This is a genomic window from Psychrobacter sp. UBA3068 (genome assembly GCF_002366815.1).
GTDB lineage: Bacteria > Pseudomonadota > Gammaproteobacteria > Pseudomonadales > Moraxellaceae > Psychrobacter > Psychrobacter namhaensis.
This window is the reverse complement of record NZ_DFBY01000025.1, coordinates 1-57,671: the sequence shown is the minus strand read 5'-3', so window position 1 is coordinate 57,671 and position 57,671 is coordinate 1. Positions and strand designations below refer to the sequence as shown.

Sequence of the window (57,671 nt, the reverse complement as noted above, 5' to 3'; positions counted from 1 at the left end):
CACATAGCGGCTATACACCCGAAACAGCATCTCAGTACTACTGTGACCCATCTGCCGGGCTATCCACTCAGGATTCTCACCAGCAGCGAGCCAAAGTGTCGCTGCGGTATGCCGAGTCTGATAAGCCCGCCGATGTTTAAGACCGAGTAGGGCAAGCGTGGGTTTCCATACCCGCCGGTTCACATTACGGTACTCCATCGGATTGCCCTGTGAATTGCAAAACACAAACTCTGACTTACCAAAGGTGCGTGCCTTCTGCTCTAGTAGGGCGTCATAGACCAACTGTGACATCGCAATATCACGTTGCGAGCCTAACGTCTTCGTTGGACCCATCTCACCATTTACTAATGCACCACGGATACTGATCTCACGGCGATCAAAATTAATACAGTCCCACCTAAGCCCATCAATCTCACTGGTACGCATCCCGGTAAAGAAGCGAATGGTGTAGTAGGGCTTATAGTCAGCACGGACATGCTTTAAAATCAGCCATACCTCACTCAATGTAAACGGATTTACATCCGGACGAGCTTGCTTGAGGTTCTTAATATTTTTATAAGGCATCTCAAACTCATGGCGATCTGATGCTTCTTCTAGTATCATACGAAGAAGTATCATGATCTGGTTGATCCGTGCTACTGACAGACTTGACTGACCATCTTTACCGTAACGAACTTTGGCGAGGGAGCTACGGAAGTTCAGCAAGTCTGGTTTTTTTATGGCATGTACTGCTTTACCACCAAACTCAGGTAACAAGTACTTATCCAAGATAATCTGCGTCTTTTGCCGATAGCTCGGCCGCCATTCAATCTTCTTCTCTTCGTACCAAATCTCTGAAAACTGCCTAAAGGTTGGATTACGACTGATACAAGCTTCCGCTCTATCAGCCAGTGCCGTCATCTCTTTTAAACGCGTACTCTTCGGAAAGTAGGCGCCATAGTCAAAGATGCCTAGGGTTATTTCTGCATCTATCTTTTTCAAAACAGTCGCTAATTTTTTTCTGTTAGCTGGGTTATCTTCCAAGCTAGTCTTTTCTCGACAACGTATACCTAGGTAGTAGAAATCAGCGATTAGTTTGCCAAACCGTCCTTGTATAGTAGCCATGATAAATCTCCTGCTATTATTGAAGTGCCATACCGTTGATAGCGCTCATAACCGGCTTGCACATATCCTCTTCGATACGCTCCCATACATATAGAATTTTACGGCCACCAAAAGGGCGTATGTAGTGAATGTTTTCAATCAAAACGGTGTCTTTCATTTGATTGCGGATAGTACGTGCGTCGTACTTGATGCGTTCGGCTAACTCATCAGTTGTTAAATAAGTATTGCTCATAGTGTTTACCTCTTTTCAGTTATTAAGTCATTGCATTAAGTGATAGAATAGAAATTATTTTATCAGCCTTAAAAATGCACCTTTGAAGTATCAGCTGTTATTTACCTGCTTAGAGGTAATTAGTAACCGATTTGTGTACTATATTATCTTTTTACCTCAATGTAAAGCATTTTTACCCGAAAAGAGGTATTAATTATGATTGTGTCTAAACTTCCTGTAATTTTGGCAGAGAAAAAGTTGCGTGTAGCAGATGTTGTAAGAGCAACAGGTATGAGTAAATCAACCCTTCATAAGTTATACAATGAAGAGTCATCAAGAATTGACTTCAATACCATCGACCAGTTATGTGAGTTTTTAGATGTGCAGGTGGGTGACTTATTTATTTATAAGCCAAATAATAAAGATAATGAAGAGTCTTGAGGATCTACAAAGTTGAAAGAAATTCTCAGATGAATAATTGGTAGAGCCTTATACATATGACGTTCCAAGGCCTACAATTAAGGTTGGGGTTATTTTTAAAACTTACTTTTTCATGATTTGGTCACGTTTTGGTCACGCTATGAGCTCAACATACAAAAGCAGTAAAAAAGGAAAAGCGATGTTAAGAAAATATTTCTTAGCATCGCTTTTTATAAAGATAAGAATAATAAGTTGGGTTCAATTACGAAATCAGTGTTTATAGCGTGGGCACGAAATGGTCACGTTTTGGTCACGGTGCTGATTTTTGAGCTTTTAATATGTTAGATAAACTTAGCAATTAGACTGAATAGCTCATGCTGAAAAACGCTACAGCCCTTAAAAATCGGACAAAAAAAAGCCTCACTGTTAAGTGAGGCTTTTTAAGTATTTGGAGCGGGAAAAGAGATTCGAACTCTCGACCCCAACCTTGGCAAGGTTATGCTCTACCACTGAGCTATTCCCGCTAAATCATCTGATAAACAATCTATTGTCTAGATGATGACGAGGTATTATACGCAGTTTTTTTGGTCTGTCAACACCTATGAAGAAAAAAAGTAAAGTTAGTAAAACAGGCGTGTCATCTGGTCATGAATATATGTTATAACAGTTTATTATATTATGTATTCCAAAAGCTTTGTATTGCATAAATAGGCTGGGACGCACTTTATAATTTAACTCACTGACATTTTCAATGATCAATACTTACCAAGATAAGTCATAAGGATAAAAAATGAGTCAACAATATACCATCGCCGATTATTTGTTTGATCGTGTCGCAGAAGCGGGTGCCTCTGAGATATTTGGCGTGCCTGGTGATTTTAATTTAACTTTTTTAGACAATATCATCGCCTCTGATAAACTACGCTGGGTGGGTAACACCAATGAGCTAAACGCAGGTTACGCCGCTGATGGCTACGCACGCGAGCGTGGCTTTGCTGCTATGGTGACAACTTTTGGGGTGGGGGAGTTGTCCGCGATTAATGCGACCGCAGGCTCTTTTGCTGAGTATGCACCAGTGCTACACATCGTGGGGGCACCAAGTACAGCACTACAAGATTCCAAACGTCGCATCCATCACACTCTGGGGGATGGCACATTTAATCATTTTATCAAAATGGTAGAGCCTGTAACGGTAGCACGGGCACAGATTACCCCTGAAAATGCGGCATCAGAGATCGACCGTGTGATTCGCTTGATACTAAAAAAGCACCGTCCAGGCTATCTGTTGCTATCCCCTGATGTTGCTCGTCAACCTATTTATCCGCCAACGACCAAGCTTGATGACAGCCAAGAAGACATCACTAGCCAAGCCGCGCTAGCCAATTTTAAGCAAGCACTAATAGATTTTTTGCCAAATAAAACCACGACGCTTATGGCAGACTTGATGGTGCATCGTTTGGGGCTACAGCCGCAGCTCAAAGCCTTAATCGCCGATACCGATATTCCCTATACAACGCTGTCGTGGGGCAAGACATTGCTAGATGAAAACAGCGATCGCTGGGCAGGGACGTATGCCGGTGTGGCATCACGACCAGTGGTTAAAGATGCGGTAGAAAACTGCGAATGTTTGATAAAAATTGGTGTGCAATATACGGATACCACCACGGCAGGCTTTAGCCAAGATATCAATGAGGAGGTGGTGGTCGATCTGCATTATGAACGCGCGTCTATTAGCGGTCAGAATTTTGCTCCGATTGCGTTAAAGGATTCTTTACAAGCGCTACATGAAGTGATGACATCTGGTATCAATATTATGCCCAAACCTTTTTCTGAGCCAGTCAAGCCGCACGAGCAAAATGGCAAAGATGACGAGCCTATTCGTCAGGATGACCTTTGGCACATCATTGCAGACCACTTAAACCATAACAACCTGGTGTTTTCTGACCAAGGGACTGCCTACTTTGGTATTAGTGATGTGCGTCTGCCAGAGGGCGTTACGTCCTATGGGCAACCAATGTGGGGGTCGATTGGCTATACGTTGCCAGCAAGCTTGGGCGCTGCTATTGCCTCGCCAAATAAGCGTAGTGTCTTACTGATCGGTGATGGTTCAGCGTTATTGACGGTACAAGAGCTCGCAGTGATGATTCAAGAGCGTATCAACCCAGTCATAGTATTGGTTAACAATGATGGCTATACGGTTGAGCGGGCGATTCATGGTGAACACCAGCGTTATAATGACATTCCTAAATGTAATTGGCAGATGATGCCGCAAGCGTTTGGTGCCACGGAAGACAACAGTTTAATTCTCAAGGTGAACACTGCTGGTGAGTTGAAATCTGCGCTCGAAACAGCGGCGGCAACCACAGATAAGTTAGTCATGCTAGAGGTGATGGCAGACAAGCATGATATCCCGCCACTGTTAGCTGATATCAGCGCCGCCCTGAAGCCGAAAGCCGATTAACAGTATCGGCCAAGTTTTGATGATAAACGCAAAAACCCATTTAGTTTGGTGACTAAATGGGTTTTTTTTGACTGTTTTTATAATGTTGCCCAACTAAACAGAGATAGCCCTTATGTCTGTTTGCATACTTTAGTATCATGACAGGTTAGGCGATGTTCAGCCCTTGGCATTCAACAGGAGATAACCCATCGTGATTTGGCTAAAAATGCTTATTGGCGCGTTGATGGTATTGGTGATTCAATTATTCGCACAGACTCGGTTTTTCTATTTGGCTGCGCTTGCGCCCCTGTTCCCCACTTTTACTTTGATCAGTCATTTCATCGTTGGTACCGAGCGTAGTCCCGCTGACCTAAAAGTGGCCCTCATATTTAGTATGCTTGGGGTCATACCGCATCTGATTTACACTTTTGTGGTATTTTTTAGCATCAGCTATATTGGCTTGTATAAGGCGTTGTTATTAGGGGTCGTTGCTTGGACAGTGGCAGCGGCTGTCTTGGTGGTCGCATGGCAATACATTCAGGCTTAATGAAGGGTATAGCATCGTTATTACGTCACTGTCGCAAGAACCCAACTCATCATAATCGATTAAAATAGGGCTTAAAAAGATGGATACCTTAAATATCCTGTATCTCGTAGGCGCAGTACTCATTTTCGCCAGCATTATGGCGAGCACACTATCTGCGCGCTTAGGCGTACCATTGTTATTGCTGTTTTTGATAGTAGGAATGCTGGCGGGCGAGCAGGGAATATTGGGTATTGAGTTTTCTCAATATGCGCTCGCCAATTTTGTCGGGCAAGCAGCCTTAGCCTGTATCTTGTTAGATGGTGGTTTACGTACCTCTTTTAAGTCGTTTCGAGTCGGTTTAAAGCCTGCAGTTACTTTAGCTACGTGGGGTGTGCTGGTCACGGTGATGGTGTTAGGCGTGTTTGTCACTTGGCTGCTCGATGTTGACTGGCGCTTTGGTTTGTTAATGGCCGCTATTGTTGGTTCGACCGATGCGGCAGCTGTATTTTCTTTATTGCGCAATGGTGGGGTTAAACTGAATGATCGCGTTCAAGCCACGCTTGAGTTAGAGTCCGGTGCTAATGACCCGTTGGCTATTTTGTTGGTAACTGGTCTGATTGCCTTAAACGTTGATCCTGCCGGACAGACGGTACTTGGATTTTTAGGCTTGCTGTTGCAGCAGCTGAGCTTTGGGTTGGGTATGGGCTTACTCTTTGGTTACTTGCTATCTCGGCTGTTGCCAAAGGTGCACTTGGCAGAAGGCATGTATGCTATTTTGATACTTTCTGCTGGTTTGGCCGTTTTTGCCGCGACCAATCTACTGGGCGGTAGTGGCTTTTTGGCGGTGTATCTGACGGGCGTGTTGATTGGCAATCATAAGGTGCGCTCAACTGAGCATGTCATGCGAGTGATGGATAGCTTTGCTTGGTTATCGCAAGCGGTACTGTTTGTGGTATTGGGGCTTTTGGTCACTCCATCGAATGTCATCAATGTCTGGCACTATTCAGTAGCGATTGCGGCCTTTATGATTTTGGTTGCCCGTCCTATCGCCGTTTATACCAGTGTGAAACCTTTTAGATTTAAAGACAGAGAGATTGGTTTTATCTCTTGGGTCGGCTTACGCGGGGCGGTACCTATTACTCTTGCCATGCTGCCCGTGATGGCTGGGATAGACAACGCCTTTATGCTGTTTGATATTGCGTTTGGTGTGGTGGTTTTATCATTGATTTTGCAAGGGACGACCATTCCTTTTATGGCCACTCTGTTCAAAGTACGTATTCCGAATAATAAAGACCCAAAAGAAGAACACGAGGTTTGGGTCTCAGATAAAGCGAGCATAACCTTGTATGAGTTTGAAGTTCAATCGGGCGCGTTTGCTATTGGCCGCCACCCGATGGACATCTCTAAACGCATTAGCCCCGACGAAATCAGTGTGTTTGCACTGGTACGCGGGCAGCAAATTGTGGTGGTTGATAATGACACCAAGCTAACATTTGGCGATAGTGTCTGGTACGCGATGCGCGGCAATCATGCCAGTAAAATTGCCAACATCTTTAATGATACAACACTCGATCGTAAAGCCATCGATGATTTTTATGGTGACTGGCTGCTATCACCGAGTGTCAAACTTGGAGACTTACCATTTTTTGCCGGTATTATGGAATCTGAAACGTTAGTAAAAACGCTAAAAACCACAGATGAAGAGGGCTTCAAAAATATGTGGGAGCAAACGGTTGCTGAGTACGTAAAATCACACTTGGGTACCGCGCCCGTCTCAGGCGACACCGTGGCAATCAGTGAAGAGTGGTCATTGGTCATTAAGGAAGTGGATGACAAAGGCAAGCTGAGAACCATTGGTCTAAAAAACCAAGAACCACACACAGCAGTATAGTCTTTGTCACTATGGGCCATAATGTTGGTCAGTAGCTCAGCGTCTTAAAACTTGAGTGGTTGCAGTAAGCATGTGACTGGGTGAGAATAAATAGTCGTAAACGAATACTATCAAAAACCCTTTGTAGAATATCAAATGCTATAAAGGGTTTTGATTCAACAATCTTTATAGAAGTGAGCTACTACCACATTAAATCATCTGGAATCACATAAGCCGCGTAAGGATCGTCTTCTGCCAGTACTTCTTCTGTCGTATCGTTAGACACCACCATAAAGCCTTCCATTTTCGCATCTATACGATCTGCCAATGGTCGAGGGAGGAGGGCATAGCCTTCTTCTAGTCGTGCAATCACCACATGACCGACCACAATTTGATCATACAGTTTTTGGGTGATAGCAATTTTTTTCACCTTAGAGTTATCTACAAACTGATAGCTAACATCACCCTCTGTATCGGTAATCTGATGCTGCTTAATCATTTGTACAATATTGGCTTTTAGCATTTTCTCTTCTAAAGCACGTTGTTTTTCCTGATTGAGCTTTTGATCTTTCTCCAGCTTTTTTGCTTGGGCTTCTGCCAACGCTTTTTTGGCTTCCATACTCTCTGAGTCACCAGTCCGCTTAGCGTGCTGTGTCTGCTTGCTGATTTTTTTGGCTTTTTTGCTATCCACCAATCCCGCTTTTAACAATTGAGCCTGTAGGGCATTTTTTGCCATAGTTCCATCACCTAAATAAGATTACTTCAATCATAAATTAAAAAAATATATTGTAGCAAACTTTACTAGGGCATGCTGTTAGGAGAGGACAAGACTTCACGAATGAATCAAACGAACTCTATTAGACATTGTTTTTGATTATGGTGTAGATAAGTCTAGCCGTATGGGATAATCGTAATTACATCACTGGATGAAAGGGTCCAAATTGGTTATGATCAAATCATGGAGTAAATAACTACATTTAAGGATAAGTTATGACAACATCACAGCACATTTTGGCTTGTATTGACGGCTCGGCAGTGACCGAATCGGTTTGTGACTATGCAGCGTGGTATGCCAGTAAGCTGAACTTACCAGTCGGTCTGCTGCATGTTAGTGATATTCCTGTGTCGACCAGACGTGATTTGTCAGGGGCGATCGGTATTAATAGTCGCCAGTTTTTATTAGAAGAGTTAACCGAACTGGATGAACAAAGAGCAAAGGTTGTGAACAGTTATAGCGATGCCTTGGTGCAAGATGCCAAAAGTCATATTCAAGGTAGCTTTGATGGTGTCAGTGTCCGTATCTACCAACGGCACGGCAAGCTGTTACCAGCCATTGAGCACTTTAAAACAGAAAACCGAGCCGTCGTCATGGGACGGCGCGGAGAAGACCATAAAAACAGTCGCATTAATATCGGTAGTCAAATTGAAACAGTTGCCCGAGCATCAGATGTTCCGGTACTGATTTGCTCAGAGAAATTCAAAGAGCCAAGCTCATATATGATTGCCTTCGATGGCAGCAAAACGGCTATTAAAGCGGCGTGGATGGTTGCGAGAAGTCCTGTTTTGAAAGGATTGCAGGGTCATATCGTCATGATAGGCAACCATAACGACACGGCCAAACAAAGCTTGAGTGCAACCGCAGCGCAGCTCGAAGATGCAGGTTTTACCGTAGAGGCGCATCATTTATCGGCGGCTGATGCCGTTGATGGACTGTTAAAATTCCAAGTAGACAATCACATTGATATTATGGTGGTGGGCGCCTATGGCCATTCTAAGTGGCAGCAGTTATTTTTGGGAAGTACCACGACAGAAATTATCGCCAGCACGTTATCACCAGTGATTTTGGTGCGCTAACTTTCGTATTTTGTAAGCTTTACGATTGTAGTAGTCAACCAGTTTGAGTTAACTTCTAAAAGGTTTTGATAAGTAGAGTCTCTTTTGCTTAGCCGTCAGTAGAAAATCCTTAAGGCTATGGGATGACAAGTTAAATATCATCGCATAGCGTAAGTGATCTCTAAGACTTCAAGACGATTCATGCCTCTCGCGTGTTATGCGATGCTTTGTGCATCTTCGCGCTTCTCAATTTTGTGTTGATCCTCTGTGCTGTTAACTTTCCAATAGCTAGAGACATACAAATGCGTTTTTGGTATCAAGCGCTCTACTTTGAAGTATTGGCGTAGCGCACGCATACTATGGAACTCACAAGCCGCCCAAACCGCAGGTTGTCCCCTAAACCATGGAAGTGTTTTAATACGCTCAAGTAAAGGGCTGTTTTCTGCATTAGGTGTGGCATTAATAATCCAATGGATTTCAACATTTGCAGGCTTTTTGAGTGTTTGACGGTCCGCCTCAGTAGTCACCTCAAGTACAGCGTAGCCGCGCGCGTCATCAGGGAGCTGAGCGAGGTTGACAGTGATCGCAGGTAGGGCCGTCATATCGCCAACCAATAAAAACCAATCCGCATCATTGTTAATGAGCTTCTTTGGTCCAGGACCACCCACCAAGATTTGCTGTCCAACTTGGGCGTTTCGTGCCCACGTAGAGGCAGGCCCCTCAGCGTCATGCAAAGCAAAATCAACATCTATTTCATTGTCACGTTGGCCGCTGATCGTATACGTACGCATCAGTGGACGTGACTCTTTTTCTTGAGGAAACATGAGTTTGATGTAAGCACTCTCTTGATCGACTGGAAAGTCTCTCAATCCGTCACCGCCAAGCGTGACGCGGCACATATGTGGCGTGATGTATGTCGTGCCAATAACCTCAAGAACTCTTGGATTGGGTTTTGCCATATTATATTTTCCTTTTATTGTCATGATCGTTGTTCAATGCTTCGTGGTGCTTAAAAGCTTGCCTTTAGACTGACTGACATTTGACGCTCAGGTCCCATCCAGCAGTTCTCGAGGTCATAGCAAGCGCCAACATAGGTTTTGTCAAAGAGATTGTTGATACTAGCGCCGACAGCAAGCATAGGATTAATTTGATAATTGCCACCGATATCTACCAAAGTCACACTTGGCAGCTCGTCTGAGTTTTGTTTATCAATTTGCATACCACCCTCATAGCGAACCCCGGCATTGAGGGTGAGCTTGTCTGTGGCATAGTAATCTGCCCATAGGGTGGCTTTGTGTTTAGCGATTTGCGCCGGCGTGTTGCCGACCACATCTGGATTGAACTCATCCTCGGTAATATCAGCATCGGTATAGCTGTAGCTTGCAGCGATATCTACCCAGTCATTCAGCATATGACTGCCGGATATCTCAACGCCTTTAGAAGTAATCTCACCAGTTTGAACTTTTTGTTGAGAATTGGATGGGTTCGTTACGACGACATTTTTTTGCGTAATATCAAACACAGCCAACGTCCCTTGAGTGGCACGATCTGAGGACAGGTATTTGATACCCGCTTCTAACTGGTCAGCGGTGGTTGGTTTAAACGCTTCATTGGTAATAAAGTTACTACCGACAACGGGCTGAAACGATTGTGAGTAGCTGGCATAAGGAGATAGGCCATTATCAAAGTCATAAATGGCAGCAAGACGGCCACTGGTCTCTGACGCGTCATTACTAATCGTTTTGTCACTATAAACAGCTCCTTTAGTGGCTTCGGTTTGCTCGGTGCTACTGTCAAAATTGTCGTGACGTAATCCTGCTACTACTGTTAAATCTTGCCACTGCATCTCATCTTGTACATAAAGTCCCAGCTGGCTTTGTTCGATGTCTTGCTTCTGACGATAAGTATCTAACGGCAAATTGTCCGCATTTATCTGGGAGAAGTCTGGACTCGATAAATCAAGATTTGGTGTACCAGCTGTCCCAGCATCGTAGTAAGTCGCGTTGCTGTCTGTCTCTTGATACTCGACCCCAAACAATAGGTTATGTGATGTATTGGCAGTATCTAGCTGATAAGCCAGCTGGTTGTCTGTGGTCCAGTTGTGCATAGTCTCATCAGTGGTGTATGCCACGCGATTGAGAGTCGTGTCACTACCCTCGACAAACCCACGGTTATATATATTACGTTGCTGCGCTTCAGCGTCGGTATAGCGCGTGATATGTTTAAAGGTTAACTGATCATTGATGTTCCAGTTGACAGTGACGCTTGGCATAAATACTTCTTTGCTAAAGCGATTCCATTTATCACCAGCGTAGGCATCACTGTCTAGTTTGCCGTAGCTGGCATTGTAGACAGTACCAACAGCAGGCAATGGGGTAGAGGGTACCATTTCTGGATCATCTTGATAAAAAAGATTGGCAAGGACAGAAACATCGTCAGTTGCTTGCCATTCAAGTGATGGATTGATCAGGGTGCGTTCTTCTTCTGTGGTCTGCATCTGCCCATCTTTTTTGCGCTTTAACGCGACCAAGCGATAATTCAGTGTGTCTGTAAGAGGGCCTGTGGTATCGATTGCTACTTCTTTGAGATTTTGGTTGCCAAGCCGAAGCTGCATCTCAGACGCTTGGGTGTTTTTTGGACTCTTGGCGACTTGGTTGACCATGCCACCGGGGGCGGCGTAGCCATAGAGTGAAGAGGCGGGCCCTTTTAATACTTCTACCGCTTCCGTGGCATAGATATCAACTTGTGGCATCAGGTTCCAAGCACCATCATAAGGCAGTCTTAGTCCATCGTAAAAATTAGAATAGGTCTTAAAACCGCGAATATTGTACTCATCAAAAATAGACACGGTGCCGCGACTCTCGGTCGTCACCCCTGGCTCATAACGTAGGGCGGCATTGACGCTGTCAGCTTGACGCTTTTGTAGCAGCTCTTGATCGATTCTTGTGTAACTCATTGGTGCGTCATTGGGATCTAATGCGGTTTTTGTGCCTGTACTGCGGTAGCTGTCGGCGTAGACGGTAACCGCATCTAAGGTGGTGGATGGAGTCGCCTCGTTGTCTCCGTTAAGCTTCGGCACATCCTCCGCATAAGCAGCATGACTGATGCCCATTAATAAGCCAATTTGTATTGCCACTGTTAGACGTTTTTTTTGAATAGATTGGAAGGGTAAAGGCGACCGCATTATATTTCCTTTTAGATAATGACCATTGACTATGACAGATTTTATTTCGAGTTCGTTAAACAACCCGATTAATGATAACATTAATGATTATCGTTATCATTAAAAACTTACATTTTGAGCGGATGTCGCAGGATTAGCAGTCATGAATCGTGGGATTTATAGTGAAGTGACAAAGAAAAAATTTGTCTAGCTGAATGGTTAAATGCTCACAATAGATAAAAAACAGTGAATATTTGCCAGTATGTTTGTGTTATATGTTGAATAACTAAAGATGGTTAATGGGCGTTGTTCGGATAAATAAACGACTATCACTGTATCTAAAAGCGGGGCGTCTTTTAGAAAGAAGCCCCTTTACGTTATCGTTATGGCTTTATTTTCAATGGTTTTATTTACAATGACTTTATACTCAAAGTTATATTTACTTCAGCATGGAGATGGCATCGGCACTGGCGCGCTGTCGTTCTTCAGCATTTAGTTCAATTAAGCTGCCTTCTTTCATCAGTAACAATCGATCAGCATGCTCAAAGTAGCTGTCATCATGACTGATAATAAATAAGGTTTTACCCAGCGCTTTTAGTTCAGGAATCAGTGTCTGATAGAACACGCGGCGAAAAGCAGGATCTTGGTCAGCCGCCCACTCATCAAGTAACAGGATGTCCTTATGTTCAGCGACAGCGATGAGCATGGCCAATCGTTTACGTTGTCCCTGTGATAGTTTATCGGTAGACAGTCGATGGTCGGTGACACTGACTTTATCTTGCAGGTTTAATTTATGCAGCCAAGTGTCTACTAACGTCATATCAGGGTCATTACCCTCACAACCAATCAGTTGTTTAAAGAGATGTTGGTCACTAAAAATGGCAGAAAATAGCTGTCGATAATCAGCATTGTTTTTTGAATCAATAAGCTGAGCGTCAATATGGACAGAACCGGTAGTAGGGGTAAAAATCCCTGTCATAATCTTGGCAAGGGTAGATTTGCCACTACCATTAGCGCCGATCAAAAAGACCACATCGCCACGTTTTAAGGTTAAATTGACGTCTTTTAATATATCATTTGAATGAGCCGTATTTTTTGTCACTAGAGCAGATGCATCAGAATGATTGCTCTCATAACGACTGCTCTCATAACGATAATGAATATCGGACAAAGTAATAGATTGCCAGTCTTTGACGGCGGTGTCGGTGGCAAATGCTGATTGATAGTCTGCCAGCTCTAAGGATTTTATTTTATCTAGTGCAACTTGTGCTGTTTGCAGCGTCGGATAAGCACCGACTGCATGAAGGAGAGGCGATTGCACAAATAAAATCGTTAAAGAAAAGGTAGTGGCCACAGTCATCGGTATATCAAGATAGTTGGATACTGCAAACACCACACCAATCGCTGCGAACATCATGATGTTTGACCAATTCACTGCCGATAAATGAAACGTGTCAGACTTAACCACTGTTTTTTCATAAGATTTGGCATGAGACAAAAAGTCGGTGTTATACAACTTTTTAGCGCGATGTTGATTCAGCGCCAGCTCTTTACGTCCTTCTATAATAGATTCATAGTCTTGATATAAAAGATCGTTAATGTCTCGCAGTTCTGTCAAATGCTTATAGACATGTTTCACTAAAATGGTACTGATCCAAATGGTCATCACAATCCAAAACATGACAATCAACAGTAGGGGCAATGATAGCCAACCCAGATAAAGGGCGACACCCGCAGATAAGATAATCCCCTGTACCAACTCTGGCATGCGTACAAAGGCCACCGTAATGGACTGGATATCAGAGGATAGGCTGGCGAGTAATCGCGCACTACCCAAATGATCTATTTGCGGGACTTTGGTATCGATGATTTGTTTGACCAGCGTCGTTCTAAGCTCATAAACAAACTTGTGGCCCAAACGTGTCAAAGCATACTGCGATAAGAAAGTAGTGACTAACAGCAGTAGTACTAACGCTGAAAAGTAACCCAAACTCACCCACGATAAGGTATTAAACGCGGGCTGACTGATAAACGTGTGATTGATATAAGCAATGATACCCACACTGACGGCCGCATTCACTAGATTAAGCAAGATGACTTTGAAAAAGGGCAAGCGGTAGTGCGCCCAAATCATGTGATATAAAGAAGCTGTGGCACGAGAGGACATAGTGACTCAATAATAGGATGGATTTTACGTATTTTTGATGGCATAAAAGGGAGTAGGTCGCGCCTAATCCCTTTTATTGAAAATTATTAATACGGCTTAAGCAGCGTCTCTTAAAAGTCGAAAGTTGCTGACACCTTTAATGCTGTGGGCTCACCTGCATTTAAATAACCGTAGCCTGGAAGACCACCCACTGATTGCCAGTAATCTTCACCAGTGACGTTGGTCACCATTCCTCTTAATGTAACCTCTTGTCCTGCCAGCATCGTACGGTAGCGCGCACCAAGGTCTAACGTGGTATAACCATCCACTTTTAACGTGTTGGCCGCATCGGCATAACGTGTGCCTGTGTGAATGATATCGCCCGTCAATGTTAGTCCTTCGACTGCTGCCAGATCATACTCTAGGTTGACGTTGCTTTGCAGTTTGGGTATACCAATGACACGGTTGCCATCTAATGAGGTATCACCCGTGTCTTTTTGTTTGGCGCTTAAATAACTGACACCCGCGATAATGCGCATATTTTCGCTTGGGCTACCGAAGACTGATAGCTCAGCCCCTTGGTGACGGTTTTCACCCGCTGCCACAAAAGTATTGGTATCATCGACATAAGCACGCGGCTCCTCAGTATGGAATATCGCGAGACTACTACCAATCAGGCCGTTGTCGTACTTCACGCCTACTTCAGTTTGTTTGCTGATATAAGGTGCGAGTTCTTGACCGCCATTGGTCACAGGAGTTTCATTCTGAGTGAGTGGCGCGGGTTTTCCTTTAGCGAGACTTTCAATATAGTTGCCATAAACAGACCAGTCCATACTCGGTTGGTAGACGAGTCCAATACTGGGCGTCCATTCGCTCTCATCGTAGTTGCTAGTTTGAGCTTGAGTTTTAGGATGATAACTGGTCGTTTTGATGTTTTGATGACGCACACCCAAAGTGGTTTTTAGTTTGTCATCGAACAAAGAGAAAGTATCCGCTAACGCAAAACTTTGCAGCTGTGTTTCATTTATCAATGTCGGGTTATTTGCGTTACCAACAAACTTTGTGTCACCTGACCAGCTGTTATCGCGATAGTCCGTAGGGTTATATAGATTAGTGGGAAGTGTAATATCATAAGCATACGCGCCTTTTTCTTCTCGATCATAGAGATCGGCTGCTAGTACCCAATCATGATCGATCTTACCGGTTTGCCATTGACCACGCAGACCAAGCTCAGCACTTTGTACCAAATCTTCTCGAGTGTTATCAAATCGATAAACATAGCCAGTGCCGTTCGCATTGGTTACTGTGAAGTCTGATAAAGAGTTGTCTTCGTCGCCACTTCGTATGCCATAAGCGCCATAAGCGGTGACGGTGTCACTAAAGTCATATTCGCCTCTAATGGTACCAAACACATCTTCTTCGTTTGAGTAAGTCCAAGGCTGAGCCCAATTTTTTGATGCTTTTGGTGCATCCGGTACTCTAGTCACACCCGCAAGATTGACATTAGGACGAGTGTCTTTCAGCCTGTTGTCCTGCCAGCCCAAGTCTGCTGATAGTCGATACTGATCGCCTTGATAATCTAGGCCAAAAGCGGCTAGACCCAAGGTTGAGGATTCGTCATCGATTGCGCTGTCGCCATCTTGATAAGCGGCATTGAAGCGCACACCAAAAGCGTCCTCTGTACCGAAGCGATCACTCACGTCTACCGCTACTTTGCCTTGATCGCCTTGACCATAGCCGAGCGTCACCTCACGCAGTGGCTCATTACCCGCACGTTTTGGTAGTAGGTTAATCGTACCACCAGCGTTACCTCCGCCGGGAGCTGCGCCATTTAACATGGCAGACGCTCCGCGCTGAACTTCAACACGCTCGAATAACTCAGTTGCGATATATTGTCTGGGCAATATACCGTATAAACCATTGAACATGGTGTCATCAGAGGTTGTGACAAAGCCGCGCATAAAGTACGCTTCTTGGAAGTTACCGTAGCCTCTGGCGACACGCACAGTCGGGTCTTTTCTGAGCAGGTCACCCACACTTTGTGCTTGCTGATTGGTGATATATTCGTTGGTATATGAGACCGTAGAGAACGGCGTATCCATGATGTCTTGATTCCCTAAGATCCCAACGCGGCTGCCTGTGGCAACTTGCTCGCCTGCATAAGCAGGGGGTAATCCGTCTGCTGAGGCATCGGCGCTACTGGTCACTACAATGGTGTCCAGTACGACGCTAGGATCGGCTGACTGGGTATCGGTATTGATATCTGTTTGTGCCCACGCAGCTTGACTCACCCCGAGTATCACCATGGAAGTGGACAGACAAGAGGAGCATACTGACTTTAATGAGAGCGGGGTGTCAGACACATTCATGGGATTAAGGCGAAAAATAGCAGAGTATAAGCGAGACAGTTGCATGAATATTTCCAGCGTGTGATTTAAACGCATATTATAATGATAATTGTTTTCATTACAATAACATTACCGCATTAAGTGTAAACCTGTCTGTCAAGGATAAAGAGTGTCCTTAACGTTATGATGGTGTACTCGATCAAGCGTTTAAAGCGCCATACTCATGTAGTGCAAGCCATCAGATAAAAGCGCTACTTACTTTGCTAGAGCGATTCATATTTATCGATAATCGATGAGTCGTTCAATCTCTACTGTGTGTGAATGTATAAGGCGCGAACGGTTTATTGCACTCGCCAATACACCTTTATCACCATATCCTGACGTGATAAGCCAAGGCTTGCTTTTAATTTTGGTCGTAACGACTTGATATCTGCTGCCTCAAGCGCGCCCCATACCTTGTCAATCTTGCGCGGCATGGTGGTGAGCTGCGTTTGTAATAACATCACTATTTGTGCAGCAAGGTCAGTCTTAGGTGTATTGACAATAGGCAGTAAGTTGTTTTGTAAAAAACACTCGTCCTGACGTAGATGGTCGCTAAGTTTTAGGGTATGGAGGTAACTCACGTCCTCTGGATCATTGGTGATGGCAATGACAAGGGGAGATAATGGGTTTTGCCAGTTCTCTAATAGATTGGCTACTGTAGGCAGCGAGGTTTCATCACAGATGAGTAAGCATTGGCCTTCAGAGAGATGTTCTGTTTTTTCAGGATACTCACGCACACTTTTTATTTGCATGTCACGGGTGAGCGCGCGCGCCCAGTTACCGCCTGGGGTGTCACCATGAACATAGACATCTATCCAAGCTTGAACAGCGGCGCTGTCTGAATCTTGCCAAGCTTTTCGTAAAGTGTAATAACGCTGCAAAGGCTTGTCCTGATTTACTGATTCGTTGTCTGCTGAGACATTGTCCACTGATTCATTGTTTGGCGCCAATAATCCGTCGGAACCAAGTTCAAATAAATAGGCATAACCTGGATGATTAAGCGGGGTGCTAGCAGGTGCGGTTACCACCAATCGGTATAGATTAGGACTGGCATAATAACCATTCATCACAGTAAAACGTTGCTCTTGAAGTTTAATCGTGCGTTTGCCAAGCTGGCTGGCAGACTTTTGCAACAGTGTGATGTATTGCTCTTGCAGTGCCACTGAGTCGCTAATAGGGGACGTAAAATGGATGAAGTGCTGACTTGTGACAGCGGAGGCGGCTGCGAAAATGTGGCCGCTGACAGGGCTTTTAGCTTGAAGTGTGCTGGCTGTGTTGTTGTCAGTAGTAGGGGTTATGACCTCTAGCAATATGCCATCACTATAGATCTCTTTTATCGTCGCTATCTCGTACTCGCGCATTGATTTTTTGGTAAAAGCGTTGATAAACATGGCAAGTTCATCTTGATGCTCTTCATTGATGTGACTGACGAATTGGTCTTTATCGGTAATGGCTAACGGTGTTTTATTGATATCATGCTGGGCAAGTGGTTGAGCCATAAATATGATTCCAAGCTAAAAATCAAATAGCAGTCAATTAACTGATATCTAAAAATACGAAGTCGCGGAGAGGGTAGATAAAACAATCAGAGACTTGATGTTGATCAACAAGATATCTATAACTGACTAGGGCATGTCCTCAATTCAATCGATAGTTATCTAAATGGGCTAAAAATGGCTAAATTTTGCCAAACAGCGGCAAATAGTTGGGTAATATCTCGATATTATCTGCACTATTTTTCTTATTTGACTGCAATTTATCTCATTTTTATCACCATTTTTAAAATGAGGACACGCCCTAGAGAGACAGAAATACATGAACGAATAAGCTGTGAGGATCGATAAGCGATGTAGGTTAGTGATAACCATTAACATCTAAATTATTATTACGTTAATCGGTGTGGATGTCAATGTGTTTAGGCTTGACGGGACGTTATTTTATAGCTGTGACAACAGAGGTGACAATACAAGATGTGAGGAGCGGCAACACGCAAACAGCGTAAGAGATCTACTGAGTCGCTTTATTCGTTTGCTCGGGCAAATGGTTAAATGTATGCTATTTCTGTGTTAAGGGTAAGCAAGACGCTGGTAATGCCCGCCAGTAGGGCAGTCAGATGGAACTGGCTGATTAATATAATAAAATGGATTTTTAAGGTGATTCTCATGTATGCAGTGATTGGAGCAGGTCCAATGGGGTTGGCTGCAGCCCGAAACTTACAAAAACTGAATATTGCTTTCACAGGTTTTGAGTTGCACACAGATGTGGGCGGATTGTGGGATATCGACAATCCACACAGCACTATGTATGAAAGCGCCCATTTAATTTCATCCAAGCGCATGACCGAATTCGCCGAATTCCCTATGAATGACTCGGCCGCTTCTTACCCTCATCATACGCAGCTACGTCAGTACTTCCGCGATTTTGCAGACACTTTCAATCTCAAATCACATTACGAGTTCGGCACGCGAGTGATTAGCGTGGAGCCGGAAGATGATCGTTGGCGTCTCATTAGTGAATGTGATGGGCAAACGCAATCACGCTTATTCGATGGTGTCTTGATCGCTAACGGCACTTTGCACACCCCTAATATGCCAAGCTTGCCGGGTGAGTTTGCAGGCAAGTTGATGCACTCATCCGAGTACCGTAGTCCCTCCATTTTCACAGACAAACGCGTGCTGATCGTTGGCTGCGGTAACTCTGGGGCGGATATTGCCGTTGATGCAGTACATCATGCCAAGTCCGTGGACATCAGTTTGCGCCGAGGCTATTACTTTTTGCCCAAATTTATTAAAGGTCAGCCAAGTGACACGCTCGGCGGCAAGCTAAAGCTGCCACGTCCGGTGAAACAGCGCATGGACGCTGCCATGATCCGGATGATCATTGGCAAACCCTCCGATTACGGATTACCGAATCCAAATTATCGTATGTATGAGTCCCATCCAGTGGTCAACTCACTGGTGTTACACCATTTGGGACATGGCGATATTAAGGCGCGTCGGGATATTCGTCACATAGATGGTCACACTGTGACGTTTAGTGATGGTGAAAGTCATGATTATGACTTGATTCTCATGGCGACCGGTTACCTACTTGACTATCCATTCATTGACCGACAGCATCTCAACTGGCCGGTCAATCAAGATGCACCGCAGCTCTACATGAATGTGTTTCATCCTATCCATGACAATTTATTTATGATGGGTATGGTTGAAGCCGCAGGTTTGGGCTGGGAGGGTCGCAATCAACAAGCGCGGCTGGTGGCGCTTTATATTCAGCAGCGCGAGCAGAACACAGAAGCCGCCAGACAGTTCAATGAGGTGAAACGTCAGCGTGCTGGCACAAATCTCGATGGTGGCTATAATTATATCAAGCTTGCACGCATGGCGTATTATGTGAATAAAGATGAGTACTTAGATACTCTGTCCAAGCACATAGCTGAGCTCAAGATAGAACAACCTATACTGGCATCAGAAGTATGATGGCGGCGGTGGTATTTTCACCAAGTAGTCTGGTTTTGCTTAATCTTATCTTGGCGTTAATGATGTTTGGTGTGTCACTGAGCCTGCGTCTCGAAGATTTTAAGCGCGTCATTTTGTCGCCAATCGCACCAATTGCCGGTTTATTTGCTCAGTTTTTGTTGTTGCCTTTGATGACGTGTCTGCTTACTTGGGCATTAAACATCGACCCAGAGCTGGCGCTAGGGATGATTTTGGTGGCGTCCTGTCCTGGCGGTAGTTTCTCTAATATCATGACTTGGCTGGCACGCGGCAATGTTGCGGTGTCAGTCAGCATGACAGCTGTATCGAGTCTTGCTGCGACCGTATTAACACCATTGAATTTTGCCTTTTACGGTTGGCTTAACCCGCATACACGCGAATACTTGACGCAAATCACGATCGAGCCTAGCAGCATTTTGATACTGGTTTTGCTGGTTCTGGCAGTGCCTTTAGTGCTCGGTATGGTGACCGGGCGCAAACTACCGGATTTAGTAGTACGCATTCAAAAACCACTGCGCATCGTCTCGCTGCTGGTGTTAATGGGTTTTGTCGCGATTGCTTTTTCAAGTAATGTCGCCCTTTTTATAGAGCGCTTTCACAGCTTTTTTTGGTTGGTAGTGGCACACAACCTGCTGGCACTCTCGTTGGGTTATGGGATAGGCCGAATTCTCAAGTTACCAATCGCTGATCGACGCGCTGTGACCTTGGAGGTGGGCATCCAAAACTCAGGATTGGGTTTGGTCATTTTATTTACCTTTTTCCCAGAGGCGGGCGGCATGATGCTGATCACGGCATTCTGGGGCGTCTGGCACTTAGTGTCAGGCCTCACACTTTCACAAACCTGGGCACGGATTCCCTATGAATAAACGTATACTAATCATTGGCGCAGCTGGCTATATAGGCCATCAACTGGGTAATCGACTGGCTGCTCATTATCATGTAGTCGGTACAGATATCCGCCGCCGCGACGATTTGGATTTCTCAGTTGCAGTACTGGATGTACGCGATCAGAGTCTGACAGCATTACTAAAAAAAGAGCACATTACCCATGTTGTGCATCTAGCCTCCATCCTGCAAGCATCGAAAGATCGCGCTCGTGACTATGATATCGATGTCAATGGCACGCGCAACGTGCTCGACTGCTGCATTAAGGCAGGTGTACAGCACTTAACGCTGACCAGTTCTGGAGCGGCTTACGGTTATCACGCTGATAATCCTGAATGGATAGACGAACAAGATGCATTACGCGGTAACACTGAGTTTGCCTACTCCGACCACAAAAGGCAGGTCGAGGAAATGCTTGCCGATTTCCGCCAGCAGCATCCGCAACTACAGCAACTCATTTTTCGGCCGGGTACCGTATTGGGAGCCGATACTCGTAACCAGATTACCAGTTTGTTTATGGCGCCGCGTGTTCTTGCGCTTAAAGGTAGCGATTCGCCTTTTGTGTTTATTTGGGATCAAGACGTGATTGGAGCCATGGAGATGGGAATACGCGAGGACAAAGTTGGTATCTATAATATGGCTGGTGATGGAGCGCTGACGATGAAGGATATTGCTAATCGACTCAACAAACCGCTACTTACGCTGCCAGTATGGCTGGTTAAATCTGGGCTGCAGGTTGCAAAATGGCGTGGCAAACCAACGGGGCCAGAGCAAGTTAATTTTTTGCGGTATCGTCCTGTTCTCAGCAATCAGCGGTTAAAAGAAGAGTTTGGTTATCCTTTAGCGAAGACGTCTGCCGAAACGTTTGAGTACTTCATCGAACGTAATGGTCTGCGTAAACCCTGATACAGAGAATGTCATCAATGTCATTAACATCTGTCACTCTAATCACTGGTGCGGCCTCGGGTCTGGGCTGGGCGATGTCTCGTCACTGGTACGCAGCGGGACATTGTTTGGTGCTGGCCGATATAGACGGGCCAGCTTTAAGCGCACGTGCTACTGAGTTGGGATACTCTGATAGAGTCATGGCGATCACCACAGATATCACTCAAATCGATGATATTGCTTTTCTTATTGAGCAAGTGCGTGAACGTTTTGGTCGGCTTGATCTACTGGTTAATAATGCTGGAATTACCCACCGCTCACCAGCGCATCAGACTGATCCTGCGGTGTTCCGGAAGGTCATGGCGGTAGATTGGCAGGGGGCAGTAGAGTTGACCATGGCTGCACTACCTCTGCTACGTGAATCCAGCGGTCAGATTGTCTGTATTGGCTCGATGGCAGGTTGGATGCCAGTGCCGGGGCGAGCAGCATACTGCGCTGCTAAGGGGGCATTGACACAATTCTTTGAAGTGCTACGCTTGGAGCTAGAGTCTGAGGGTATTCATATCCTCATGGTGTACCCAAGCTTTCTGGATACGCCTATTGAGAATCATGCGCTGGGGCATGATGGTGGCATCGCCCGGCACCCACGCTCGATGGTAGGTAATATGCGCAGCGCTGAATGGATGGCGGACTTGATCGATCAAGGGTTACAGCAGCGCAAACGCTGGATACTGCCTGAACCTATTTCGCGCTTTGGCAGTTTACTGTGGCGAGTGGCACCGGCTTTATACTTGCGTCAGGTGCGTAAACGCTTTAAAAGCGAGCTGTGATAACTTGATTAAGACTAATATTTGGTAACTACTGAAAACAGGGGCTCTGACCCCTTGAGCTCATCCAACTACAGGAATAACTATGACTTCACCGCTTCACCGTCTGTACTCTTTTCGTCGTTGTCCCTACGCCATGCGAGCTCGTCTTGGCCTTTTATTTGCCGAATTGCCAGTGGCGCTGCGGGAGATCACGCTCAAAAACAAACCGGAACAGATGCTAGAGATTAGCCCGAAAGGTACCGTACCGGTTTTACAGCGTGCGGATGGGACGGTGATTGAAGAGAGCCTAGAGATAATGGTGTGGGCATTGGAGCAGCAAGACCCACAAGGGCTGCTTGATGAAAACGTTTTATCTCAGGCCCATGCTTTAATTGAGCAAAACGACAATGAGTTTAAACACTGGCTAGATCGCTACAAATACGCCGATCGTCATTTAGAGATGACGCAGACAGCGTATCGACAGCGGGGAGAAGCGTTTTTGCAGGTTTTGGAGGAATTACTGACCAAAAATGCCTACTTACTGGGGAGTCGTGTGACTATTGCTGATATTGGCATCATGCCTTTTGTTCGCCAATTCGCCCATGTGGATCGTGATACTTTTTATAGCTTGCCATATCCTAAGCTGCAACAGTGGCTACAGAACTGGCTTGCGCACCCGTTATTTCTGCAAGTCATGACCAAATTTCAACCATGGCAAGAGGGAGATGCGGTGGTGGTTTTTCCGTCTTAATACGACAACTTCATCCCCCTGTAGCCTTTTTCGGTTGACCTGACCATACGTTGACAATAAAGAAATAGCGTACTCACATCGTGAATACGCTAAAAATTGATAAGTGTTAAATAATCGTGTGCAACTGCGTGTGCAACTGCGTGTGCAACCGCATATCACGCTTAAGTGAATTTTAAGTCGAGATTGGGGTGTCTAAAGCCATCTGTGGTGGCTGATTTTTTTTACTGTCAACCGCAGCACTGAGGTTCACTAAGAAAATGGCAATGGCGGCAATAATACCTGGTATGGCGATAAACAAAAAGTTGGTTTGATGACTGAGCTCAAGTGTCAGTAACGCACCCGTCAAAATGGGTCCAACAATCGCGCCAATGCGCCCGATACCTGATGCCCAGCCCATCGCTGTCGTACGAACCGCGGTAGGGTAGTACTGAGCCACAAAGGTATAGAGCAATATCTGTGAGCCGATCGTCGTGGCGCCAGCAATCGCGATGAGGGTGTATAACACCACCTGAGGACTGTTATAACCAAGCAGTATTAATGAAACCGCACCAAGAGCAAACATAGTGGTCAAGACCGGCTTAAGGTGGAATTTATCAGCCAGCACACCGCCACCAATCGCACCCACCATGCCACCAATATTGAGCGCAAATAAAAACAGCATACTAGCGCCTAGCGAATAACCCGCTTGAATCATCAGTTTGGGCAACCAGCTGGCGAGGGCGTAAACCATCAGTAGGCACATAAAGAAAGCAACCCAAAACATAATGGTCGTAAAGCCGCGGTTTTTTAGGAACAGCGCTTTAATAGGAGCGTCATCACCTTTGGTCGGTTCGTCTAACAATAAAGTGGTAGTAGTAGTGACGGTTGCCTGTGGCGCCAGTTTTTGCACGATGACTTTCGCCTCTGTGTCTCGTTTTTCTTTGACAAGATACATCAAAGACTCAGGCAGCATCTTCCAAATAATAGGTAGCAGCAAGGTCGGTATGCCGGCAATATAAAACATCACCTCCCAGCCAAAGTCCACCACCAAAAACGAGCCTAGTAGGGCGGATGCCATACCACCGATGGCATAGCCACTGAACATCACCGCGACCAACGTACTGCGGATGCGTTTCGGCGCATACTCTGAAGTCAGTGCGACACAGATTGGCATCACGCCACCAATACCCAAACCGGCGATAAAGCGCAAGGCAGCAAACTGCATTGGACCACTAGCAAACGCGCCTAAAAAGGTAAAGGTGCTGAACAGGCCCACGCAAATCATGATGGTTTTTTTGCGACCGATCTTGTCAGATAACGTACCAAAGATCATCGCCCCAAACATCATGCCAAATAAGGCCGCGCTGGCAAGAAAACCTGCTTGTACAGCCGTCAATGACCACTCTTCCATAAGCAGTGGTAGTGCCACACCATAAATGATGAGATCGTAGCCATCAAAGATAATAATTAATAAACACCAAAACAGCACTTTCCAATGAAAGGGTGCGAATTTGGCGTCATCAATCACTTTATTGACGTTTAACGTTGGTGATTCCATTCGTCTTTCTCCATGGGTAATGTCCCTATAAGTACTTATTAAGTTAGGGTTTTCTAAGGATCAAGTCAAAAACCCTCTAAGTATAAATTTATACCAAAAAGGTATGGTTGGTGCTTGGGTAGTGTAGGGGAAATAAGGGCTGCCACTAAAATGCGTAGTTATGATTTATAAGCCTATGACTTCTGCTCTGTGACTGTTGTACAAAAATCAGGTGTTTACTGACCGTAAATCACACTTTTAAAAACACGGGTAAAAAAACAGCTCATATATCTAAAAGATATATGAGCTACTGGGTTTTCTCTTCTCACATGGCTACTTAAGTGCGCAATAAGTTTGACGTTATGAATGGGTCAAATGTTGTCGCACAAGCTGGTTAAATACCTCAGGCTGCTCAATATTTGAGATGTGTGAAGCGTCGATCGTGGCAAGCGTGGCGTTTGGGAGACGCTCGACCATATATTGACCATCAGCAACCGTCGTCACAGGATCTTTAGATCCTGCCACCACTGTAATCGCGACATCGATATCTTTTAACTGTTCGCGAGTATCAGCGACAGACAGCGCTTCACAGCAGCTGGCATAACCCTCGCTACTACCAGCGGCAAGCGTATCAGATAAGGTTTGTACGACCTCAGGATGGGTATCGATAAAGCCTGCGGTAAACCAACGCGATGCTGCTGTGGCGGCAATAGGGTCTAGACCTTGCTCTCGTACCAACTGCGCACGATCTGTCCATGCTCCCTCGTTCCCAATCTTCGCGGCGGTATTGCATAGCATTAAGTGGTGAAAGCGGTTAGCATAATTGAGGGCTAGCCATTGACCAGTCATGCCGCCCATTGAGATGCCGCAAAAAAATGCTTTATCAATATTCAGATGATCAAGCAAATCAATGACGTCTTGACCAAGCTCATCAAGACTATAAGGGCTTTTGGGCGCAGAAGATTTACCATGACCGCGAGTGTCATAACAAATAATGAAGTAATCGTTTTGCAAGGCGTCAATTTGCGGCTGCCACATGTGGTAACTTGTCCCTAAGGAGTTGGAGAATATAAGCGCAGGGTGGTGACTATCACCAAAAGTAGCATAGTGTAAAGTAACGTCTTCATTGTTAAATACGGGCATAACTATTATCCTTATTTGGAATGGTGTCATTATCGTGTCAGTGGCGCATAGGCTTGTGGCTATGATGGTTAACTATTTATATGTTCTATGCGCAATGGTCAACACGTTCAATAATCATGGCGATGCCTTGTCCCACCCCAATACACATGGAGCAGATGGCAAAGCGTTTGTCCGTTTTTTCAAGTTGATTGAGTGCGGTTAAGATCAGCCTTGCGCCCGACGCACCTAAGGGGTGACCAAGCGCAATCGCTCCACCATTGGGATTGACGCGTGCGCTATCATCTGGCAAACCTAAGTCGCGTGTACAGGCTAGCGATTGCGCCGCAAATGCTTCGTTTAATTCAATGACATCCATCTCATCGAGCGACAATCCTGTTTGCGCCAATAGCTTTTTCATTGCCGGTGCAGGGGCAAACCCCATGATGCGTGGCTCAACCCCGACCGTCGTAGCCGCCACAACACGGGCACGCGGCTTTAAGTTAAATTGCTTCACCGCTTGCTTTGAAGCGACTAAAAAAGCCGCCGCACCATCATTAATCCCTGAGGCATTACCGGCTGTTACGGTGCCGTTTTCTTTGACGATGGCACGCAGTTTGGTTAATTTTTCAAGCGTGGTATCAGCCCGAGGATGCTCATCAGTATCGACAATGACCGCATCGCCTTTGCGCTGCGGGATGACGACTGGGGTAATCTCGTCTTTGAAAAATCCTGCCGCTTCTGCAGCTTTGGTACGTTGTTGGCTACGTAGGGCAAAAGCATCTTGGTCAGCGCGATTGATGTTGAACTGCTCGGCGACGTTTTCTGCCGTTTGCGGCATGGTCTCGGTGCCATATAATTTGTCGAGCTTTGGATTGATGAAACGCCAGCCCATCGTAGTGTCTTCAAGCGTTTGGCCACGCCCAAACGCTTTATCTGATTTGCCCATCACAAACGGCGCACGGCTCATGCTCTCAACGCCGCCTGCGATAATGAGATCGGCTTCTCCTGCTTTAATCGCGCGCGCGGCGATGGCTAGCGCATCCATTGATGAGCCACATAAGCGGTTGACGGTGGTGGCAGGCACCTGATAGGGAAGGCCTGCGAGCAGTGACGACATACGCCCGACGTTACGGTTATCCTCACCGCTTTGATTGGCGCAGCCATAGATGACATCATCTACTTGCATCCAGTCGACGTTGGTATTGCGCTCCATTAGTGCTTTGATAGGGATAGCGCCTAAGTCATCCGCCCGTACTGGTGCCAAGCCGCCACCGTAACGCCCAAAAGGTGTGCGAATGGCGTCTATAATATAAGCATCATTTAAACCAGTAATGAAATCAGTCATGGTGAGTATCCTGTCCTGAGAGTTGGGTTTGGATTGTGAGTTTTTTTATGAATGAGTGGCATCAATGAGCCTAGCACCAGTCACTGCTTGCAACTCAGCAAAGCTCATACCGTCAATCATCTCTGTGACTGCTAAGCCTTTATCAGTGACATCAATGACACACAGATCGGTGTAAACACGATCCACGCAGTGTTTGCCAGTCACGGGGTAGGTCAGTTCACTGACAATTTTAGGATCGCCTGTTTTCGTCGTGTGATTGGTCATGACAAAGACTTTTTTAGCACCAACCGCTAAATCCATGGCGCCGCCGACAGCGGGTATTGCGTCTTCTGCACCGGTACTCCAGTTAGCTAAGTCGCCATTGGCCGCCACTTGAAACGCACCCAACACGCAAATATCGATGTGTCCACCACGCATCATGGCAAACGAGTCGCCGTGGTGAAAGAAGCTGCCACCCTCTAACATGGTGACGTACTCTTTTCCGGCATTGATCAGTTCGGGGTCTTCCTCACCTTTGGCGGGCGGAGGGCCAAAAGCCAACAGGCCATTTTCTGAATGCAAAAACACATCCTTATCAGCAGGCAAATATTTTGCAATTTTGGTGGGCAGACCAATGCCCAAATTGACATAGGCACCATCTGGGATATCTTGGGCAGCACGCTTGGCGATTTGATCCCGTGTTAATAACGTATGGCTCATGGTGAAGCTCCTTATAAATGGCAGTGTTAAGCGATGACTAAGCGATAGCTGCGGCGTTGGCATGAGTTGGCTGGATTTGCACCACATGCTGCACAAAGATACCCGGCGTGATGATGTGTTCGGGATCAAGCTCACCCAGATCTACCGTTTCAGAGACTTGAGCGATGGTCACGTCAGCCGCCATTGCCATGATTGGACCAAAGTTACGGGCAGACTTACGATAGACTAAGTTACCCCAGCGATCGCCCTTGTCAGCTTTGATTAAGGCAAAATCTGCTTTAATTGGATACTCTAAGACATAGTCTTTACCATCGATATGGCGCGTCTCTTTACCTTCTGCGAGCAAAGTACCAAAACCTGTTGGCGTATATACCGCACCAAGTCCCATACCTGCAGCTTGGATACGACAGGCGAGATTGCCTTGTGGCACCAATTCAAGCTCGATTTTGCCCGCATGATACAGCTCATCAAACACCCAAGAGTCTGATTGGCGCGGGAACGAGCAAATGATTTTGCGTACCGCCCCAGATTTTAATAGTTTGGCAAGGCCATGATCACCGTTACCAGCGTTATTATTGATGATAATCAAATCTTTAACGCCCAAACTGATGAGGCCGTCAATCAGTTCGGCAGGCTGTCCTGCAGTACCGAAGCCACCAATCATAATCGTAGCGCCATCTTTGATTTGACTGAGCACATCTGTGATACTTTTATCCGCTTTGTTAATCATATTGATATCCTATAAGACAGTAGTGTTAGAGATTATTAGCCAGAATTTTCGTTAAAACCGTTGAATCATTCATTAAGGAGGCTGAGTGTGAATGGGTGTTATCAGAAGGTGGTATGATCAATTATCCATAGTGTTTGCGATTAGGTAGAAAGTGGTGACAAACGTTTTTTTGTCAAAACATAATGAGCCACCATACCGATAACAATGCCCCAAAATACAGAACTTAACCCAAGAAAACTCATGCCAGAGGCGGTTGCTAAAAAAGTAATTAAGGCGGCGTCTCGTTGGCCGTCATCTTTCATAGCAATCGTGATGTTGGCAGAAATAGCACCAATAAGAGCAAGGCCTGCCAATGCTGCGACCAGCTCTTTTGGCAACAGACTAAACACCATGACAATGCTACCGGCAAACAATCCCCCTAATAAGTAAAAAAGCCCATTGGCGACGCCTGCGATATAGCGCTTTTCTTTGAGCTCATGTGCATCTTTGCCCGTACACAGCGCGGCAGTAATCGCCGCGAGTACAATGGTAATGCCACCAACACAAGCGACCACCAATGAGGCAAGGCTTGCGACACTGACGATGGGTTTGGCTGGTGTGTTGTAGCCACTGAGATTTAAGATGGCCATACCCGGTAAAAACTGCCCTGTTAAGCTGACCAAGATTAAGGGAATGGCCAGATTAAACGTGGCATTCCACGTCCATTCAGGCCAAATAACGGTGGGTATGGTAATCGCCAAATTCATCGCAACCGGATTCATCCTGCCGAGCAGGAGACTTAAAATAACCCCGCATAACAAGACCCAAATCATGGTATAGCGCGGTGAAAAACGCTTGGCCAATAAGTAACAACCAAGCATGCTAAACACGATAAATGGCATGGTGTTGGTGGCCACAAATAACGCTAAGCCAAACTGAAACAAAATACCGGCCATCATACCGGCCGCAATACCATTCGGTATCCACCTTAAAATCTTGTCAAAAGACCCTGTTGCACCCACCAAAAATATGACCACTGCTGAGAGGATATAAGCAGATATGGCCTCATTGATACTCATCTCAGGAAATACGGTCACGAGTAATGCTGTACCGGGCGCTGACCAAGCGGTGATGATCGGCGTCTTGTACTTAATAGAGAGATAAATGCCAGATACGGCAGCCCCAATTGAGATACCCCAAATCCAAGAAGCCATCATTGCATCTGAGACCTGCGCGGCTTGTGCGGCCTGAAAAAAGATAATCAGTGGGCCAGCATACGAGATGAGCACCGCCAAAAATCCTGCCACTGACGCGGAGAGTGACCAATCTTCTTTTAAGGTTTGGATGACAGTGGCCATATTGCTTCCTTGCAAATGAGCGGTAATCCTAGAGTAGGAGAGGTTAAATTAGTCAAACTCCGAGCTTGTTGGGCGCCTTTAGCCTGCGTCACCGCCACCCACAGGGATCGTACTGCCAGTGATATAAGAGGACTCATCTGACGCTAAAAACACAATGGCATTTACTTGTTCATCGATCGTGCCATAGCGTTTCATAAAGGTGCGATCAATGGTTTGATCAACGACTGCCTGCATCCATAACTTTTCATCGTCTGTTAAGGGCTTAGCATTACGTGGAATCTTTCTGGGCGGCGCTTCTGTACCACCCGTTGCGACCGCGTTGACACGAATACCGTCACGGGCGTACTCAAAAGCGAGTGAGGCTGTCATGGCATTCACACCACCTTTCGCGGTTGAGTAGGGGATACGGTTAATACCACGTGTGGCGATGGAGGAGACATTGACAATGGTGCCCGCTTGCTGTTCGACCATGACTGGCAATACCGCTCGGCAACACCACAAGGTTGGAAATAGCGAGCGACTGATTTCTTTTTGCACCTCTTCTTCTGAGAAGTTGATAAAGGGCTTCATCCATATCGCCCCGCCAACGTTATTGACGAGTACATCGATACGACCATAAGTATTAAGAGCCTTATCGATAGCCGCTTGTGCGCCTTGATAGGTTTCAAGATCCGCTTGAATCATCGTGGCATCACCGCTGTTTGCCGTGATGTCGGCCAAGACTTCTTCCACCAACGGTGAGAAGTCGGCCATGACGATCTTTGCACCCTCACTTGCTAGACGTAAGGCGACGCTGCGCCCGATACCTTGGGCGGCGCCAGTGACGATACATACTTTATTTTCAAAGCGCTTACTCATTGCTGTCTCCTAAAAACCTTGCTTGTCACGCTATGGTTTAAGCCATGTTATTTTTCACTTGGGGTGAATTTCTCATAATAAAAATTGCTGGGTTTTAGCTGGCTAGCATCTAGCCAGTCACTGACCGCATCGACCATGGCTAAAGGACCACAGAGATAAACATCAACGTCACCTCCATTTAACCACTCATCTTCAACATGGCTTGTGACGTAGCCTTTACGCTCATGGCTACTGTCTTCGCTTGCCACGCAGGTACGATAATCAAACCACGCATGGTTTTGTTTCACTTCTTCAAGTTTGGCGATTTCCACTAAGTCCGTATCATTGGTGACGCCGTAGACCATATTGACAGGGTGATGGACGCCAGCAACCTCTAAACTTTTTAGCATCGATAAGAAAGGGGCAATGCCTGTCCCACCTGCCAAAAATAGTGTCGGACGGACGAGTGGACGTAGATAAAAACTCCCAAATGGCCCTTCAAAGTCAATGTCCTGACCAATCTGAGCGATATCAGACAAGAAGGTGCTCATCTTGCCGTTAGGTATATTACGGACGACAAACTCAGCCTGCTTCGCGCTCGGCACAGAGCTAAACGAGTAAGAGCGTGTCTCGTCAGAATCAGGAATACTAATATTGACGTATTGACCCGGCAAAAACACCAATGCATCTGGGTTTTCGATGTCCACGCCAAAATGAATGGTGGACTCTGACAGTACATTGAGCTGTTGTAGCTTGCCTTTGAAAGTAGATTTACCCACTTTACAGGCTTCAGAGGAGCTTGGTACTTTGATGACGCAGTCGCTTTCTGGAATCATCTGACAGGTCAACACGTAACCCTCAGCAGCTTCCGCTTCTGTGAGCGCGTCTTCGATATACATGTCAGGGTGCATATCGTAGCTACCTGACTCACAGTGACAACGGCAGGTGCCGCAAGCGCCATCAAGACAATCCACTGGGATATTGAATTTTTGACGATAAGCGGCTTCGGCAACCGTTTCATCTGCTTCACACTTGATAAAACCTGTGACGCCGTCTTCGAACTGTAGAGCAATATTGTATTCCATGAGAAATATCCCTTTTCAACACGTGTTAAATGAAACCTAGTGTCTGAAGAATGAGTGAGTGATAACTAGATGTGATAGACATCCATAATTTGATGCACATAGTCGTCTTTTAAGACCACGTATTTATCTAAAATCTTTGGTTTGTCTTGATTCATATCTATCTTGTACTGAGAGTATCCCCAATAGGTATTGGTCTCGTGATAGCGATAAGATTTATTGATCCAGTTAAAGCGTACAGTCACGATCCCGTCATTATCTTCAAGTAACTCAATATTAGATAAGTTGTGGGTGGTGCGGGTATCAGGGATGGTCGCTGAAGAGCGCTCCGTTTCGATACGGAAAATACGATCTTCAAGACCACGACGATCAGGATAATAAATCAGTGAGATCTCTCTTTGTGGGTCGCTGATGAGCTCGCCATCATCATCCCAGCTGGGCATCCAAAATGGACAGTCTTCGTCATAGCACGTCAGCCATTCATCCCAGTTTTTTTCATCAAGTAAACGCGCTTCACGGTATAAAAACTGCCGAACCTCTTCGATATTAACGGTTGCATTTTTCATTATCGATATCCTTATGTATTTATGAGTCCTGCCATAACAAGCAAGTGACGGGCTTTCGTATTTGGCTTGGCTTAGTGGCTGGTATTACCCTTCACCATGTAGCTGTTTTTCTTGCTCTAGGGCTTTTTTCATCTCTTGATGCCAGTAGCGATGCTGTACGGTATATAAGCCTTCGTCTTCCGTTTTAACGCCACTCATTAAAGGTTTGAGATCGATGGCGGCTGCCCCTTCGTCAGCACCTTCTATCCAGTGCTCTGAGCCTCGGCACATATCATTCCATTCAAGCTTGATGCCGTTATAGCCTTCTTGGCATGAGCGGAATTCCTCTAGGTCATCGGGCGTTGCCATGCCGGTGACGTTAAAGAAATCTTCGTACTGACGGATACGGCGAGCACGTGCTTCATCGCTTTCACCTTTTGGGGCGATACACCAAATACTCACTTCTGTTTTATCAACAGCAATAGGACGTAGCATACGGATTTGCGAGCTGAACTGATCCATGATGTAGACGTTCGGATATAAACATAAGTTACGCGAACGTCCAATCATCCAATCCGCCATGGCTTCGCCATACTTGGCCACGTAGTCGTCACGATACGCATAGTTTGGACGGTCTTGTGGGTTTTCCCACTGAGTCCATAGCAGCATATGACCATTTTCAAAGGAGTAAAAACCACCGCCTTGACGACCCCATTTACCAGCGTTCATGGCCTTGATATTGTCTTCTTTAACCGCTTCGGTTTCTTTACGGCGCGCAGTTGTCGCAGCATAGTTCCAGTGCACAGCTGAGACGTGATAGCCGTCGGCCCCATTTTCAGCTTGCAGTTTCCAGTTACCATCAAAGGTATAAGTTGACGTGCCACGTAGAACTTCTAACCCTTCTGGTGATTGGTTGACAATCATGTCAAGGATTTTGGTGGAGCCACCAAGCCAGTCTTCGATAGGTTCGACATCATCATTTAGACTGGCAAATAAGAAGCCTTTATAGTTGGCAAGTTTGACTTGCTTGAGGTCATGCGAGCCTTCTTTATTAAAACATTCAGGATATCCTGCGTGTCTTGGGTCTTTTACTTTGAGCAGTTTGCCTGAGTTGTTAAAGGTCCAACCGTGGAATGGGCAGGTATAAGTGGCTTTGTTGCCTTTTTTATGACGGCATAACTGAGCACCGCGGTGTGAACATGAGTTAATCATGCAGTGCAGCTCGCCTTCCTTATTACGGGCAAGGATGACTGGCTGACGACCAATGTATGACGTGTAGTAGTCGTTGTTGTCAGGGACTTGCGTTTCATGGGCCAAATACACCCAATTGCTCTCAAAAATGTGTTTTATCTCAAGCTCAAATAGCTCTTCATTGGTGAAGGCACTACGATGCAGACGATAGATCCCTTGTTCTTTACTTTCTTCTAAAAAATCATCAATAGTGATATCTGATCCTTCAGGTATTAGGTTGATACGCTCGCTCATGGTGGCCTTCCTTGTATAATAACGGTGTTAAATGAGGGTAGGGAGTGAGGTTTGATACGACACTTGGGACGTATCAAACACAAGAATCTACTGTTTATTAGCTACTTATATTCAATAACAAGTGAGCCTTAACCTTGGGCACGGCGGCGTTCAACTTCACTGCCTTGGACCGGTTTATCGATGTCTTTTACGAGATGAAAATCAAAATCAATACTGGCATAGGGTTTATCAAGCGATTTTTCTTGTAGCTTGTCAGCGTCTTCAACCATCGTCACTTCTGGCACCAAGCCTTCACGACTGGCAAAAGCAAAGTCATCCCATAAGTACTCATCGCCATCGATGTTAATTTGCGTGGTCAATTTGCGATGTCCATCTGCACTGGCAAAAAAGTGGATGTGGGCTGGGCGATGACCATGACGGCCGAGCGGGCCCAGTACTTTTTGCGTCATGCCATCTGGTGGTACTGAATAACCGAGCGGTACAATACTGCGGAAGGCATAATTGCCGTTTTCGTCCGTGATGATGCTACGACGTAGGTTAAAATCAGACTGTGATTCATCAAAGAAAGAGTAGTTGCCTAAGCTATTGGCATGCCATACTTCAACTTTGGCATTCGGCAGTGGTTTGCCATCGTTGTCATAAACAGTCCCTTGCATAAACAGCACGGTGCCATTGTCAAGATCCGTACCGTCGTCTAGACGAGCAAAGCCCTTTTCTTCTGGCGCACCAGCGACATAGAGTGGCCCTTCGATAGTACGTATGGTCCCGCCATCAAGGCCCGCTTCTTTTAAATCTTCTTCAATCATCAAATCCATAAAGTGATCAAAACCAAGACCGGGTGATAATAAACCGGCCTCTTTGCCCAAATCACCAATAAATTCAACCCCAGTCCAGTATTCATCGGCCGTGATTTTTAAGTCATTGATGGTTTGCATGAGGTCAGTGACGATACGTAATACAATCTCTTGTACGCGTGGATTGACTTGTTCAGGGAAGTCAATTTTGCCTTTGATGAATTGCGTGGCTAGTGCTTCAATTTGGCTGCGTTCCATGTCTCTCTCCTTGTTGAGGACTATTTAAAGGTTTTGATATTGAGCTTTCTTACTTAAATTGTGTCGATTAAATGGCTGATCTACTAAATTTTGGGTCATAAAGTACCCTTGGTCTGCGATAGACCAACGGAAGTCTAATGAGAAAAATGTGTGGAAACGATTGCTGATACGCTATTGGTGATTGGTTATAAGTCACTCTGATGGCACTGACCAATAGCGCTGTCTACGGGTTTAGCTATCATCATCACGGACAGATGATGGGTGACGTAGTAATGGCGTGACCTCAACTTTCATGTATGGGTACAGGGGGAGCGACATCATGATGTCGTGTAGCTCTTCATTACTATCGACATCGAAAATACTAAAGTTAGAGTACTCACCAGCCAAACGCCAAATGTGACGCCATTTACCTTGTTCTTGGAGTTTTTGTGAGAGGGCTTTTTCGGTTGCTTTAAGCTCGTTGACCTTATCGGCATCCATATCCGTTGGGATTAAAACATCCATTCTGACGTGGTATAACATAACTGTTTCCTTGTATCTGTTGAAGGGTAGTGTGGCTGACAACTGCTTCCTGTCAGCACTCAGTATTCATATATATGGTTACCTGTATTTTTGACGCTTTTTGGCGGCTTGCTATACGCTCTTAGTGTCAGAGTTACTCGTATAGTCTTGTAATAATGTTGGTTTTTATAATGTGGCCGCGGCTTGTTTGGCATAGTGGTATACCTTGTCGCTATCTACTTCGATACCAAGACCTGCGCCAGTAGGAACGCTCAGGCCAAAATTTTGGTAGTCAAGCGGCTGTGCTAAGATATCTTCGGTCAGTAAGAGTGGACCGAAAAGCTCTGTGTCAAATCTCAAACTAGGATAAGTGGCAAACACGTGTGCTGATGCCGCTGTACCGATAGGGCCCTCTAACATCGTACCGCCGTAAAGCTCAACACCCGCTAAATGTGCCATGTGTCCGATCAAGCATGCTGCCTTTAAGCCACCTGCTTGGTTAATTTTTACCGCAAAGACATCGGCACAGTGATCGGCTGCTAGCTGAAAAGCGTTTTGTGGGTCTTGAACCACTTCATCCGCCATAATAGGCACATCAAAGTGCTCTGTTAACCGTTTTAGGGCCGTTTTATTGCGCATTGAGATGGGCTGCTCTATTAGGTCAACGTCGCCTGCTTGCAGTAGACTAATGCCTTTCATTGCCTCAAGCTCTGACCACGCCTGATTGACATCGACGGTAATTCGGCAATCTGGTAGCGCTTGTTTGATAGCCAGTACGTGGGCGACATCTTCAAGAATCGGATTGCTACCAATTTTTAACTTAAAGATACGATGGCGTTTTTGTGCCATCATTTGCTTGGCCTCACTGATATCGGTAGCCGTGTTACCACTGGCCAGCGTCCACGCCACCTCGATACGATCACGCACCCGGCCACCGATCAGCTCACTCACCGGCAGGTTTAGACGTTTGCCTTCGATATCCAGTAGCGCTGTTTCAATCGCACACTTTGCAAAACGGTTGCCGTTGATGTGAAGGTTTAACAGTTGCATCGCTTTTGCTGCGCTGGCGGGCTGCTCTTTTAGTAGTAGCGGGGTAAAGTAGGTGTCGATATTGGTTTTGATGCTATGAGGACTCTCTTCAGCATAGCTTAGGCCGCCAATCGTCGTCGCTTCGCCCCAGCCTTCATAACCGTCTTCTGTTTGAATGTGTACGAGCACGAGTACTTGTTCGTTCATGACGGTACAAGCAAGCTTATGCGCTCGAATAGTAGGTATTGGTACCAGCAAGGTATTAATTGAACGAATCATGACAGTCCCTAATTGAATGAGTGTTGCTTCCTTATGCTTAATAAGAACTATAAATGCTAGATAACTGCATGTCTAAGACCTATTTAGTCTACTATTGATACCTTTTAGGTATTTTTATAACCAACCTGCGCCGTGTTATGTTCTTTAGGTATAAAGATGGTTGCTATGATCGCGTTCACTCAGTTGATATAGCCACTAGTAACACCACTGAAAAATGACATTAAAAAAGCCCAAGGCTTAATCAAGGAAGAGAAAGATGGAACTGAGGCACTTACGCTATTTTGTGGCAGTCGCAGAAGAAAAAAGTTTTAACAAGGCTGCTGCTCGCCTGTATATCTCACAGCCGCCCCTTAGTAGACAAATCAAGCAGCTAGAGGAAGAGATAGGCGTCACGTTGATTGATAGGGAAAATCGCCCGCTCAAACTGACTGAAGCAGGGGAGTTTTTTTATGATCATGCGATGCAGATACTAAAGAAATCGGATGATCTGCGGGCGATGACCATTCGTAAAGGTAATTTTGACAACTCTTTGTCTATCGGTTTTGTCTCATCGATACTGTACGGCATCTTGCCAAAAGTAATCGCCTATTTTCGTGAAGTATATCCAAACATCGAGATTAAACTGTACGAGCTGAATTCTTGGCAACAAACACAAGGATTGGTAGACGGCAAAATAGACGTTGGTTTTGGTAGGCTGCTGTTCGAAGATGCCTCTATTCGGCGGCTGTTGCTCAGAGAGGAAAGCTTGGTGGTTGCAGTTCCTGTTGGTCATCCTTTCGCGCAAGAAGGGCGTACCAGTTTGAGACTAACCGATTTAACCAATGAGAATCTATTACTGTACCCAACCGCGCCGCGTCCCAGTTTTATCGATTACGTCTTGGAGTTGTTTGAGGCGCGTAATTTAAAAGCCAACTATTTTACGGAAGTGCGTGAGTTGCACATTGCATTAGGATTGGTGGCGGCCGGTGAGGGTTTGACAATTGTCCCCAAAACCCTTGAACATTTGCGTAGTCAAGAAGTGACTTATATACCCTTTGAAGATCGATTGATTACCTCACCGATTGTGATGAGTGTCAGGCACTTTGATAAGGCAGAGCTTTTAAAAACATTGCTGGACGTCACTTATAAAATCTATGATGCAGAAGGCTTTGACTACAAACGTGAAAATATTTAAAGACCCTAAAAAAACAAAAAGACGGAATACTCTTTTGAGGATTTTAGGCCCCAGCACTTTGCTGTTAGTGCTAAGGTTTACAATAAAAAAGCCGCTGAGCTGCGCTAATTTGCCCTATAGTTGTTTATAAATTTGATGAATTTATCAGCAATTGCTCTCAAAAAGTCTGAAATTTTGATATTAAGTAGGATCATAAGCGTTAGTCAGTCGCTATAGACTCATCCCAGTAGGGCGGCGAACCATAGTACCCTTCAATAAAATCAATAAAACACCTGACTTTATGAGGCAATAGTTTCCTGTGCGCGTAGACAACGTATAAGCCTAAAGGCTCTGGTTCACACTCAGGCAACACTACCACTAGCTTACCACTACTAAGGGCAGCACTGGCAATAAACGTCGGTTGCAATACCAACCCCGCCCCCGCTATTGCAGCGTCAACCAGTACATCACCATTATTACTACGAAATTCACTCCCTTGTTGCATGTATTTTGTCTTTAAGCACTGGTAGAGGTCTTCCCGTCCTTCCATATTCATGTAGCTATAGTGCAAATAACGATGATGATTAAGGTCGGCAAGCTGTGTAGGCGTACCATGCGTTGCAAGATACTGAGGCGAAGCGCATAAAACCACACGAATGGGTGCGATTTGTTTGGCAACAAGCGATGAGCTTTTTAGCTGCCCGATACGCAATGCCACATCGAACCCTTCCTCAATGATATCTACCTTACGATCACTCAGTTGTAGATCGACCTTGACCAAAGGATAACGCCGCTGAAAGTCGGTGACTAATCTCGCCATGTGTTTTAGGGCAAACGACACAGGCGCACTTATTCTTAAGGTACCTTTAGGGTTCTGCTGTAAGCCTCCTAATTGCGATTCCATGTCATCAATACTTAATAAAATCTGCTGTGCGTGCCCAAAGTAGTGACTACCAGCCTCAGTGAGGCTGACTTTACGAGTAGTACGATTAAGCAGACGTGTATTGAGCTGATCTTCCAACTTAGAGACATACTTGCTGACCAATTGCGGTGACAGGCGCAAAGCGTTTGCCGCATTACTAAAGCTGCCTTCGGTCACGACCGCGACAAAGGCACGCATCGCATCAATTCTATCCATGGGTTGTCTACTCTTACCTTTATTATCAATGGTATGTTGTTAATTATTCCCTATAAGCTATCTTACTCTGATGCTACGTTGATAGTAAAGTGTGTTTATGCCTAAAGGCTGACAATTTATTTTAATGAAACATCATGGAGTAAGAATAAAATGCAAACATCCCTGTTCAATAAAACTTTGCAGACCAAAGCTGGGTCTGCCGCTTTCATCCTTCGTGTACCAGTCGGTTTGATTTTGGCCGCACATGGTGCCCAAAAGCTGTTTGGTTGGTTCGGTGGCAATGGCTTAGCAGGTACCGCGCAGTGGCTGAGCAGTATGGGCATTGAACCTGGGTATCTAATGGCTTTTCTGGCAGGAGGCGCGGAGTTCTTCGGCGGTCTTGCACTAGTAATAGGGCTGCTAACTCGTCCTGCCGCTCTAGTAGCCGCCTTCACTATGCTGGTCGCTATCTTTTCTGTACATATTGGTAATGGTTTATTTGCCGCTGATGGTGGTTATGAGTATGCATTGACCTTGTTTGTTGCTTTGATTGCTTTAGCCATACAAGGTGGCGGGTATCTCAGTGTGGACAAGCCTTTATCAGAAAAACTAGGGCGTGTTTAATCGTTTCTATCAAAACGAAAGCAGCATTAGGACATTAGGAGTAAGCGATTATGTTGATTCATGGCAAGTGGTCTGAAAATTGGCAACCAGTACAAGCTGAGGACGAGCAAGGGCGGTTTATCCGTCAGACCTCATCATTTCGTCATTGGATTACGCCGGATGGAGAGCCTGGTCCGACTGGCGTTGGTGGCTTTAAAGCAGAAAAAGGCCGCTACCATTTATATGTGGCATTGATTTGCCCTTGGGCATCACGCACCTTGATGGTACGGCAATTAAAAGGCCTACAAGAAATGATTGATATCACTGTTGTCAATCCACAACTTGGTGACCAAGGCTGGCAGTTTGGTGGGTTCGATGGTGCTGACAATGATACTATCAACGGTGCTCAATATGTCCATCAACTCTACACCAAAGCCGCGCCTGACTTTACCGGACGGGCGACTGTACCTGTGCTATGGGACAAAAAAAGCGGCACTATCGTCAACAATGAGTCCGCTGACATTTTGCGGATGCTCAATAGTGCCTTTGCAGAACTAGTGCCAAGCGATGTTGATTTGTGCCCAAAAGCGTTGGCTGATGACATTGAGTCACTAAATTTAGCCATATATAACAATCTGAATAATGGGGTCTATCAAGCGGGTTTTGCAACGACACAGCCTGCCTATGAAGAAGCTTATCATCAAGTATTTCACATGCTAGATTTACTGGAAAAGCGTCTGAGCGATGGTCGCCAGTATCTGTTTGGTAGTCAGCTGACCGAAAGCGATATTCGCTTATTTGTCACCCTTGTACGCTTTGATACGGCGTATTATGGACTGTTCAAATGCAATCGTAACTTGATTAAAGATATGAAAGCACTGCATGCCTATATGCTACGAATGTTAGCACTGGATGGTATCGCAGCAACGGTGAGTATAGAGCATATCAAGGCGGGATATTACTCCATAAAGGCGTTAAATCCGAATGGAATCGTTCCTGTTGGACCTAAAAGCACTCAGTAAATCAGACAGCAAATGCATAAAGTTTTTGCCTAACCTTAGTGTTTATAGGCTGCGTCGTATTATTTATCGCCTGAATAAACAGGCTGGAGTAACGTTAATGAGTAATGAATTTACAAGTAATAAGATAGGGGAGAGTGCCATGTCCGTTCCATTATCGGCCGACTCAGTAACGCAGCCAGTACTGTTTATCCCTCATGGTGCGGGGCCATGTTTTTTTATGGATTGGCAACCGGCTGATACGTGGGACAAAATGTCTGCGTTTCTAAAAAGTATCTCAAGTCGTTTACCACAGCGTCCCACAGCTATCTTGATGGTTAGTGGCCATTGGCAAACGCCTGAGTTTAGTGTTACCGCTGGCAGGCAACCCGAGCTGATTTATGACTATTTTGGTTTTCCCAAGCATACTTATCAGCTCACTTATCCAGCGCCTGGTGCGCCAGTATTGGCAGATCGTATTAGTAAGTTGCTCACCAGTGCAGGTTTAGACAACAGACAAGATATCTCTAGAGGCTTTGACCATGGCGTGTTTGTGCCGTTGAAGCTGATGTTTCCTGAGGCAGACATTCCAGTGGTGCAGTTGTCGCTACGTAATGAGCTTAACCCTGAAGCGCACTTGCTGGCAGGTCGAGCCATTGCGTCATTACGTAAGGAAGGGGTGTTGATTGTGGGAAGTGGTATGAGTTTTCATAATATGCGTGGCTATGGAGACCCACGTTTTACCGCACCGTCAGAGATATTTGATGAGTGGTTGACTCAAGCTGTGGAGGCGGAGCCAGAAGCGCGATTTGCAGCCTTATCTAAATGGTCACGTGCGCCTCATGCGCTCGAATCTCATCTGCTGGGTGCAGAAGAGCACCTGATACCTTTGATGGTGGCAGCAGGCGCAGCAGAAAGCGATCACGGCACCAAAGTTTATTCTCAGCAAGTCCTTAGCACACAGATATCAGCTTTTCAGTTTGGCTAATCTCGTTAAGCGGGGACTCAATCAGTTCCTTGACTGCCCGTGTACTAAGATGAAGCGTCGTGACCAATACAGTCATGATCAGTACGAAGACTAAAAGCGATAGGTCAATCTGCCTACCACATTTATAGGTTCACCATACGTTAACCCAAAGAAGTTTTCGCCAGCAAGATATTTTTGGTTGAATAAATTATTGACGTTAAGCTGCGCTTCTAGATTTTCATTAACGGTATACCTTGCCATGATGCTAGCCAGTGTCACATCATCTTGGCCGTACTTTTCAGATCGCCCAGTCACAGGATTGGTGACAATACCATAGTAGCCGTTTGACCAATCAATACCGCCACCAACGGTCAAGTTAGGAATGATATCGTTCATATCATAGGTGGCAAACAGATTAAGCGTGGTGTCAGCGTAGCCAGTGTTGATGGCTTTGCCATTCTTGCCTTTAGCATTGAAATGCGTGTAGCCAATGGTCGCTTGTAGCTTGTCACTAAGCTGACCGGTGACTTCTACTTCAACACCTTAACTGGTAGCATCTGCGCCAACATAGGCTTTTTCAAGACCAGCACCTGGTATGGTTTGACCACCATCGGGTTGTGCAAGGTCGTTTTGCTCGATTCTAAAGACACTGACTTGGCTTTGTAGCGCACCGTTGTCTGACTCGCTCTTTAGACCGACCTCATAGTTTTTGCCTTCGATAGGATCGAGATAACGACCATTGATATCACGTTCTGACTGAGGTTGAAAGATAGTGCTATAGTTGCTATAGAGGCTGTGGTTATCATTGATATCATACGTAATGCCTGCATAAGGCGCCCAAATGCGTTCGGATTCAGTATTCACTTTAGTTCCATACTGAAAACCCGAGCGCTCATAATCAGACACACGTGACCCCAAAATTAATGATAAAGGATCGGTTAACTGAAGCTGAGTTGCTGCAAAAATGGCTTTTTCTTTGGTAGTGACATCAGAGCTTTGGGTTTTGTCGCCCCACACTGGTTCAGGATAACTGCCATCCCAATCAGAAAATTCAGACACAGGCAACAGTCCGTCGGGCGGTGCTGTATAAGTAAAGGTGTCAAGATCGCTTTTCTTATAAGACCCACCGACGATGACTTGATGCGTTCTACCTAAGGCATCAAAATTACCGGTCAATTCGGTTTTAACATTGACTTGCTTGCGTTCGGTATCGGCGTGGAATGGATTTAAGTTGTAAATCAGTCCAGCGTCAGGATCAACGCTGCTGGCATACATGTACAGCAGTTTTGGGCTACTGTCGCTCTCGTTATAACTGGCGTTGGTGGTGAGGTTCCAGTTCTCATTGAAGTCATGGTCGATATCAGCAAAGTAATAGACGTTGTCAGCATCCCAGTTTGTCCAATTGGCACTGCCATTCTTACTGGTGTCCCATTCTGCTTTTGAGCCATCGCTTAAGTAACTTGGCAAACCGCCCCACATGGTTGATTTTGACTTATTGTGCTGACGGCTGGCCCCAATGCTGACTGTGGTATTGTCGCTCACATCGGCATCAACCGTGGCATAAAGCAGATTTTGTCCCAATTCTTGACGGTCGATAAAGGTATCGCTATCTTGATAATTTGCCACAACTCGGCCCCGTACCGCACCGCTCTCACTCAATGGCTGGCTGTGATCGACACTGAGGCCATAATGACCATAACGATCTACGTCAGCTGAGAGTTCAGTAGCAGGTACACTGCTATCTGCACGTTTACGTATTAAGTTAACATTGGCAGAAGGGTCACCTGTGCCACTCATCAAACCGGTGGCGCCGCGTACAATTTCGACATGATCAAACATAGCGGTGTTAATACCATATTCGCCCATGGCGGCCTGCTGAACAAAGTCAGTGTCCAACCCGTCAATTTGGAAGCCATTAATGCCAAAACCCCTTGCTGAAAACCCGCTGCGAGCGCCATCAATACTGCCCACTTGAATAGCGGGTGCGCGTTTGAGTACCTCTGTTAAATTGTTTGAGTTTTGATCTTTGATCTGCTGATGGGTGACCACACTGACGGCCTGCGGGGTTTCTCTGGCTGATAACGCCAATCCTGTGGCGCTACTAGCGACAGGGATGGTGTAGCTATCAGTATTTTCAGTGACTTGTTTATTGATATCTGCTGTGACCACGATGGTGGGTAGCGTGGTACTTGGTTCTACTGCGCTGTCTGCGCGATTGATTTTTCCACTCTCATCCGTAGTCGTGGTTTGCGGTGATGTTTCAGCATGAATCATCGATGAACTTACCGCTAAAGAAGCAATGGCTGACAGGTGCATGGTTTGTTTGACAAACCAACTTAAAGTGCTGGGTTTATGGCGCTTTATATTTTGTGTGATTGTAAACATCAAATAAGATCTCAATTATAGTAGTAGGGTGGCCGGTCCAACATCATGTTGATACAGCGTTAAATTTTTTGCTAATCAAACGCTGTAGAAATAACATACCCATTGGCTGGTATTAGATAGACACGGTCGAATGCCGAAAAATGATAATGATAATTGTTACTATTAGCAATACAGTATGAAATATTTTTGAAACATTAACGAATCCATCGATGTCCTACACCGTAAGTTTATTAATTTGAGGGAAGAGAACGAAGGGTATGAATAGACGATTTGGGAATGAAAGAATAGATGCTAAAAAACGAGGCGACACCACACTGCAAACTGTTAAATGCTATGAGTAGGCTAAGTGATGGTAATCGTTCACTAACGATAGCTTTTGCAAGACTTTTAATTGTCTAAATGTCTCGCTTGTCCAGAATGACGACACGGCCAGTTATCGTCACTTTGGGCAAACTTTTCTTTAATAGTGTTTACACTACTGTTTATGCTCTAATGCGACGCATCAGGTATAAGAAGTACGCGCCACCAATAATGGCGGCAATCGTGCCCGCTGGGATCTCGTAAGGAAAGATAATATAGCGGCCCAGCCAGTCAGCGACGACCATTAGGGCTGCTCCTAAAATAGCCGACAGCTGCAATTGGCGCTTTAGCTGAACGGCTCCTAGTGTGCTGGCGAGGTGCGGAATCATCAGGCCGACAAAACTGAGTGGACCCACTGCCAAAGTCGATACGGTACTAAGGGCTGCTACGAGAATTAATATCAGACTTTGAAACAGTCTCAAAGACACGCCGAGTTCACGTGCTATGCCACTACCTAAACTGAGTATCTCTAATGGTTTTATGACCATAAAACTCAATAAGAAGAGTAATAAAGCAAACGCCACAAGCAGCCACGCAGTTTCGGGACTGGCAAGATACGTAGAGCCTGACAGCCAGCTGAGGACCGCTTGTAGGCGCTGATCCCCAGATATTTTGACTAGGCTTAACAGCCCTCCCATCAATGCGGCAATAGCCACACCAACCAATAATAAATAGGCTGGATTGATCCGACGAGCGAGCCATAAGATTAGACCAAGCACGATAGAGGCGCCTAATAGTCCTGATAATACAATACCCAGGTAGCCAAAACTGGGTAGGAAAATAAAGGCCAATACCACACCGATCGCTGATCCTGAGCTAATGCCCAATACTTCAGGGCTAGCCATAGGATTGCGCGTCAAGGTTTGTAGCAACACGCCTGCCGTCGCTAACATGACGCCAGTGGCGGCAGCACTTAGGGTACGTGGTAGCCTAAAATCAATAATTAAGTGCCATATCGCGTTTAGTTGCCAGCCGTTTGCGGTGGCGGTGAAGACAAGCACGCTTATTACTAGCAGCACTAAGGCCACACTCCAGCGAATTAAGTGAGTGGGACGGCGCTCTGACACCAGAGTTGGGATAACCTCATCGGTATGCTGGCGACTTTGAGTCACTATCAGCCATATGACCAATGGCGCGCCAAGTAAGGCTGTCATAGCATCAGCAGAAATATTTAAGCTCAGATAGTGTTGTAGTAGTGTCGTGGCATTACTGGTAATCCACAATAAAAGTGCCCCAAACCCATAACCTAATAACAGGCGGTAACCAATACGCCGAACGGAAAACACATTAACAAGGGTGGCGGCACCCAAACCAATAAAACCAATAGGGCCCACACGACTAACGACAAGAGCGGTCAGTAAGGCCACCAATCCCACCACCAATCCGCGAATAAGGTTGATAGGTACGCCCAAGCTTTTTGCCTGCCTATCGTCCAAGCTCATTATCTCTAGGGGTTTTAACAAGGGCATTAAGCTGATAAAAGCAGCCACGCTGGCAATGGTTAACACGCCAGATACTTGCCAGTTGTTCTGAGTGAGGCTACCTGCCGCCCACACCATGACGTTCAAGGATTCTTCAGCGTAATAAATCAGTAATAAGGCCGCGATAGCCCCCAATAAAATGTTGGTGACCAACCCTCCTAACACCAGTACCAAAGGATTCATGCGACTAGGAGCAGCTAGGATGAATACAATCGCCATACTGCTAAGTGCCCCGACAAAAGCGACCCAAAAGCTTCCTCCTAGCGCCAAACTAGGCAGGAATAAAGTGACAATTAGCAAGGCCATGTTGGCGCCACTACCGACTGCCAGTGTCGTGTCCGAGGCAAGCGTGTTTTTAACCAACTGTTGCAATAGTACACTGACCAAGCCTAAAAGACCGCCTGCAGTCGATGCCACTAACATCGTCGGTACTATTTTCAGCTGGGCACTCATGTCCTCAAGTGATAGCTCAAACGAGGGGGTAAACAGTTCGAAAAAAGGTAGGTGCCATAGTTGACGTATGACCGCGTAACTGCTTACTAGTGCCATCACTATTAATAGGACAACCATCATATAAATGCGGTTCGCAGACAAAAAATTATTTTTACTCATCATAAATCGGTATTGCCTACAAAAGTGACATTCGTTAAGCGATCGGCTAAGACATTCATAGAAGCCACCCCACTGTTATTCCATGTTGCGGGCAGTAAGGTGACGCAGCGTCCTTTACCAGCAGATTGTTGATTCCCCTCAAAGGAGTAGCCCAGTCGTTGCCATACTAAGCTGTCTTGTAATTCCAGCTTAAGCAGGTTACTGAGAGGTTCCACGACCACAAGGCAGGTATCGTCATCAAGTTGCGCCAACTCTTCTAGCATGATGGGTGCAAACCCCCATTGATTGCCATCTGCCAATGCCACGAGCTGTAGGCCCATGACCTCTAAAGCGGGATGAAACAAACTATTGTATGAAAACATCCGCAAATTATTGCTGTCAGCAAATTGTACAACGGCCAATTTTCTAATATGGGGGTAGCGCGCACGAAAAGTCTGGCCCGCTTGAGCTATTTTTTGCTGACTTCTGTCTAGGTATGCCTGCGCGGCTTGAGGGTGGCCAACATACTCTCCCAGTTTTAAAGTGGGTTCTATAAAATCTTCCCAAGTCGCGACTTTATTAGGGCTGGTCAATTCAATAGAATGGATGGGCAAATCGCCGTACATGGGATGCAAATGCTGATAAAACGCGTTGTCTATCACCATATCTAAGTCTAGCTGAGAGAACATTTCAGGATTGGGCTGATAGCGCGTGCCTACATCGAGTGTCGTATCGGGTATGCTGGGTTTGCCGACCCATTCTCTATAAAAGGGTTTATCACCCATAGCAACAGGTGGATAACCCATGGCAATGAGCGTCGCGGCAATTCCCCAGTCGGGGGTCATGACACTAGGTAGTGATTGATCGTTTGGATTAGATAAGGGAGTAGGTGGGGTATCAGGCGACTGGCAACTGCTTAACAATAAGCTACAGCACAAAGCCACAAAGAATCCGATCAAAGAGGAGGCAGTGTGGCGCTGTGATCGATAAATTCTCATATAACTGCTACTTTGTGGTCAGTGGCAGGATGGGTTAGCAAGGTAAAGTCCACCCCAAATATTGAATGTAACACCTCTTTTTGCATCGTACTTGGGACATCACCCATGTGACAAAGCTGGCCTTGTTTTAAGGCAATAAATTCATCACAAAACCTTGCCGCTAGGTTCAAGTCATGCAAAATAATGACCACACCCAAGCCTTGTTGGTCAACCAATTGCCGAATCAACTTTAGAACTTCAACTTGATAAACCACATCAAGCGCCGCCAATGGTTCATCTAACAGTAGAAACTCTGTCTGCTGTGCCAAACACATCGCCAGCCACACGCGTGCGCGTTCACCACCAGATAGCGTCGACACTTGACGGTCTCTAAAGGCATCGACTTGCGTGAGTGTGATGGCTTTATCCACTTGCTCATGGTCCTGCGTAGAGGGTTTTTGTAGCCATTTTTGATGGGGATATCTTCCCAGCATCACCAGCTCATAGACAGTGAAAGCACCAGCGTCAGGAAGGTGTTGCGGCAGATACGCCAGATTTTGCGCTAATGCCTTGGCAGAAAACTCTCGTAAATTGTGGTCATTGATATGGATGTCACCTTGAGTCGGCGTCATCTCTCCTGCCATTGCTTTAATAAGGCTGGACTTACCTGAACCGTTGTGACCAATTAAGGCGTACAGTTTTTTTGGCTCAATTTTAAAAGAAGTTGGATGCAGCAATACTTTCTTTTGACGTATTAAGGCTAAATTATTGATGTACATCATAGTGAGCTGTCTAAAAGTAAATGAAGCATTCTAAATAAAAACCGCTTAATAATGCAAATGATTTTCATTTTTACTTATGTGGTAAACAGATGAGAGATTCCCCGAGAGACGAACGGCAACGTGTGGTTGGTGGCTTTTGGTATTGAATTTTAACTCATCCTCTACATTGCTCAAGGTATGAACAAAACAATTATTGGTTTGAAGACCAGTGTGCCAGAGGGAAGTGTGCAATAGGCATGGATCGTCCATAAAATAGTAATTTCTAAACATCTATCGCTAGTGTTTTAAAAAGTACGTCGAGGCGTGAAAGAAGAAGTTACGGCCAGAGAAAAAATGTTATATTTGGGGTTATAAAGCACAAATAGCGATCAATTTATCCGTTGCCCTGACTGCTATTTTTTGCAACCCTACCATACAAAAAAATTCAATAAGGAAGGAAGATTTATGCACATCACTGCCAATTTCGATGCAGGTAATATTGACATTATTAATGTAGACAATAAAAAAGACATTCAGCTGGCCATTCGTCCAGACGTTGGTGACGCGTTTTTTCAATGGTTTAACTTTCGTCTATCAGGTCAGATCGGAGAGCAGTACGTAATCAATATTCTCAATGCAGGGGACGCATCATATCCTAAAGGGTGGGAGAATTATCAAGCGGTTGCATCATACGATCGTCAGCACTGGTTCCGACTGCCAACCTCTTATAAAGATGGACAGTTAAGCATCAAGGCAGACTTAGCGTGTGACACCATTCAAATCGCTTACTTTGCGCCTTATAGCTATGAGCGTCATCAAGACTTATTAGCAGCAGCTCAAGAGCATCCGTTAGTAACCTTAGAGCATTTAGGAGAAACCCTCGATAAGCGCGACCTAACCTTAGTGAAAATTGGTGATGGCAATACCAATAAACGCAATATTTGGATTACAGCGCGTCAACACCCTGGTGAGACGATGGCAGAATGGTTGGTTGAAGGATTAATAGACACTCTGCTAGACAGCGACAATGCCAACAGTAGGTTATTGTTAGACAAAGCAAACTTCTACATTGTGCCTAACATGAACCCTGATGGCAGTGTACGCGGACATCTACGCACAAACGCAGCAGGGACCAATTTAAACCGTGAATGGTCAAATCCAAGTCTAGAAAAAAGCCCTGAAGTGTTCTACGTGATCAAGAAAATGGAGGAGACGGGGGTTGATTTATTCTATGACGTACATGGCGATGAAGCATTACCATACGTGTTCCTTGCAGGCTCACAAGGTACGCCAAGTTATAATGACCGCCTTGCACGTTTACGGGATCGATTTTCAGAAGTGTTAAGACTCGCCAGTGTCGATTTTCAGTCTGAATTTGGTTATGACGTTGATGCGCCGGGTAAAGCGAATATGACACTTGCAACCAACTGGGTCGCTGAACGCTTTGACTGCTTAGCCAATACCTTAGAGATGCCGTTTAAAGATAACGACAACGTCCCCGACTCAGTGATGGGGTGGTCACCAGAGCGTTCTGCGAAACTGGGGGAAGCGTCGTTAATTGCCATGTTGGCGGTCGTTGATGATTTACGTTAGCTAATGACTGGCGTTAATAGATGATAGACCTTTTGCTCAAGACAGCAGTGCACGTCATCAGTCTTTTTAAAACCCTAGCAAGAAGTGTTTGTTAGGGTTTTTTTATAGGTTGGGTTGTACCAAGCCGGCTCATCCTCTATTTGCTTATTTTCTGCTTCTTTAAAACCCATAAAAAAAGGCTTGCCGCATCGCTGCGAACAAGCCTAATTTAATATGTGGTGGGCCCAGTAGGACTTGAACCTACGACCAAAGGATTATGAGTCCACGTATAAACGTATCACTCAGTTTACCGCAATTAACTTTACAATCAAGTTATGTAAATAATATCAGTTACTTAGGTTGGTTTGCTGCAAAAAAGTATCACTCAGGTTATGGCAACTTACTTTATATAAGATTACTATATGATTACTTTTTACAAAATAGATTAGTAATCACATGGAAGCCAAGTTAACCACTGCCAAAATTGAAAAACTAGAACCACAGGACAAACAATACTTCGTCTGGGATGCAAGGTTTGCAGGCTTAGGCGTACGCGTATCACCTGGCGGCAGTAAAGCGTTTGTTTATCAAGGTAGGATTGGCGGCACCGGCACACCTAAGCGTATCACTTTGGGTAAATTTCCCATTATGAGTCTGCAAGATGCTATCGATGCGGCATCAGAGGTTAGTAAGCAGTTAGCGTCTGGCATTGATCCAAGACGCACCAAAGCTGACAACTTGGCAAAAAACAAAGCTTTCGCGCGGGATCAAGTACGTAAAAAATTGACGTTTGGTGATCTCTTTACACACTATATCAATACGCACAAATCTGAATGGTCAGACAATTATAAGCTTGACCACTATGTAGCGGCGCGTCCTTATTTGACAAACAAGCCTTATTCTGCACAGCCAATCGGTAATATATGGGAGGTTTCGCTTGCTGACCTCACGCCCGATTTTGTAGAGTCTTGGATTCGTAAAGAGAATGAGACGCGCGCTACTACGATGGCCAAGAACTTTCGTATGTTTAAAGCCTGCGCGAATTGGGCAGAGGACACAGATAAATACTCTGGACTGATACCAAATAAAACTTATAACAGTCGCAAAGTTAATAAGTCAGTGCAAAATGTGCGGGCCCATAAAGGCTCACTGCAGAAGCAGCAGCTTAAAACGTGGTTTAGTGTAGTCGACCAGATTGATAGTGTCCAAAGAGCGGCATTGATCTGCATGCTAATGAACGGATCTCGACCAGGGGAAATGCTGCAGCTAAAATGGACTGACATAGATTTTGAATGGAATACTATTAAGATTGTCGATAAGGTTGATCAGTGGGAGCGAATTATTCCGCTGACACCTTATACCAAGCAGACTATCCAAGCTTTGCCGCGTGTGAATGAATTTGTTTTTGGGAGTAAGGTAAGACAAGAAGGGTATATTGATATCACTAAGAAGTACCGCACGTTGCTTGTAGAGAGTGGGTTACCAAGCTTACCGCCTAAAGCCATGCGCAAATCATTCAGGACATTGTCTGAGTGGGTAGATGTACCGCGGGGAGTTGTCAATCAGGTTATGGGCCATCGTCCAAGTGCAATTGATGAGAAGCACTATGTCGATAGACCCATTGATCTTTTGAGGATGTGGCATACAAAAATTGAGGAGTTTATTTTGAGTGAGGCGGGGGTAAGCGACTAGCAGCCGTATCTTAGCGTGGTTGATACGTCGTAATTAACTTCGATACTAACATTTACGTTAAAAATTTCCTCGCAATGCGGGCATTCTTCATTCCAGTCGTCACCGTCATTATTAAAACACTCAATCCAATCGGTGGTATCGATTTCTTTTTCGCAGTGGGGGCAGTTAACACTCACAACACTCTCCTTATAAATCCAACAGGTTTCGTATGTCACGCATACGCCAGTAGGGTGTGCCATTGATGCGCTTTGGCTGTATTGGCCCATTGCTTTGACTGGACCAGTTGCGCAGTGTGGCAGGGCTATAACCAAGCATGCTAGCAGCATAGATATGATTCACATGCGGCGCACCTGCATAGATGGCAGTATGCAAAAGCTTTTCGCCATCGTAATTTAGCTCTTTAAAAGCAAAGGTAACGAGCTCACGACCACGTTTACCAGACTTCTTGAGCGCTTCAACATCGATGTCAGTTTCAATTGTGGCCATTAGATTTAACCCCCATTAAATACTTGTTTTTAAGCACCTCGGCTTGCTGACTGGTTGCCTCCTGATAAAGCCCAACTGATGACCATTGAGACAAATCAGAAGCTGAATAAGATAGATATTCAATATCTTCATCTGCATCATCGCCCTCAATAATTAGCCAGCTCGCGCTTGTGTTTATTGGAACACTGATTGTATGCAAGGTTTCAGCTTCCAAAAATAACGGTTGCGACACTCGATGGCGCTTTATCCCCATAGATATTGATTTGCCAGTCTTGCTAAAATACCCTGCGTTTCTATCAACAATCGCTGAATGATAGATAAATTCATTGAATGCAAATTTTCGCTCATCGCTATTTTCTGGACATAATGAGATATTAAAAATAACCCCATTTAGCGGAATAATAGTAATGTCTGATTTATGGTTATGAAAAGCTAATGATTGGACACCCATTCTGAAATTTGTCATAGAGTTTCGCCAAAGCCTATGATGCCGTTCAGCTATAAACATTCGTATTAGCTTTCCATCTTCTGTGGTGCCAACTGATAGAGAGTGAACACCCTCCATGTGGCAATTTAAAAAGCTACTCACGATCACTCTCCTTTATGCAGATTTTGCATATTGCTACCGCACGTCTCACACACGCTTGGCAATCCCAAATCAATTTCTAGCAGCTCGGCGGCTAGGGCTTCCATTTCTTCTTCTGTGCGTGTTTTCATAGTTTGTTCCTTAAATATCCGTCATTAGCTTGACCAAGAAGTCGCCAATATCCCAAACCATCTTGTCTAGTTTTTTGTCATTAACTTTGTTCTTCTCGCCGTGCTTTATCATCATTATCATTAAGTGAACACCCAATAAGCCGTGTATCTTGGGTTGCAAGGCGGCTGTTTGGTGAGCTTCTTTTAAGAAATCTATAGGCGGGGCGTACTCATCGACGTTGCCCTTTATTGCACACAACTCGGCCCGTAACTCCCATAAAAATAAATTGGTTTCTGAAATTAAATTGCCTAATTTCTGCTGAGTCACTTCGCCGCTGTTATTAACTTTTGGCATAATCATTCCTTATTTGGTCCGAGCGATGTACTGCCCAGACCGTTTATTTGATTAACCCTTAGCGCTCATATCTTCAGCGACAATATCCAACGTATCGTTAAGCATCTTGATATCGCCTTCATTAAAGTCTTGCTGCTTATCAGCTATCAAGCCGCGCATGCGCTCAACGTCTCCAGGTGTTTTGGCCGCCTTGACGTGCTTCATGATGTTGTCGTATTCATCGGACAACGTGAGTGATTTCTTTTTATCTGCTAAAGCTTGGCGTAACTCATCAACATCATCATCTTTAATATTGATAGCTGAATTATTAAGCATCTCGCCAATCTCTTTACCAATTGGCGCTACTTGCTTGACGTCTGTAATACTTGCGATAGTCTCTAACAGCTCATGAGTGTCGTAATACTCAATCACAGGTGTTTCAGCTGTTGGCTGTTTGCCTTTGACGCGATTAAGTAGGGCAGACGCACCAGCATTGGCGGCTTTTGGCGTGACATTACGAGGTGCTTCATTGCTACGGTCAGCCAGCTCGTCAGGCGTATAAACACCCAAGATAACGTCAGGGCAATGCAGACGGCTAAAACGCTTGGCTGCTAAGTAAGCAAGCTGTTGGCGTGGGTCAGCAGCCCATAGAGGTGAGTTGCGAACATGGCCAACTTGCGCCATGGTTAAGCTCAGCTCAGTAGGTTCATCGTCGCCTTTAAACGTAGCGCGGCAGATAACACCAATATCAGTGGACTTATCGTCTTTGCCTTTGACCTTTGACCAGTCACCAAAGTATTCAAACTTGATACGGTCAACGATAGGGGCGCGGTTATTGATCACAGCGATGACAAGCTGTGCCTCATAACCCAACGTACCATTAACCAAGTGAGTTTTTTGCGCCACTGCGTAAGGATCCATGCCCCAGCGCAATGACTGACCAACGATAGCAAAGCAGTCTCCTGTATTGCCTTGTAGATGCTTTGGTACAGTGCAAGCACCTTTGGCCATCATTTCTGCTAAACGGTGGCATTTATTAAACAGCGAGTCATCAAGCGTGATTTGCTGTGGTGAGTATTGCTGATCTTCCATTACTGCGATTTCTTGATGTTCCATGAGGGTATTCCTTGTTTAAAATTTAATGGTTCGGCTATTGGCTTCAATTAGGTTTTGCATCACCTTATCTGCCAATGGTGCGATTTCTTTTTCGATGTTCTGAATAGCGGTGTCGTAAATGCGGTCGATGATCCATTCAGATTGTGAGTCAATAGCATCTTTTAGGCGCTCGTTGCTCCTTAGTGCAGTTATACGTCTATCGTGGACAAACTGTATATCAAGCATTGCTTTGTGCTCGGTGCCATCAAGTCGCTTAACCACATTCCGCATATCTCTGATCAGTATTTCTTTTTGCTGCATTAGCCCAGCCAGTTTGATTACATCAGGATCATTAACCTGTCCTATGTTTATACTCATCACTTAACCCTCATCACGCGGCTTTCGCTTTGCTTGATGTACTGCTCAGCAAGCTCTGGCATGTCCTTTTTAAATTGACTACTGTTAAAGCGGTTGCTAATTTGCGTCTTATAAGTAGCGACAACCTCACCATCAATCGCCAATGCCTCATTGTCTTGAATCTGACAAATAAGGTCGGTCTGGGCGAGCTCAAGCGCGGCTTTAACTTCCTTCTCTTGCGCCTTTAGTAGCTCGTAATGCTCAAAAGCCTTGGCAGCTTCGCTATCAAGCTCAACATCAAGCGTGGTATCAGGATTGTGGCGAGGGTACTTGTCTTTAGCGTTCTGCAAGGTTGTAGCGTCAGGCTCAACACCCGCTAGTACGTTCTCAGTCCAGAAGCTTTCGGCTGCTTCGAATAAGTAATCGATGAAGTCTTGGTGACGTTCAATCTTGTACTGACGATATTTGTTGCCACCAATTAGTACAGCCATGTGGCAGACATCAACACCAGTCACGCCCATATACCACTGTGCTTGGCACTGATACTGATCGGGTACTTCGTCTGACTCTTCATTGCCCCAATTTTTGCCAACGTATTCGCTAGCAGTTTTAATCTCGACAATCTCATTGGTGGTTAAACGACCGTCTTTGAAACGGACGTTACCCCAACCTTTGACGTGACTATTCACTACAGCGCGGTCAATGTTAGCGATGGCCCAGCGATGCTCTGGATGACGCATCAAAAAGTTCACATTCTGAATCTTCAGGCCACTGCGTTTGCTAAATTCACGCGCTACCACGTCCTCAAGCACCGTGCCCCAGTAAGCAAACTCGTTGCTATCCTCGCTCACTGGCTGCGTCTTGGACTGGTACACGTCGTAAGCAGTGGCGTAGGGCGATACGCCCAAGATGGCGGCGATATCGCTACCGCCGATGCCTGATTGACGTAGCTCAAGCCACTCGTCGCGACTCAGGTTGCTGGTCTTGATCGCGTTGCCGTCTGGCTGTTCAAACTTGATTGCGGTTCCCATGGTTATTCTCCCTATGTGGTTATTAGTAACCAGTCCACGTATAGTCTTGATCTATGGTTATATTGCTGTCGTGGTCGTTAAACATAGGCGCATCATCATCAAAATACGTTTCAGCCCTAACGCCATTGCTATTAGCTGGCGCTCTATAAGTACGTTGCGTATTTTTATCAAAAGGCATGGTTTTCGACTGCTTCTTAGCCTTGCATGACTTTGAGCAAAACTTACCCCAACCGCGCTTAATGTCAGCGCTTCTAACCTTTATCCATTTTTTGCAGTTTTTGCACTTTCTATCTACCATAGCCATGGTTACTCTCTCCCGTATGCTTTTGCGATAAATTCGTTGGCGTGTTTTGCCACTTGCGCTTGTTCTGACTGCTCGTAGCTATCGTCAGCGATTGCATAAGATGCGACCAACGCACCCCATGCGAACCAAAGTGCCGTGAATAAGGTCCATTTCATATCAAACACCTCCACACATTGCAGCTTCGTTCCTCATGTCATTTTCCCAGTCGTTACTGAGCCATGCTTGATGCCTTGCCTTGTCGATAACTGCATCAAGGTAGGGCTTGCGTTCTTGGACCGGTTGGCTCTGAGTACGTTGCCAGTAGGATTGATTAACCAGCTCAACAAAGGCGCTCATAATCAAATCATTGTGATGTGGCGCGTGCTGATACTTGACCTCGTTACCAGCGGCGTCTATTGCCAAAACTGGTAGTGCGTCTCGCAGTTTTTCCGACATAGTTGCTGTGACTTCAAAATGAACTTGATTGCCGTCTAGCTCTACAATCAAATAACCGTCTTTACTGCCTAAATCGAAACATTGCTTTTTACCATTATTGTCTGTCATAATCTTTTCACTCCTTGGTGAGTAAGCCCTGCGTTCTTGGTCGGATGTTCAGGGCTTTTTATTGTCTAAAGTTTGGTACTTCGGCTAACTCGGTATTAGCTGATAAGGTGATATTACACACCATGTGAAAATATGTCAATGAATAAATGCACACAATGTGAATATTTTGTTTTTTATGTGAATTTACAAGCACAAAAAAACCCGCTCAATGGCGGGTTGGGTGAGTTACATTCTATTCTCTACAATATAAATTAAAGTTATTAACCAGACTGTCAGTTATATTTCAGTCACTTTTCAGTCTCAAGCCTATACATTCGCTTATCACACTCTTTCAGCCCCAACGCTATAGCCTCGTTCAAGTCAGCGCCCTGCTTGATGCTGTAGGGCACGTTTGAAGACATACCTGCTTGTTTTAAAGCTTGAGCAGCAGCCTTATTGAGAGGTGTGCCAATAGAGGAGTCTTTAATATAGCCTACAGGTTCGAAATATACTTCGATGCCAAAAGTCGGATAATAAACACACGATATCTCACCTGATGTCGTAAATGGGTAGGGCGTATCATGGTCAGCACCCCAAAATGCTTCATGCACCACAACATAGCCAGAAGCGAAACCATAGCCGTAACTATTGTCTTGATCATGTGTACATGCAGCTATTGGTAGAATTGCTAGGCTAATTAACCACCTGGACAAATCGATTCGCATGGGACTCCATCCTTATCTCTGTCCAATCTAGTGTTGCCGCACTCAAGGGCCAGCTTTGCTTGCTCACAGCTAGCCATTTGACCACAGACACGAGGTAGGCCTTTACATTGAGAACCACCAGCACCTTTAGCGAATAGCGGGTGATCAACTTCGACAGACTCCTTCAAAACTGTATTGCTTTGAACTGTATTACTTTGAAAGGGGTTGTCTACCGTTGTGACTCCGGCATTGGATGACAGTGCAAAGATAGATAGCGCTGCAGCTAGTATTAAATTTTTCATCATTACATCCTTGTGTTATAAATTATAAACCGCCAATAGAACGGTTTATAATGTTATGATATAACATATATAAAATATGCTAAGGTGAAAGTTATGCCACCAGAAAACGAACTAAAACGTGAAATGATCGGACTACTCCTGTCTAGCTCGAAATTTGATTTTGATAAAGTTAAAGACCTTACCAAGGCAGCTGAAATACTGACTGATTTTATCCTTGGGAAGAGTCAGACTCAGGAACCTGCTGATACTTAACAGCATTTATGCATTCAGCATATAGATTTAGATATAGTCAGTTTAAAATAAAACTGTTATGCTTTGGACAAATATCATAAAACAATTTGGATAAATCATTCTCCATCCAGCCTTGGCGTAGAAACTTCACCTGAGCCCATTTTTTCTCGATAGGGTTTAAGTCTGGGCTGTACGGTGGCAACCATAAAATACGATGACCATGCCTGTTCAGTAGCTTTTGAATACGCTTATTCTTATGAAATCGAGCATTATCCATGACAATCACGCATTTTGTTTTAAGACTTGGGACCAGTGTTTGTTTGCACCAATCGTAGAATATGCAGCTGTTCATATTTGTCTCAAAGTAATCAAGCGCAAACAACATCTTTTCATACAGAGCCCCAATAACGTTGGTTCGCTTTTTACCTTGCCAGTTGTAGCGATCAATACAAGGCTTACCAAT

Annotated in this window: 54 protein-coding genes, 1 tRNA gene and 1 pseudogene (1 of these 56 running past the window's edge); 17 read left to right on the top strand and 39 right to left on the bottom strand. The window is 45.3% G+C overall.

Going from position 1 to position 57,671, the window contains the following annotated elements; genetic code table 11:
- Together B2P60_RS06455 and B2P60_RS06450 are read right to left on the bottom strand one after the other, a co-directional pair.
- On the bottom strand, window positions 1-1,104 hold the 5' portion of the coding sequence (locus B2P60_RS06455; RefSeq protein WP_286740110.1) for a site-specific integrase. The gene continues 126 nt to the left of window position 1, outside the view; the window shows 1,104 of its 1,230 coding nt (coding positions 1-1,104); it begins with the start codon at window positions 1,102-1,104; its stop codon lies beyond the left edge, outside the window.
- A 16-nt stretch (window positions 1,105-1,120) separates the two neighbouring features.
- Window positions 1,121-1,336, bottom strand: coding sequence for a hypothetical protein (locus B2P60_RS06450; RefSeq protein WP_011513303.1), 216 nt, complete (start codon window positions 1,334-1,336; stop codon window positions 1,121-1,123).
- 195 nt (window positions 1,337-1,531) lie between these two features.
- Between B2P60_RS06450 and B2P60_RS06445 the strand changes: the two genes are divergently transcribed.
- A complete protein-coding gene (locus tag B2P60_RS06445; protein WP_105245245.1) occupies window positions 1,532-1,756 on the top strand; it encodes a helix-turn-helix domain-containing protein in 225 nt (74 codons plus the stop codon).
- 428 nt (window positions 1,757-2,184) lie between these two features.
- On the opposite strand, the gene B2P60_RS06440 is transcribed toward B2P60_RS06445, so the two are convergent.
- Window positions 2,185-2,259 (bottom strand) — tRNA-Gly (locus B2P60_RS06440).
- A 266-nt stretch (window positions 2,260-2,525) separates the two neighbouring features.
- Here B2P60_RS06440 and B2P60_RS06435 point away from each other — a divergent pair.
- From B2P60_RS06435 to B2P60_RS06425, 3 genes are all read left to right on the top strand, one after another.
- A complete protein-coding gene (locus tag B2P60_RS06435) occupies window positions 2,526-4,196 on the top strand; it encodes an alpha-keto acid decarboxylase family protein (RefSeq protein WP_286740107.1) in 1,671 nt (556 codons plus the stop codon).
- Between the two features lie 190 nt (window positions 4,197-4,386).
- Window positions 4,387-4,722, top strand: coding sequence for a GlpM family protein (locus tag B2P60_RS06430; RefSeq protein ID WP_230708408.1), 336 nt, complete (start codon window positions 4,387-4,389; stop codon window positions 4,720-4,722).
- Between the two features lie 79 nt (window positions 4,723-4,801).
- The gene (locus tag B2P60_RS06425; protein WP_286740106.1) at window positions 4,802-6,592 is read left to right on the top strand and encodes a potassium/proton antiporter; all 1,791 of its coding nucleotides are present in this window, start codon (window positions 4,802-4,804) and stop codon (window positions 6,590-6,592) included.
- A 181-nt stretch (window positions 6,593-6,773) separates the two neighbouring features.
- Here the strand turns inward: B2P60_RS06425 and B2P60_RS06420 are convergent, their stop codons facing one another.
- A complete protein-coding gene (locus tag B2P60_RS06420; RefSeq protein WP_198334660.1) occupies window positions 6,774-7,307 on the bottom strand; it encodes a DUF2058 domain-containing protein in 534 nt (177 codons plus the stop codon).
- Window positions 7,308-7,561: 254 nt separating this feature from the next.
- Between B2P60_RS06420 and B2P60_RS06415 the strand changes: the two genes are divergently transcribed.
- Complete coding sequence (locus tag B2P60_RS06415; RefSeq protein WP_286740103.1) at window positions 7,562-8,425, top strand: universal stress protein; 864 nt, start codon at window positions 7,562-7,564, stop codon at window positions 8,423-8,425.
- A 194-nt stretch (window positions 8,426-8,619) separates the two neighbouring features.
- Here the strand turns inward: B2P60_RS06415 and B2P60_RS06410 are convergent, their stop codons facing one another.
- The 5 genes from B2P60_RS06410 to B2P60_RS06390 form a co-directional block, all read right to left on the bottom strand.
- On the bottom strand, window positions 8,620-9,363 hold the full coding sequence (locus tag B2P60_RS06410; protein WP_230708405.1) for a siderophore-interacting protein: 744 nt from the start codon (window positions 9,361-9,363) through the stop codon (window positions 8,620-8,622).
- Between the two features lie 50 nt (window positions 9,364-9,413).
- The gene (locus tag B2P60_RS06405) at window positions 9,414-11,588 is read right to left on the bottom strand and encodes a TonB-dependent siderophore receptor (RefSeq protein WP_286740100.1); all 2,175 of its coding nucleotides are present in this window, start codon (window positions 11,586-11,588) and stop codon (window positions 9,414-9,416) included.
- Between the two features lie 418 nt (window positions 11,589-12,006).
- Window positions 12,007-13,734 carry a multidrug ABC transporter permease/ATP-binding protein gene (locus tag B2P60_RS06400; protein WP_286740099.1) on the bottom strand — a complete coding sequence of 576 codons (1,728 nt, stop codon included), beginning with the start codon at window positions 13,732-13,734 and terminating at the stop codon, window positions 12,007-12,009.
- Window positions 13,735-13,844: 110 nt separating this feature from the next.
- Window positions 13,845-16,127: a TonB-dependent receptor gene (locus B2P60_RS06395; RefSeq protein WP_286740097.1), complete on the bottom strand. Its 2,283-nt coding sequence runs from the start codon at window positions 16,125-16,127 to the stop codon at window positions 13,845-13,847.
- Window positions 16,128-16,402: 275 nt separating this feature from the next.
- On the bottom strand, window positions 16,403-17,602 hold the full coding sequence (locus B2P60_RS06390; protein ID WP_286740096.1) for a siderophore-interacting protein: 1,200 nt from the start codon (window positions 17,600-17,602) through the stop codon (window positions 16,403-16,405).
- 663 nt (window positions 17,603-18,265) lie between these two features.
- Here B2P60_RS06390 and B2P60_RS06385 point away from each other — a divergent pair.
- The 5 genes from B2P60_RS06385 to B2P60_RS06365 all read left to right on the top strand — a co-directional run bounded on the left by B2P60_RS06385 (window position 18,266) and on the right by B2P60_RS06365 (window position 22,930).
- Window positions 18,266-19,582, top strand: coding sequence for a flavin-containing monooxygenase (locus B2P60_RS06385; RefSeq protein ID WP_286740095.1), 1,317 nt, complete (start codon window positions 18,266-18,268; stop codon window positions 19,580-19,582).
- The gene (locus B2P60_RS06380) at window positions 19,579-20,466 is read left to right on the top strand and encodes a bile acid:sodium symporter family protein (RefSeq protein WP_286740094.1); all 888 of its coding nucleotides are present in this window, start codon (window positions 19,579-19,581) and stop codon (window positions 20,464-20,466) included. The genes B2P60_RS06385 and B2P60_RS06380 overlap by 4 nt, the downstream gene beginning before the upstream one ends.
- Window positions 20,459-21,391 (top strand): SDR family oxidoreductase, encoded by a 933-nt coding sequence (locus tag B2P60_RS06375; protein ID WP_286740093.1) that lies wholly within the window; start codon window positions 20,459-20,461, stop codon window positions 21,389-21,391. Before B2P60_RS06380 ends, B2P60_RS06375 begins: the two co-directional genes overlap by 8 nt.
- Window positions 21,392-21,408: 17 nt before the next feature.
- Entirely contained in the window at window positions 21,409-22,200 is a 792-nt protein-coding gene (locus B2P60_RS06370; RefSeq protein WP_286740091.1) for an SDR family oxidoreductase, read from the top strand.
- A gap of 82 nt (window positions 22,201-22,282) precedes the next feature.
- Complete coding sequence (locus tag B2P60_RS06365; protein ID WP_193007001.1) at window positions 22,283-22,930, top strand: glutathione S-transferase; 648 nt, start codon at window positions 22,283-22,285, stop codon at window positions 22,928-22,930.
- 172 nt (window positions 22,931-23,102) lie between these two features.
- On the opposite strand, the gene B2P60_RS06360 is transcribed toward B2P60_RS06365, so the two are convergent.
- From B2P60_RS06360 to B2P60_RS06300, 13 genes are all read right to left on the bottom strand, one after another.
- Window positions 23,103-24,467: an aromatic acid/H+ symport family MFS transporter gene (locus tag B2P60_RS06360; protein ID WP_286740090.1), complete on the bottom strand. Its 1,365-nt coding sequence runs from the start codon at window positions 24,465-24,467 to the stop codon at window positions 23,103-23,105.
- Window positions 24,468-24,806: 339 nt separating this feature from the next.
- Window positions 24,807-25,589, bottom strand: coding sequence for a 3-oxoadipate enol-lactonase (pcaD, locus tag B2P60_RS06355; protein WP_286740089.1), 783 nt, complete (start codon window positions 25,587-25,589; stop codon window positions 24,807-24,809).
- A gap of 85 nt (window positions 25,590-25,674) precedes the next feature.
- The gene (pcaF, locus tag B2P60_RS06350) at window positions 25,675-26,913 is read right to left on the bottom strand and encodes a 3-oxoadipyl-CoA thiolase (protein WP_286740087.1); all 1,239 of its coding nucleotides are present in this window, start codon (window positions 26,911-26,913) and stop codon (window positions 25,675-25,677) included.
- Window positions 26,914-26,958: 45 nt separating this feature from the next.
- Window positions 26,959-27,612 carry a 3-oxoacid CoA-transferase subunit B gene (locus B2P60_RS06345; RefSeq protein ID WP_230708395.1) on the bottom strand — a complete coding sequence of 218 codons (654 nt, stop codon included), beginning with the start codon at window positions 27,610-27,612 and terminating at the stop codon, window positions 26,959-26,961.
- Window positions 27,613-27,649: 37 nt separating this feature from the next.
- Window positions 27,650-28,342: a 3-oxoacid CoA-transferase subunit A gene (locus tag B2P60_RS06340; RefSeq protein WP_193006996.1), complete on the bottom strand. Its 693-nt coding sequence runs from the start codon at window positions 28,340-28,342 to the stop codon at window positions 27,650-27,652.
- A 140-nt stretch (window positions 28,343-28,482) separates the two neighbouring features.
- Window positions 28,483-29,679, bottom strand: a complete 1,197-nt coding sequence (gene benE, locus B2P60_RS06335; protein WP_286740084.1) for a benzoate/H(+) symporter BenE — start codon at window positions 29,677-29,679, stop codon at window positions 28,483-28,485.
- Window positions 29,680-29,757: 78 nt separating this feature from the next.
- Window positions 29,758-30,537 (bottom strand): 1,6-dihydroxycyclohexa-2,4-diene-1-carboxylate dehydrogenase, encoded by a 780-nt coding sequence (locus B2P60_RS06330; protein ID WP_286740082.1) that lies wholly within the window; start codon window positions 30,535-30,537, stop codon window positions 29,758-29,760.
- 47 nt (window positions 30,538-30,584) lie between these two features.
- Window positions 30,585-31,601, bottom strand: a complete 1,017-nt coding sequence (benC, locus tag B2P60_RS06325; protein WP_193006993.1) for a benzoate 1,2-dioxygenase electron transfer component BenC — start codon at window positions 31,599-31,601, stop codon at window positions 30,585-30,587.
- Window positions 31,602-31,666: 65 nt separating this feature from the next.
- Window positions 31,667-32,164 (bottom strand): benzoate 1,2-dioxygenase small subunit, encoded by a 498-nt coding sequence (gene benB, locus B2P60_RS06320; protein ID WP_193006992.1) that lies wholly within the window; start codon window positions 32,162-32,164, stop codon window positions 31,667-31,669.
- Window positions 32,165-32,248: 84 nt separating this feature from the next.
- A complete protein-coding gene (benA, locus tag B2P60_RS06315) occupies window positions 32,249-33,628 on the bottom strand; it encodes a benzoate 1,2-dioxygenase large subunit (protein WP_193006991.1) in 1,380 nt (459 codons plus the stop codon).
- 128 nt (window positions 33,629-33,756) lie between these two features.
- Window positions 33,757-34,680, bottom strand: a complete 924-nt coding sequence (gene catA / locus B2P60_RS06310) for a catechol 1,2-dioxygenase (protein WP_193006990.1) — start codon at window positions 34,678-34,680, stop codon at window positions 33,757-33,759.
- A 231-nt stretch (window positions 34,681-34,911) separates the two neighbouring features.
- Window positions 34,912-35,202, bottom strand: a complete 291-nt coding sequence (gene catC, locus B2P60_RS06305) for a muconolactone Delta-isomerase (RefSeq protein WP_198334681.1) — start codon at window positions 35,200-35,202, stop codon at window positions 34,912-34,914.
- Between the two features lie 165 nt (window positions 35,203-35,367).
- Window positions 35,368-36,489: a muconate/chloromuconate family cycloisomerase gene (locus B2P60_RS06300; RefSeq protein ID WP_193006988.1), complete on the bottom strand. Its 1,122-nt coding sequence runs from the start codon at window positions 36,487-36,489 to the stop codon at window positions 35,368-35,370.
- Between the two features lie 256 nt (window positions 36,490-36,745).
- On the opposite strand from B2P60_RS06300, the gene B2P60_RS06295 reads away from it, so the two are divergent.
- Entirely contained in the window at window positions 36,746-37,663 is a 918-nt protein-coding gene (locus tag B2P60_RS06295; protein ID WP_286740077.1) for a LysR family transcriptional regulator, read from the top strand.
- Window positions 37,664-37,862: 199 nt separating this feature from the next.
- Here the strand turns inward: B2P60_RS06295 and B2P60_RS06290 are convergent, their stop codons facing one another.
- Window positions 37,863-38,780 carry a LysR family transcriptional regulator gene (locus B2P60_RS06290; RefSeq protein ID WP_286740076.1) on the bottom strand — a complete coding sequence of 306 codons (918 nt, stop codon included), beginning with the start codon at window positions 38,778-38,780 and terminating at the stop codon, window positions 37,863-37,865.
- 150 nt (window positions 38,781-38,930) lie between these two features.
- On the opposite strand from B2P60_RS06290, the gene B2P60_RS06285 reads away from it, so the two are divergent.
- The 3 genes from B2P60_RS06285 (at window position 38,931) to B2P60_RS06275 (ending at window position 41,348) form a co-directional block, all read left to right on the top strand.
- On the top strand, window positions 38,931-39,383 hold the full coding sequence (locus B2P60_RS06285; protein ID WP_286740075.1) for a DoxX family protein: 453 nt from the start codon (window positions 38,931-38,933) through the stop codon (window positions 39,381-39,383).
- 50 nt (window positions 39,384-39,433) lie between these two features.
- On the top strand, window positions 39,434-40,384 hold the full coding sequence (locus tag B2P60_RS06280; protein WP_286740073.1) for a glutathione S-transferase family protein: 951 nt from the start codon (window positions 39,434-39,436) through the stop codon (window positions 40,382-40,384).
- A gap of 139 nt (window positions 40,385-40,523) precedes the next feature.
- Window positions 40,524-41,348 (top strand): DODA-type extradiol aromatic ring-opening family dioxygenase, encoded by an 825-nt coding sequence (locus tag B2P60_RS06275; RefSeq protein ID WP_286740071.1) that lies wholly within the window; start codon window positions 40,524-40,526, stop codon window positions 41,346-41,348.
- Between the two features lie 90 nt (window positions 41,349-41,438).
- On the opposite strand, the pseudogene B2P60_RS06270 reads toward B2P60_RS06275, so the two are convergent.
- From B2P60_RS06270 to B2P60_RS06255, 4 genes and pseudogenes are all read right to left on the bottom strand, one after another.
- A pseudogene (locus B2P60_RS06270) lies at window positions 41,439-43,601 on the bottom strand (TonB-dependent siderophore receptor).
- 593 nt (window positions 43,602-44,194) lie between these two features.
- Window positions 44,195-46,168, bottom strand: coding sequence for a Fe(3+)-hydroxamate ABC transporter permease FhuB (fhuB, locus tag B2P60_RS06265; RefSeq protein WP_286740069.1), 1,974 nt, complete (start codon window positions 46,166-46,168; stop codon window positions 44,195-44,197).
- Window positions 46,165-47,142 carry an ABC transporter substrate-binding protein gene (locus tag B2P60_RS06260; RefSeq protein ID WP_286740068.1) on the bottom strand — a complete coding sequence of 326 codons (978 nt, stop codon included), beginning with the start codon at window positions 47,140-47,142 and terminating at the stop codon, window positions 46,165-46,167. Before B2P60_RS06260 ends, fhuB begins: the two co-directional genes overlap by 4 nt.
- Window positions 47,139-47,903, bottom strand: coding sequence for an ABC transporter ATP-binding protein (locus B2P60_RS06255; RefSeq protein WP_286740067.1), 765 nt, complete (start codon window positions 47,901-47,903; stop codon window positions 47,139-47,141). Before B2P60_RS06255 ends, B2P60_RS06260 begins: the two co-directional genes overlap by 4 nt.
- Before the next feature lie 444 nt (window positions 47,904-48,347).
- On the opposite strand from B2P60_RS06255, the gene B2P60_RS06250 reads away from it, so the two are divergent.
- Window positions 48,348-49,475 carry a M14 family metallopeptidase gene (locus tag B2P60_RS06250; RefSeq protein ID WP_193006979.1) on the top strand — a complete coding sequence of 376 codons (1,128 nt, stop codon included), beginning with the start codon at window positions 48,348-48,350 and terminating at the stop codon, window positions 49,473-49,475.
- 435 nt (window positions 49,476-49,910) lie between these two features.
- Window positions 49,911-51,146 (top strand): tyrosine-type recombinase/integrase, encoded by a 1,236-nt coding sequence (locus tag B2P60_RS06245; RefSeq protein ID WP_286740066.1) that lies wholly within the window; start codon window positions 49,911-49,913, stop codon window positions 51,144-51,146.
- Between the two features lie 186 nt (window positions 51,147-51,332).
- On the opposite strand, the gene B2P60_RS06240 is transcribed toward B2P60_RS06245, so the two are convergent.
- The 11 genes from B2P60_RS06240 to B2P60_RS12345 all read right to left on the bottom strand — a co-directional run bounded on the left by B2P60_RS06240 (window position 51,333) and on the right by B2P60_RS12345 (window position 56,773).
- Window positions 51,333-51,632 carry a hypothetical protein gene (locus B2P60_RS06240; protein ID WP_286740064.1) on the bottom strand — a complete coding sequence of 100 codons (300 nt, stop codon included), beginning with the start codon at window positions 51,630-51,632 and terminating at the stop codon, window positions 51,333-51,335.
- Window positions 51,619-52,221: a hypothetical protein gene (locus B2P60_RS06235; protein ID WP_286740063.1), complete on the bottom strand. Its 603-nt coding sequence runs from the start codon at window positions 52,219-52,221 to the stop codon at window positions 51,619-51,621. The genes B2P60_RS06240 and B2P60_RS06235 overlap by 14 nt, the downstream gene beginning before the upstream one ends.
- A gap of 2 nt (window positions 52,222-52,223) precedes the next feature.
- A complete protein-coding gene (locus B2P60_RS06230; RefSeq protein ID WP_286740061.1) occupies window positions 52,224-52,349 on the bottom strand; it encodes a hypothetical protein in 126 nt (41 codons plus the stop codon).
- Window positions 52,350-52,359: 10 nt separating this feature from the next.
- Window positions 52,360-52,683, bottom strand: a complete 324-nt coding sequence (locus B2P60_RS06225; protein WP_286740059.1) for a hypothetical protein — start codon at window positions 52,681-52,683, stop codon at window positions 52,360-52,362.
- 51 nt (window positions 52,684-52,734) lie between these two features.
- Window positions 52,735-53,778, bottom strand: coding sequence for a RecT family recombinase (locus B2P60_RS06220; RefSeq protein WP_286740056.1), 1,044 nt, complete (start codon window positions 53,776-53,778; stop codon window positions 52,735-52,737).
- A 15-nt stretch (window positions 53,779-53,793) separates the two neighbouring features.
- Window positions 53,794-54,135, bottom strand: coding sequence for a hypothetical protein (locus B2P60_RS06215; RefSeq protein ID WP_286740054.1), 342 nt, complete (start codon window positions 54,133-54,135; stop codon window positions 53,794-53,796).
- Window positions 54,135-55,145 carry a YqaJ viral recombinase family protein gene (locus tag B2P60_RS06210; RefSeq protein WP_286740052.1) on the bottom strand — a complete coding sequence of 337 codons (1,011 nt, stop codon included), beginning with the start codon at window positions 55,143-55,145 and terminating at the stop codon, window positions 54,135-54,137. Before B2P60_RS06210 ends, B2P60_RS06215 begins: the two co-directional genes overlap by 1 nt.
- A 306-nt stretch (window positions 55,146-55,451) precedes the next feature.
- A complete protein-coding gene (locus B2P60_RS06205) occupies window positions 55,452-55,604 on the bottom strand; it encodes a hypothetical protein (protein ID WP_286740050.1) in 153 nt (50 codons plus the stop codon).
- Window position 55,605: 1 nt separating this feature from the next.
- Window positions 55,606-55,992: a hypothetical protein gene (locus B2P60_RS06200; protein ID WP_286740048.1), complete on the bottom strand. Its 387-nt coding sequence runs from the start codon at window positions 55,990-55,992 to the stop codon at window positions 55,606-55,608.
- Between the two features lie 287 nt (window positions 55,993-56,279).
- Entirely contained in the window at window positions 56,280-56,696 is a 417-nt protein-coding gene (locus tag B2P60_RS06195) for a hypothetical protein (protein WP_286740045.1), read from the bottom strand.
- Entirely contained in the window at window positions 56,669-56,773 is a 105-nt protein-coding gene (locus B2P60_RS12345; RefSeq protein WP_414706631.1) for an excalibur calcium-binding domain-containing protein, read from the bottom strand. The genes B2P60_RS06195 and B2P60_RS12345 overlap by 28 nt, the downstream gene beginning before the upstream one ends.
- A gap of 297 nt (window positions 56,774-57,070) precedes the next feature.
- Here B2P60_RS12345 and B2P60_RS06190 point away from each other — a divergent pair, with 297 nt between their 5' ends.
- Complete coding sequence (locus B2P60_RS06190; RefSeq protein WP_286740044.1) at window positions 57,071-57,229, top strand: hypothetical protein; 159 nt, start codon at window positions 57,071-57,073, stop codon at window positions 57,227-57,229.
- Between the two features lie 37 nt (window positions 57,230-57,266).
- Here the strand turns inward: B2P60_RS06190 and B2P60_RS06185 are convergent.
- The coding region (locus B2P60_RS06185) for a transposase (protein ID WP_286740042.1) at window positions 57,267-57,671 on the bottom strand (405 nt) is incomplete at its 5' end.

Coding starts and splice junctions, on each gene's coding strand:
- B2P60_RS06450 (WP_011513303.1), bottom strand. CDS start 1,336: ATGAGCAATACTTATTTAACAACTGATGAGTTAGCCGAACGCATCAAG.
- B2P60_RS06445 (WP_105245245.1), top strand. CDS start 1,532: ATGATTGTGTCTAAACTTCCTGTAATTTTGGCAGAGAAAAAGTTGCGT.
- B2P60_RS06435 (WP_286740107.1), top strand. CDS start 2,526: ATGAGTCAACAATATACCATCGCCGATTATTTGTTTGATCGTGTCGCA.
- B2P60_RS06425 (WP_286740106.1), top strand. CDS start 4,802: ATGGATACCTTAAATATCCTGTATCTCGTAGGCGCAGTACTCATTTTC.
- B2P60_RS06420 (WP_198334660.1), bottom strand. CDS start 7,307: ATGGCAAAAAATGCCCTACAGGCTCAATTGTTAAAAGCGGGATTGGTG.
- B2P60_RS06415 (WP_286740103.1), top strand. CDS start 7,562: ATGACAACATCACAGCACATTTTGGCTTGTATTGACGGCTCGGCAGTG.
- B2P60_RS06410 (WP_230708405.1), bottom strand. CDS start 9,363: ATGGCAAAACCCAATCCAAGAGTTCTTGAGGTTATTGGCACGACATAC.
- B2P60_RS06405 (WP_286740100.1), bottom strand. CDS start 11,588: ATGCGGTCGCCTTTACCCTTCCAATCTATTCAAAAAAAACGTCTAACA.
- B2P60_RS06400 (WP_286740099.1), bottom strand. CDS start 13,734: ATGTCCTCTCGTGCCACAGCTTCTTTATATCACATGATTTGGGCGCAC.
- B2P60_RS06395 (WP_286740097.1), bottom strand. CDS start 16,127: ATGCAACTGTCTCGCTTATACTCTGCTATTTTTCGCCTTAATCCCATG.
- B2P60_RS06390 (WP_286740096.1), bottom strand. CDS start 17,602: ATGGCTCAACCACTTGCCCAGCATGATATCAATAAAACACCGTTAGCC.
- B2P60_RS06385 (WP_286740095.1), top strand. CDS start 18,266: ATGTATGCAGTGATTGGAGCAGGTCCAATGGGGTTGGCTGCAGCCCGA.
- B2P60_RS06380 (WP_286740094.1), top strand. CDS start 19,579: ATGATGGCGGCGGTGGTATTTTCACCAAGTAGTCTGGTTTTGCTTAAT.
- B2P60_RS06375 (WP_286740093.1), top strand. CDS start 20,459: ATGAATAAACGTATACTAATCATTGGCGCAGCTGGCTATATAGGCCAT.
- B2P60_RS06370 (WP_286740091.1), top strand. CDS start 21,409: ATGTCATTAACATCTGTCACTCTAATCACTGGTGCGGCCTCGGGTCTG.
- B2P60_RS06365 (WP_193007001.1), top strand. CDS start 22,283: ATGACTTCACCGCTTCACCGTCTGTACTCTTTTCGTCGTTGTCCCTAC.
- B2P60_RS06360 (WP_286740090.1), bottom strand. CDS start 24,467: ATGGAATCACCAACGTTAAACGTCAATAAAGTGATTGATGACGCCAAA.
- pcaD (WP_286740089.1), bottom strand. CDS start 25,589: ATGCCCGTATTTAACAATGAAGACGTTACTTTACACTATGCTACTTTT.
- pcaF (WP_286740087.1), bottom strand. CDS start 26,913: ATGACTGATTTCATTACTGGTTTAAATGATGCTTATATTATAGACGCC.
- B2P60_RS06345 (WP_230708395.1), bottom strand. CDS start 27,612: ATGAGCCATACGTTATTAACACGGGATCAAATCGCCAAGCGTGCTGCC.
- B2P60_RS06340 (WP_193006996.1), bottom strand. CDS start 28,342: ATGATTAACAAAGCGGATAAAAGTATCACAGATGTGCTCAGTCAAATC.
- benE (WP_286740084.1), bottom strand. CDS start 29,679: ATGGCCACTGTCATCCAAACCTTAAAAGAAGATTGGTCACTCTCCGCG.
- B2P60_RS06330 (WP_286740082.1), bottom strand. CDS start 30,537: ATGAGTAAGCGCTTTGAAAATAAAGTATGTATCGTCACTGGCGCCGCC.
- benC (WP_193006993.1), bottom strand. CDS start 31,601: ATGGAATACAATATTGCTCTACAGTTCGAAGACGGCGTCACAGGTTTT.
- benB (WP_193006992.1), bottom strand. CDS start 32,164: ATGAAAAATGCAACCGTTAATATCGAAGAGGTTCGGCAGTTTTTATAC.
- benA (WP_193006991.1), bottom strand. CDS start 33,628: ATGAGCGAGCGTATCAACCTAATACCTGAAGGATCAGATATCACTATT.
- catA (WP_193006990.1), bottom strand. CDS start 34,680: ATGGAACGCAGCCAAATTGAAGCACTAGCCACGCAATTCATCAAAGGC.
- catC (WP_198334681.1), bottom strand. CDS start 35,202: ATGTTATACCACGTCAGAATGGATGTTTTAATCCCAACGGATATGGAT.
- B2P60_RS06300 (WP_193006988.1), bottom strand. CDS start 36,489: ATGATTCGTTCAATTAATACCTTGCTGGTACCAATACCTACTATTCGA.
- B2P60_RS06295 (WP_286740077.1), top strand. CDS start 36,746: ATGGAACTGAGGCACTTACGCTATTTTGTGGCAGTCGCAGAAGAAAAA.
- B2P60_RS06290 (WP_286740076.1), bottom strand. CDS start 38,780: ATGGATAGAATTGATGCGATGCGTGCCTTTGTCGCGGTCGTGACCGAA.
- B2P60_RS06285 (WP_286740075.1), top strand. CDS start 38,931: ATGCAAACATCCCTGTTCAATAAAACTTTGCAGACCAAAGCTGGGTCT.
- B2P60_RS06280 (WP_286740073.1), top strand. CDS start 39,434: ATGTTGATTCATGGCAAGTGGTCTGAAAATTGGCAACCAGTACAAGCT.
- B2P60_RS06275 (WP_286740071.1), top strand. CDS start 40,524: ATGTCCGTTCCATTATCGGCCGACTCAGTAACGCAGCCAGTACTGTTT.
- fhuB (WP_286740069.1), bottom strand. CDS start 46,168: ATGATGAGTAAAAATAATTTTTTGTCTGCGAACCGCATTTATATGATG.
- B2P60_RS06260 (WP_286740068.1), bottom strand. CDS start 47,142: ATGAGAATTTATCGATCACAGCGCCACACTGCCTCCTCTTTGATCGGA.
- B2P60_RS06255 (WP_286740067.1), bottom strand. CDS start 47,903: ATGATGTACATCAATAATTTAGCCTTAATACGTCAAAAGAAAGTATTG.
- B2P60_RS06250 (WP_193006979.1), top strand. CDS start 48,348: ATGCACATCACTGCCAATTTCGATGCAGGTAATATTGACATTATTAAT.
- B2P60_RS06245 (WP_286740066.1), top strand. CDS start 49,911: ATGGAAGCCAAGTTAACCACTGCCAAAATTGAAAAACTAGAACCACAG.
- B2P60_RS06240 (WP_286740064.1), bottom strand. CDS start 51,632: ATGGCCACAATTGAAACTGACATCGATGTTGAAGCGCTCAAGAAGTCT.
- B2P60_RS06230 (WP_286740061.1), bottom strand. CDS start 52,349: ATGAAAACACGCACAGAAGAAGAAATGGAAGCCCTAGCCGCCGAGCTG.
- B2P60_RS06225 (WP_286740059.1), bottom strand. CDS start 52,683: ATGCCAAAAGTTAATAACAGCGGCGAAGTGACTCAGCAGAAATTAGGC.
- B2P60_RS06220 (WP_286740056.1), bottom strand. CDS start 53,778: ATGGAACATCAAGAAATCGCAGTAATGGAAGATCAGCAATACTCACCA.
- B2P60_RS06215 (WP_286740054.1), bottom strand. CDS start 54,135: ATGAGTATAAACATAGGACAGGTTAATGATCCTGATGTAATCAAACTG.
- B2P60_RS06210 (WP_286740052.1), bottom strand. CDS start 55,145: ATGGGAACCGCAATCAAGTTTGAACAGCCAGACGGCAACGCGATCAAG.
- B2P60_RS06205 (WP_286740050.1), bottom strand. CDS start 55,604: ATGAAATGGACCTTATTCACGGCACTTTGGTTCGCATGGGGTGCGTTG.
- B2P60_RS06200 (WP_286740048.1), bottom strand. CDS start 55,992: ATGACAGACAATAATGGTAAAAAGCAATGTTTCGATTTAGGCAGTAAA.
- B2P60_RS06195 (WP_286740045.1), bottom strand. CDS start 56,696: ATGCGAATCGATTTGTCCAGGTGGTTAATTAGCCTAGCAATTCTACCA.
- B2P60_RS12345 (WP_414706631.1), bottom strand. CDS start 56,773: ATGGCTAGCTGTGAGCAAGCAAAGCTGGCCCTTGAGTGCGGCAACACT.
- B2P60_RS06190 (WP_286740044.1), top strand. CDS start 57,071: ATGCCACCAGAAAACGAACTAAAACGTGAAATGATCGGACTACTCCTG.